The 55,067-nt window shown below is 59.5% G+C and carries 63 protein-coding genes and 1 pseudogene (1 of these 64 running past the window's edge); 36 read left to right on the top strand and 28 right to left on the bottom strand.

Going from position 1 to position 55,067, the window contains the following annotated elements; translation table 11 throughout:
* Window positions 1-2,142 carry the 3' portion of a tetratricopeptide repeat protein gene (locus R3F07_19985; protein MEZ5278672.1) on the top strand. Its footprint begins 252 nt before the window's first position, so only the last 2,142 of its 2,394 coding nucleotides appear in the window; its start codon lies beyond the left edge, outside the window; its stop codon occupies window positions 2,140-2,142.
* Window positions 2,143-2,144: 2 nt separating this feature from the next.
* On the opposite strand, the gene R3F07_19980 is transcribed toward R3F07_19985, so the two are convergent.
* On the bottom strand, window positions 2,145-3,755 hold the full coding sequence (locus R3F07_19980; protein ID MEZ5278671.1) for a hypothetical protein: 1,611 nt from the start codon (window positions 3,753-3,755) through the stop codon (window positions 2,145-2,147).
* A 299-nt stretch (window positions 3,756-4,054) separates the two neighbouring features.
* Between R3F07_19980 and R3F07_19975 the strand changes: the two genes are divergently transcribed.
* Together R3F07_19975 and R3F07_19970 are read left to right on the top strand one after the other, a co-directional pair.
* Window positions 4,055-4,726: a nitroreductase family protein gene (locus tag R3F07_19975; GenBank protein MEZ5278670.1), complete on the top strand. Its 672-nt coding sequence runs from the start codon at window positions 4,055-4,057 to the stop codon at window positions 4,724-4,726.
* Between the two features lie 156 nt (window positions 4,727-4,882).
* Window positions 4,883-5,581 carry a cytidylate kinase-like family protein gene (locus tag R3F07_19970; GenBank protein ID MEZ5278669.1) on the top strand — a complete coding sequence of 233 codons (699 nt, stop codon included), beginning with the start codon at window positions 4,883-4,885 and terminating at the stop codon, window positions 5,579-5,581.
* A gap of 6 nt (window positions 5,582-5,587) precedes the next feature.
* Here R3F07_19970 and R3F07_19965 read toward each other — a convergent pair whose 3' ends face one another.
* A complete protein-coding gene (locus tag R3F07_19965; protein MEZ5278668.1) occupies window positions 5,588-5,992 on the bottom strand; it encodes a hypothetical protein in 405 nt (134 codons plus the stop codon).
* A 321-nt stretch (window positions 5,993-6,313) separates the two neighbouring features.
* Between R3F07_19965 and R3F07_19960 the strand changes: the two genes are divergently transcribed.
* Entirely contained in the window at window positions 6,314-9,988 is a 3,675-nt protein-coding gene (locus tag R3F07_19960) for an immunoglobulin domain-containing protein (GenBank protein MEZ5278667.1), read from the top strand.
* Between the two features lie 37 nt (window positions 9,989-10,025).
* Here the strand turns inward: R3F07_19960 and R3F07_19955 are convergent, their stop codons facing one another.
* Both R3F07_19955 and R3F07_19950 read right to left on the bottom strand, forming a co-directional pair.
* Window positions 10,026-10,331, bottom strand: a complete 306-nt coding sequence (locus tag R3F07_19955) for a response regulator (GenBank protein MEZ5278666.1) — start codon at window positions 10,329-10,331, stop codon at window positions 10,026-10,028.
* Window positions 10,232-11,587 (bottom strand): PAS domain S-box protein, encoded by a 1,356-nt coding sequence (locus R3F07_19950; GenBank protein ID MEZ5278665.1) that lies wholly within the window; start codon window positions 11,585-11,587, stop codon window positions 10,232-10,234. The genes R3F07_19955 and R3F07_19950 overlap by 100 nt, the downstream gene beginning before the upstream one ends.
* 325 nt (window positions 11,588-11,912) lie before the next feature.
* On the opposite strand from R3F07_19950, the gene R3F07_19945 reads away from it, so the two are divergent.
* The 3 genes from R3F07_19945 to R3F07_19935 all read left to right on the top strand — a co-directional run bounded on the left by R3F07_19945 (window position 11,913) and on the right by R3F07_19935 (window position 14,211).
* A complete protein-coding gene (locus R3F07_19945) occupies window positions 11,913-12,467 on the top strand; it encodes a hypothetical protein (protein MEZ5278664.1) in 555 nt (184 codons plus the stop codon).
* A gap of 143 nt (window positions 12,468-12,610) precedes the next feature.
* Complete coding sequence (locus R3F07_19940) at window positions 12,611-13,741, top strand: tetratricopeptide repeat protein (GenBank protein MEZ5278663.1); 1,131 nt, start codon at window positions 12,611-12,613, stop codon at window positions 13,739-13,741.
* A complete protein-coding gene (locus R3F07_19935; GenBank protein ID MEZ5278662.1) occupies window positions 13,738-14,211 on the top strand; it encodes a hypothetical protein in 474 nt (157 codons plus the stop codon). Before R3F07_19940 ends, R3F07_19935 begins: the two co-directional genes overlap by 4 nt.
* Here the strand turns inward: R3F07_19935 and R3F07_19930 are convergent.
* The 4 genes from R3F07_19930 to R3F07_19915 all read right to left on the bottom strand — a co-directional run bounded on the left by R3F07_19930 (window position 14,146) and on the right by R3F07_19915 (window position 18,564).
* Complete coding sequence (locus tag R3F07_19930; GenBank protein MEZ5278661.1) at window positions 14,146-15,171, bottom strand: hypothetical protein; 1,026 nt, start codon at window positions 15,169-15,171, stop codon at window positions 14,146-14,148. The genes R3F07_19935 and R3F07_19930 overlap by 66 nt on opposite strands.
* Window positions 15,172-15,192: 21 nt before the next feature.
* Window positions 15,193-15,567, bottom strand: a complete 375-nt coding sequence (locus tag R3F07_19925) for a response regulator (GenBank protein ID MEZ5278660.1) — start codon at window positions 15,565-15,567, stop codon at window positions 15,193-15,195.
* A gap of 159 nt (window positions 15,568-15,726) precedes the next feature.
* Window positions 15,727-17,001 (bottom strand): response regulator, encoded by a 1,275-nt coding sequence (locus R3F07_19920; GenBank protein MEZ5278659.1) that lies wholly within the window; start codon window positions 16,999-17,001, stop codon window positions 15,727-15,729.
* A gap of 6 nt (window positions 17,002-17,007) precedes the next feature.
* Window positions 17,008-18,564 (bottom strand): ATP-binding protein, encoded by a 1,557-nt coding sequence (locus R3F07_19915; GenBank protein ID MEZ5278658.1) that lies wholly within the window; start codon window positions 18,562-18,564, stop codon window positions 17,008-17,010.
* Window positions 18,565-18,783: 219 nt separating this feature from the next.
* On the opposite strand from R3F07_19915, the gene flgB reads away from it, so the two are divergent.
* From flgB to R3F07_19780, 27 genes are all read left to right on the top strand, one after another.
* The gene (gene flgB / locus R3F07_19910) at window positions 18,784-19,167 is read left to right on the top strand and encodes a flagellar basal body rod protein FlgB (GenBank protein ID MEZ5278657.1); all 384 of its coding nucleotides are present in this window, start codon (window positions 18,784-18,786) and stop codon (window positions 19,165-19,167) included.
* A gap of 18 nt (window positions 19,168-19,185) precedes the next feature.
* The gene (gene flgC / locus R3F07_19905; protein ID MEZ5278656.1) at window positions 19,186-19,599 is read left to right on the top strand and encodes a flagellar basal body rod protein FlgC; all 414 of its coding nucleotides are present in this window, start codon (window positions 19,186-19,188) and stop codon (window positions 19,597-19,599) included.
* 17 nt (window positions 19,600-19,616) lie between these two features.
* Window positions 19,617-20,000: a flagellar hook-basal body complex protein FliE gene (gene fliE, locus R3F07_19900; protein MEZ5278655.1), complete on the top strand. Its 384-nt coding sequence runs from the start codon at window positions 19,617-19,619 to the stop codon at window positions 19,998-20,000.
* Between the two features lie 32 nt (window positions 20,001-20,032).
* Window positions 20,033-21,610 (top strand): flagellar basal-body MS-ring/collar protein FliF, encoded by a 1,578-nt coding sequence (gene fliF / locus R3F07_19895; protein MEZ5278654.1) that lies wholly within the window; start codon window positions 20,033-20,035, stop codon window positions 21,608-21,610.
* A gap of 12 nt (window positions 21,611-21,622) precedes the next feature.
* Window positions 21,623-22,639 (top strand): flagellar motor switch protein FliG, encoded by a 1,017-nt coding sequence (gene fliG / locus R3F07_19890; protein MEZ5278653.1) that lies wholly within the window; start codon window positions 21,623-21,625, stop codon window positions 22,637-22,639.
* Window positions 22,626-23,213, top strand: a complete 588-nt coding sequence (locus R3F07_19885; GenBank protein MEZ5278652.1) for a FliH/SctL family protein — start codon at window positions 22,626-22,628, stop codon at window positions 23,211-23,213. Before fliG ends, R3F07_19885 begins: the two co-directional genes overlap by 14 nt.
* Window positions 23,210-24,532: a FliI/YscN family ATPase gene (locus tag R3F07_19880; GenBank protein ID MEZ5278651.1), complete on the top strand. Its 1,323-nt coding sequence runs from the start codon at window positions 23,210-23,212 to the stop codon at window positions 24,530-24,532. Before R3F07_19885 ends, R3F07_19880 begins: the two co-directional genes overlap by 4 nt.
* On the top strand, window positions 24,529-24,972 hold the full coding sequence (locus R3F07_19875) for a flagellar FliJ family protein (protein MEZ5278650.1): 444 nt from the start codon (window positions 24,529-24,531) through the stop codon (window positions 24,970-24,972). The genes R3F07_19880 and R3F07_19875 overlap by 4 nt, the downstream gene beginning before the upstream one ends.
* A 7-nt stretch (window positions 24,973-24,979) precedes the next feature.
* A complete protein-coding gene (locus tag R3F07_19870) occupies window positions 24,980-25,597 on the top strand; it encodes a hypothetical protein (GenBank protein ID MEZ5278649.1) in 618 nt (205 codons plus the stop codon).
* Window positions 25,598-25,782: 185 nt separating this feature from the next.
* Window positions 25,783-27,129: a hypothetical protein gene (locus R3F07_19865; GenBank protein MEZ5278648.1), complete on the top strand. Its 1,347-nt coding sequence runs from the start codon at window positions 25,783-25,785 to the stop codon at window positions 27,127-27,129.
* A gap of 5 nt (window positions 27,130-27,134) precedes the next feature.
* Window positions 27,135-27,575, top strand: coding sequence for a flagellar hook capping FlgD N-terminal domain-containing protein (locus R3F07_19860; protein ID MEZ5278647.1), 441 nt, complete (start codon window positions 27,135-27,137; stop codon window positions 27,573-27,575).
* A 10-nt stretch (window positions 27,576-27,585) separates the two neighbouring features.
* Window positions 27,586-28,578, top strand: coding sequence for a flagellar hook-basal body complex protein (locus R3F07_19855; protein MEZ5278646.1), 993 nt, complete (start codon window positions 27,586-27,588; stop codon window positions 28,576-28,578).
* A gap of 23 nt (window positions 28,579-28,601) precedes the next feature.
* Window positions 28,602-29,123, top strand: a complete 522-nt coding sequence (locus R3F07_19850; protein ID MEZ5278645.1) for a flagellar basal body-associated FliL family protein — start codon at window positions 28,602-28,604, stop codon at window positions 29,121-29,123.
* 3 nt (window positions 29,124-29,126) lie between these two features.
* Window positions 29,127-30,137, top strand: a complete 1,011-nt coding sequence (locus R3F07_19845; GenBank protein ID MEZ5278644.1) for a FliM/FliN family flagellar motor switch protein — start codon at window positions 29,127-29,129, stop codon at window positions 30,135-30,137.
* Window positions 30,137-30,397 (top strand): flagellar motor switch protein FliN, encoded by a 261-nt coding sequence (fliN, locus tag R3F07_19840; GenBank protein ID MEZ5278643.1) that lies wholly within the window; start codon window positions 30,137-30,139, stop codon window positions 30,395-30,397. The genes R3F07_19845 and fliN overlap by 1 nt, the downstream gene beginning before the upstream one ends.
* Entirely contained in the window at window positions 30,394-30,852 is a 459-nt protein-coding gene (locus R3F07_19835; GenBank protein ID MEZ5278642.1) for a flagellar biosynthetic protein FliO, read from the top strand. The genes fliN and R3F07_19835 overlap by 4 nt, the downstream gene beginning before the upstream one ends.
* A 2-nt stretch (window positions 30,853-30,854) precedes the next feature.
* On the top strand, window positions 30,855-31,640 hold the full coding sequence (gene fliP / locus R3F07_19830; GenBank protein ID MEZ5278641.1) for a flagellar type III secretion system pore protein FliP: 786 nt from the start codon (window positions 30,855-30,857) through the stop codon (window positions 31,638-31,640).
* The gene (locus tag R3F07_19825) at window positions 31,637-31,906 is read left to right on the top strand and encodes a flagellar biosynthetic protein FliQ (GenBank protein ID MEZ5278640.1); all 270 of its coding nucleotides are present in this window, start codon (window positions 31,637-31,639) and stop codon (window positions 31,904-31,906) included. Before fliP ends, R3F07_19825 begins: the two co-directional genes overlap by 4 nt.
* Window positions 31,907-31,908: 2 nt before the next feature.
* Complete coding sequence (locus tag R3F07_19820; protein ID MEZ5278639.1) at window positions 31,909-32,673, top strand: flagellar biosynthetic protein FliR; 765 nt, start codon at window positions 31,909-31,911, stop codon at window positions 32,671-32,673.
* A 3-nt stretch (window positions 32,674-32,676) separates the two neighbouring features.
* On the top strand, window positions 32,677-33,780 hold the full coding sequence (locus R3F07_19815) for an EscU/YscU/HrcU family type III secretion system export apparatus switch protein (GenBank protein MEZ5278638.1): 1,104 nt from the start codon (window positions 32,677-32,679) through the stop codon (window positions 33,778-33,780).
* Entirely contained in the window at window positions 33,777-35,954 is a 2,178-nt protein-coding gene (gene flhA / locus R3F07_19810) for a flagellar biosynthesis protein FlhA (GenBank protein MEZ5278637.1), read from the top strand. The genes R3F07_19815 and flhA overlap by 4 nt, the downstream gene beginning before the upstream one ends.
* 20 nt (window positions 35,955-35,974) lie before the next feature.
* Window positions 35,975-37,045 (top strand): hypothetical protein, encoded by a 1,071-nt coding sequence (locus tag R3F07_19805; protein MEZ5278636.1) that lies wholly within the window; start codon window positions 35,975-35,977, stop codon window positions 37,043-37,045.
* On the top strand, window positions 37,042-37,296 hold the full coding sequence (locus R3F07_19800) for a hypothetical protein (GenBank protein MEZ5278635.1): 255 nt from the start codon (window positions 37,042-37,044) through the stop codon (window positions 37,294-37,296). Before R3F07_19805 ends, R3F07_19800 begins: the two co-directional genes overlap by 4 nt.
* Window positions 37,297-37,314: 18 nt before the next feature.
* Window positions 37,315-38,118 (top strand): FliA/WhiG family RNA polymerase sigma factor, encoded by an 804-nt coding sequence (locus R3F07_19795; protein MEZ5278634.1) that lies wholly within the window; start codon window positions 37,315-37,317, stop codon window positions 38,116-38,118.
* 12 nt (window positions 38,119-38,130) lie between these two features.
* Window positions 38,131-38,994 (top strand): flagellar motor stator protein MotA, encoded by an 864-nt coding sequence (gene motA / locus R3F07_19790; protein ID MEZ5278633.1) that lies wholly within the window; start codon window positions 38,131-38,133, stop codon window positions 38,992-38,994.
* 17 nt (window positions 38,995-39,011) lie between these two features.
* Entirely contained in the window at window positions 39,012-39,758 is a 747-nt protein-coding gene (locus tag R3F07_19785) for a flagellar motor protein MotB (protein ID MEZ5278632.1), read from the top strand.
* 6 nt (window positions 39,759-39,764) lie between these two features.
* The gene (locus tag R3F07_19780) at window positions 39,765-40,022 is read left to right on the top strand and encodes a hypothetical protein (GenBank protein ID MEZ5278631.1); all 258 of its coding nucleotides are present in this window, start codon (window positions 39,765-39,767) and stop codon (window positions 40,020-40,022) included.
* A gap of 101 nt (window positions 40,023-40,123) precedes the next feature.
* On the opposite strand, the gene R3F07_19775 is transcribed toward R3F07_19780, so the two are convergent.
* Window positions 40,124-40,726 carry a hypothetical protein gene (locus tag R3F07_19775; protein ID MEZ5278630.1) on the bottom strand — a complete coding sequence of 201 codons (603 nt, stop codon included), beginning with the start codon at window positions 40,724-40,726 and terminating at the stop codon, window positions 40,124-40,126.
* A gap of 233 nt (window positions 40,727-40,959) precedes the next feature.
* Here R3F07_19775 and R3F07_19770 point away from each other — a divergent pair, with 233 nt between their 5' ends.
* Window positions 40,960-41,187, top strand: coding sequence for a hypothetical protein (locus R3F07_19770; protein MEZ5278629.1), 228 nt, complete (start codon window positions 40,960-40,962; stop codon window positions 41,185-41,187).
* Here R3F07_19770 and R3F07_19765 read toward each other — a convergent pair.
* The 8 genes from R3F07_19765 to R3F07_19730 all read right to left on the bottom strand — a co-directional run bounded on the left by R3F07_19765 (window position 41,166) and on the right by R3F07_19730 (window position 46,206).
* Window positions 41,166-42,386, bottom strand: coding sequence for a hypothetical protein (locus R3F07_19765; GenBank protein MEZ5278628.1), 1,221 nt, complete (start codon window positions 42,384-42,386; stop codon window positions 41,166-41,168). The two genes, R3F07_19770 and R3F07_19765, sit on opposite strands and share 22 nt — an antisense overlap.
* 505 nt (window positions 42,387-42,891) lie before the next feature.
* On the bottom strand, window positions 42,892-43,077 hold the full coding sequence (locus R3F07_19760) for a hypothetical protein (protein MEZ5278627.1): 186 nt from the start codon (window positions 43,075-43,077) through the stop codon (window positions 42,892-42,894).
* A gap of 70 nt (window positions 43,078-43,147) precedes the next feature.
* Window positions 43,148-43,459 carry a hypothetical protein gene (locus R3F07_19755; protein MEZ5278626.1) on the bottom strand — a complete coding sequence of 104 codons (312 nt, stop codon included), beginning with the start codon at window positions 43,457-43,459 and terminating at the stop codon, window positions 43,148-43,150.
* Between the two features lie 601 nt (window positions 43,460-44,060).
* Complete coding sequence (locus R3F07_19750) at window positions 44,061-44,264, bottom strand: type II toxin-antitoxin system HicB family antitoxin (GenBank protein MEZ5278625.1); 204 nt, start codon at window positions 44,262-44,264, stop codon at window positions 44,061-44,063.
* Window positions 44,265-44,322: 58 nt separating this feature from the next.
* The gene (locus tag R3F07_19745; GenBank protein MEZ5278624.1) at window positions 44,323-44,826 is read right to left on the bottom strand and encodes a VOC family protein; all 504 of its coding nucleotides are present in this window, start codon (window positions 44,824-44,826) and stop codon (window positions 44,323-44,325) included.
* A 71-nt stretch (window positions 44,827-44,897) separates the two neighbouring features.
* Window positions 44,898-45,332, bottom strand: coding sequence for a hypothetical protein (locus R3F07_19740; GenBank protein ID MEZ5278623.1), 435 nt, complete (start codon window positions 45,330-45,332; stop codon window positions 44,898-44,900).
* A 368-nt stretch (window positions 45,333-45,700) separates the two neighbouring features.
* Window positions 45,701-45,967 (bottom strand): Txe/YoeB family addiction module toxin, encoded by a 267-nt coding sequence (locus R3F07_19735; GenBank protein ID MEZ5278622.1) that lies wholly within the window; start codon window positions 45,965-45,967, stop codon window positions 45,701-45,703.
* Window positions 45,964-46,206 carry a type II toxin-antitoxin system Phd/YefM family antitoxin gene (locus tag R3F07_19730; GenBank protein ID MEZ5278621.1) on the bottom strand — a complete coding sequence of 81 codons (243 nt, stop codon included), beginning with the start codon at window positions 46,204-46,206 and terminating at the stop codon, window positions 45,964-45,966. Before R3F07_19730 ends, R3F07_19735 begins: the two co-directional genes overlap by 4 nt.
* 279 nt (window positions 46,207-46,485) lie before the next feature.
* On the opposite strand from R3F07_19730, the gene R3F07_19725 reads away from it, so the two are divergent.
* Window positions 46,486-46,611 carry a hypothetical protein gene (locus tag R3F07_19725; protein ID MEZ5278620.1) on the top strand — a complete coding sequence of 42 codons (126 nt, stop codon included), beginning with the start codon at window positions 46,486-46,488 and terminating at the stop codon, window positions 46,609-46,611.
* A 64-nt stretch (window positions 46,612-46,675) separates the two neighbouring features.
* Here R3F07_19725 and R3F07_19720 read toward each other — a convergent pair whose 3' ends face one another.
* From R3F07_19720 to R3F07_19670, 11 genes and pseudogenes are all read right to left on the bottom strand, one after another.
* Window positions 46,676-47,068, bottom strand: a complete 393-nt coding sequence (locus tag R3F07_19720; protein ID MEZ5278619.1) for a hypothetical protein — start codon at window positions 47,066-47,068, stop codon at window positions 46,676-46,678.
* Between the two features lie 410 nt (window positions 47,069-47,478).
* Window positions 47,479-48,430 (bottom strand): annotated as a pseudogene (locus R3F07_19715) (IS66 family transposase).
* A gap of 26 nt (window positions 48,431-48,456) precedes the next feature.
* On the bottom strand, window positions 48,457-48,999 hold the full coding sequence (locus R3F07_19710; protein MEZ5278618.1) for a hypothetical protein: 543 nt from the start codon (window positions 48,997-48,999) through the stop codon (window positions 48,457-48,459).
* A 23-nt stretch (window positions 49,000-49,022) separates the two neighbouring features.
* Window positions 49,023-49,334, bottom strand: a complete 312-nt coding sequence (gene tnpB, locus R3F07_19705; GenBank protein ID MEZ5278617.1) for an IS66 family insertion sequence element accessory protein TnpB — start codon at window positions 49,332-49,334, stop codon at window positions 49,023-49,025.
* A gap of 24 nt (window positions 49,335-49,358) precedes the next feature.
* Window positions 49,359-49,691 carry a hypothetical protein gene (locus R3F07_19700; protein MEZ5278616.1) on the bottom strand — a complete coding sequence of 111 codons (333 nt, stop codon included), beginning with the start codon at window positions 49,689-49,691 and terminating at the stop codon, window positions 49,359-49,361.
* Window positions 49,692-49,875: 184 nt separating this feature from the next.
* Window positions 49,876-50,313, bottom strand: coding sequence for a hypothetical protein (locus tag R3F07_19695; protein ID MEZ5278615.1), 438 nt, complete (start codon window positions 50,311-50,313; stop codon window positions 49,876-49,878).
* Between the two features lie 46 nt (window positions 50,314-50,359).
* Entirely contained in the window at window positions 50,360-50,596 is a 237-nt protein-coding gene (locus tag R3F07_19690) for a hypothetical protein (GenBank protein MEZ5278614.1), read from the bottom strand.
* Window positions 50,597-50,640: 44 nt separating this feature from the next.
* Window positions 50,641-51,198: a hypothetical protein gene (locus R3F07_19685; protein ID MEZ5278613.1), complete on the bottom strand. Its 558-nt coding sequence runs from the start codon at window positions 51,196-51,198 to the stop codon at window positions 50,641-50,643.
* An 88-nt stretch (window positions 51,199-51,286) separates the two neighbouring features.
* Window positions 51,287-51,502, bottom strand: a complete 216-nt coding sequence (locus tag R3F07_19680; protein MEZ5278612.1) for a hypothetical protein — start codon at window positions 51,500-51,502, stop codon at window positions 51,287-51,289.
* Window positions 51,503-51,716: 214 nt separating this feature from the next.
* Window positions 51,717-52,475, bottom strand: coding sequence for a hypothetical protein (locus R3F07_19675; protein MEZ5278611.1), 759 nt, complete (start codon window positions 52,473-52,475; stop codon window positions 51,717-51,719).
* A gap of 2,014 nt (window positions 52,476-54,489) precedes the next feature.
* Window positions 54,490-55,017, bottom strand: a complete 528-nt coding sequence (locus R3F07_19670) for a hypothetical protein (protein MEZ5278610.1) — start codon at window positions 55,015-55,017, stop codon at window positions 54,490-54,492.
* Window positions 55,018-55,067: the final 50 nt, after the last annotated feature.

The raw sequence follows: 55,067 nt of genomic DNA, 5'->3' as shown, positions 1-55,067 counted from the left end.
GAGGCCGCCCTGCGTCTCCAGATCGCGGCTCTGGCCAGGGAACAAGGCGACCTTTCCCGGGCCAGGCTCGAGGCGAGCCGGGCACGGGAATTGGCCGAGTCCATCGATGATTCGCAACTTACTGCATCGGCTCTGAACGAAATGGTCGGGGTCCTGCTGGGCGAGGGACAGGTCGAGGGAGCACTCCGATTGGCCGAAGACTCACTGAGCATCCGAAGAAGCCTGGGGGATCAGTCGGAGATCGCAAAGACCTTGAACAATATCGGCCTGATTCACTCCCAGACCGGGCAGTATGCGCAGGCATTGGCCTACTATCTGGAAAGCCTTCGATTGAAGGAGGAGATCGGCGACGACCAATCGGCAGCCGGCACCCTGAACAACCTGGCGATTGTCCGCTTTGAAATGGGCGACTATGGGAAGTCGGTGGCGGATCTCGAGAGAGCGCGGGCGATCTACGAGAAGTCGGGAGAGCTTCCGGGTCTGGCCGATGTCCTCGACAATCTTGGCCGGGCCAAGCGCGAGCAGGGGGAACTGGATGAAGCGCTTCGGCTTCACCTCGCATCGCTCGAGCTTGAACGGCAGATGGCCCGGCCCGAAGGGATCGCCGTCTCACTCGCCCATGCCGGGCTTGTCTACAACCGGCTGGGGCGGCACGAGGAGGCACTGCGTTTCAGCGAAGAGGCACTCGCCATCAACCGATCTCTCGGCCTGCCGCGGGGGCTGGCATTCTCGCTTCTGCATCTCGGGATCGCTCAATTCCGCCTTGGGAATCTTGAAGCGGCCTCGGACGCCCTGAACGAAGGGATTGATCAGGCGTTACGGGCCGGAGACCGGGGATTGCTCCGGGAGCTCCATGGGAACCTTTCCGAAGTCCAGGCGAACCAGGGGCTCTTCGCCGAAGCCTATGCCTCTCTGCAGGAATCCCGGCGGATTGAGCAGTTGATTGCCAGCCGCGAAATCGGGAATCGGATGGCTGAGCTGGAGGCGAGCTACAAGTTCGACCGGAAGGAACAGGAAATCGAGATGCTCCAACTGGAGCGTGAACTGCAACAGCTGACGATCGAACGCAGTGAACAACAGATCGCCCTGCTCGCCCAGGAGAACCGCATGAACCAACTGGGCCGGAATTCGTTGATCGGTGCCTTCGTCGCGGTGTGCATCGTCCTGATGGTTCTGCAGAGTCAGTATCGTCTGAAGCGTGGTACTGAACAGGCCTTGCGGGAGAAAAACGCCGAGATCGTCCGCCAGAAGGAGATGGTCGAGGCGCAGGGTCGAAAGATCGGTGAAGCGAATCGGGAACTTCACCTGACCAACATGAAATTGCGGGAACTTTCGCGGGCGGTCGAGCAGAGCCCGACTGGCGTTCTCATCACGGATCGGGACGGAGCCATCACCTACGTCAATCCTCGGTTTACCGAGGTGAGCGGTTTCACTCTCGATGATATCAGGGGCGCAAATCCCAGGATCTTTCAATCCGGGCATCACGGCCGTGACTTCTACAAACGTCTCTGGAGCACCATTCTGACCGGACGGGTCTGGCGGGGGTGCTTTGTCAATTGCCGCAAGGATGGCTCCCTTTATCAGGAGGAGGCCACCATCTCCCCCGTCATCAATGAAGTCGGGGAAATCGTCAACTTCGTCGCCGTGATGGAGTACCATCCCCTTGGCGATGGCGATGGCGATGGCGATGGTGGGAAGCCCTCGGTCATTGATGACCGGGCCAACTCCGAATCTGAAACCCGCCCGGTCCGTTCCGTCGCCGGGCCGCTTGGGAGGCGGGTTGTCGGGGTGGTGGACCTGCCGGTCAATCGAAAGGTTCTTGAGCACCTGCTCAACGCACTGAACTGCACGGTTTCGTTTGTTCGCGATGAAGATGAGCTGGAGAAAGCGATGGCCGGTAAGTCATTCGATCTGCTGGTTCTTGACCCGGATGCGAAGCGACGGAATATCTCCGATTGGATCGGCACGGTCCGTGGGTTCGATCAGGGAACATCCTTGCCGATCATCTGTATCGTCGACGACGATCACGAATCGGGTGAACGCCCGGCGGAGGCCGGAGCGGATGGTGTTCTCGTCCGACCCGTCAGCCTGTCGGCCCTCCGTGAGGAGCTCGACCGGTGCGGCAAGATCGGACGGTCCTGACCTCAGGCCATTCCCCTTAAGGCGAACCGTCGTGAGAGACCGCCTTTGCGACTGCGGCCGCGTCCCTTTTCTGGAACCGGGTCGGCGATGACGGGCGGCTCGAAGGATCCGGCTTCCATCACGGGCTCGGATTGAAAAGCCGTGTCAGGTTCGGAAATCGTTTTCGCATGGGATCGCTTGAGCGCTTCGATCCGTTCACGGGCTCCATCGAGTTCTTCGACCCAGGACTCGATCATCAGCAATTCGCGTTCGTCCCGCTCCAGATCTTCGGTGAGTCGCGATTGTTCGACGGCCAGGGCGGCTTCGGAATCCTGGAGTTCCCGCCGCTGGTTCTTCACCTCCCGGATATGCTGGAGATGTGCGGGTGTCAGGGACTCGGTGATTTCCTGTCCGGACAATTCCGCCGACAGGGTCTCGATCTGAAGCTGGAGAGTGGATCGTCGTGAGCAGATTTCTTCCAGATCCAGACGACGGGCTGCGAGGGATTCAGCCAGTCGCTCAAGCCGGTCGATGAGTGATCCACCTGATGCGAGGCCGCCCTCGCCGGTCCGTTCGTACCGGGCGCGCAGATCGGCCACTTCTTGTTCAAGTTCGACCTGGCTGGCCCGCGCCTGTGCGGCCGTGCGGGAAATCTCTTCCAATTCGGCTTCGAGCCCGCGACGGGCCTCGTTGGCCGCATTCAGGCGTTCGTTCAGTTCGCGCACATCGGATGACGAAGTCCCGTTGGCGCGGCGGTCTCCCTTGCTCAGGGGCAGTGATCCGATGGACGAGCGCAGCCATTTGCCGTCCGGCCCGGGAGTGGCCCCACTCCGCTTGCCGTTCGGCTGGCCCTGCTGGAGGGCCTCGAGTTTCGTCCGCAGTTCCTCATTGGAGCTTTCCAGCGCCCGGCGCTCTTCCTCCCAGGCGAGCCTTGCCGCCTCGACCTCACGCTGGGCATCCATCAGGAAGATTTTCTGCTCCTCAAAATCGTAGCGTTGATCCTCCAGCTCGCTCGCCCGGCGTTCGAGTTCCCGTTTCGCTTCGTCTGAGACTTCCGCGGGGCCGGCGGTGACCTGGAGTTCCCTGACCTGTTCCCATTCCTCTTTGAGAAGCTGGCGCTCGAGTTCGAGTTCCTGCCGCTCGGATTCGATTCTTATCAGGGCGTCTTCGAGCGGATTCTCCGGGCCGGAGGTATCGATTTCCGATTCGGATTCGGGCTGGAGGAATCGGCAGCAGCGTTCCCATTCACCGGGATCAATCCCGGCTTCACTCGAGATGGCCCGGGCATCCATGCTCAGACGATTCAGGATCTCCTGCGGATTGAGCGGCAGGAGGAACACGTCTCTTGCCCCCGCCCGCACGGCACTGATCACTTCGTCGGGGCTGAGATTCTCGGCAACCAGGTAGACGGGAGTATTGGATTGGGAAGTGCACAGGCCGCGGAGGAATCCATCGAGATCATCAGCGGCGGAGAACCAGGCTGCGATGATGACATCGGGCGTCTCGGCTGCCAGCGTGGATCCCGGATCGCTCCTCGGCACCAATTCGCGTTGGAAGATCCGGCCTTGATGGGACAGGAAAGCCCGACCCCGAAGGCGGTTGTTTTCGCTTCGCAAAAGGATGATGGATGACATGAGGAATCGTTGGTCGGAGCCTGGCAGCGCGCCCCGAAGGGAGGTGCCCATTCAAGGAACGGTTGCAGACCTGCCGGCCTTAAGGGAATCGCCGTGTATTCTTGGCCCTTCCCGGCATGAATTGGCGGGATTCGGCACCACCCGCTCTGGAATGTCCCGTGGAGCGAACTCCTCGGAGGGTCCGGTGATTTCTGCCCGGCGATCAAGTTAGTAGATTTGCTTACCCGGGGGATTAGCTCATCCCTCGGTGGTTTCATTGGGAGGTTGTCAGATCGATCCCCCTGGGGTAGGGGGATGAGATGGCGAGTGAAAGCGACTTCAAGAAGTGGAGTGATTATCGGCGGGTGCCCGTCTCTGAAATGCGCGAGACTGCGCAGCATCTATTCGAAGAATTGAGTCGTCGTCGAAGCGTCCGGGAATTCTCATCGGAAACCGTTCCGCGTGAAGTCATTGAGTCCTGTCTGCGCACGGCGGGAACGGCTCCGAGCGGGGCCAATCGCCAACCCTGGCACTTTGTGGTGGTTGAGAACCCGGACGTGAAGAAGCGCATTCGGGATGCGGCTGAACAGGAGGAGCGGGCCTTCTATGGAGGGCGAGCGCCGGATGAGTGGCTGCGGGCAGTTCAGCCATTTGGCACGACGTCCGAGAAACCGTTTCTGGAAACCGCTCCGGTCCTGATCGCGGTATTTGCCCAGAGTCACCGGACTGAGGCGGACCAGTCGCAGTCAAGGAACTACTACGTCAACGAATCGGTCGGCCTGGCTGCGGGTTTCCTGGTGTCCTGCCTGCACCTCTCAGGCCTGGCCTGTCTGGTGCATACTCCAAGCCCGATGGGGTTCCTCAATCAGATTCTTGACCGGCCGAAGAGTGAACGTGCCTATCTCCTGCTGGTCGTCGGCTATCCGGCCGAGGACGTGAAAGTACCGGCGCTTTCGAGGCGACCCTTTGCGGAGATCGTCACGTTCCGATGATCGGGCCGGTCTTCTCCTTTCTGTGATCCCGGGCTTTGGAGGGGAGGGATTCCTGCCTGGCTTCCCTCATTCAATGCTCTTTGCGCACCTGTTCTTGCGTGGACGGAGATTTGGTCTCATCTTGTAGCTGAAAGGCGACTCATGCAGGACGACCGGATGTTCGAGCTATGTCGGCATTACATCGATTGTCGACTCACTGAAGGCGGTAAACGACGGGACCGCGCCAGGCGGGTGGCACCTGCGGTCACGATCTCGCGGGAAACCGGATCCCGCGCGGTGACCATCGGCAGGATCCTTGCCGGTTACCTCGATGAGATCCTTCCGGGTTCCGGATGCCAGTGGACGGTTTTTGATGAAAACCTGGTGGAGCGTGTTCTTGCGGATCATAATCTTCCCAATCGTTTGAAGGGCTATCTGAAGGAAGACAGGGTGGGCGGGCTTACGGATACGATCGAGGAGATCCTCGGTTTGCATCCTTCGAGCTGGACTCTGTTTCATCACACGGTTGAGACAGTCGTGAAACTGGCTTCCCTGGGTCAGGTCATCCTGGTGGGACGCGGGGCCAATCTGATGACGGCATCGATGCCCGGAGTCCTTCATGTCCGTCTGATCGGATCAATCGAACGGCGGATCGCGCAGGTTTGTGCGTATCACAACCTGGATGAGAAGGCGGCGCGCGAAAGGATCCGGAAAAAGGATGCGGCCAGCCGCCGATTCGTCAGGCAACATTTTGCCGCCGACAACGGCGATCCTCATGAATACGACCTGTTGATCTGCACCGATCGGATGCGGGACGAGGCGATTGCCCGCCTCATTGGCGATGCGGCCCGCGAGAAGCTGAAAGCCGGTCGATAAGGCCGGCTACCCGATCCGACCCCTTGGGGGGGACCATCTCTCGATCAGGTACTCGGCGAGATTGCGCATGCTTATGGTGGCATGGCCCTCACGGGAAAAGACCGTCGCAAAACGCGCGACATGGCGTCCCCGCTCAACGTAATAGCCCCAGAGCATTCGGTTCAATTCCTCGACCCGGCGGATGTGTTCGGGGTGGCTTTCGCGCAGAGCGGTGACCTGGTTGCGCCAGAAATCCGTTTCGTCGGGGTGTTCGTGGACATAGTCGAGCAGCATCTGCTCATAACGGTTGAGACTCACGCGGAGACGTTCGCGCTGGTTCCGGCGAAGGTAAAGGGGCTTTTCCAGAGATCCACCGATAAACGGAGAACCCGCAACCGGTTGCCCACCAGTTGCGGGTCCGATGAACCGCATGTACCAGGAATGAACTGTCTCCCACTGATCGGTGCGATGTCAGTCGTGAACCGATCGGCGTTTGACGTTTTGGAGCATAGCAGATCCCGGCCGCGCATCACAACCGGGGCGGGCCTGAGCGCCGGGTGGGACATCGGCTTAGGGTGATTCCGCCAGCCGGTCGGGTGGAACCGGTTGACACCAACTGGGCAAGATCTGCCTGTTCCGCGGGGGAGATCCCTCACTTTCCACAGTAATAGAGTATTGTAAAATGCTTTAGAACAATTGGTTATGACATTTAAGACTCGGCTGGCGTCAAATCTGCTGTGCAGATCAACCGCCTTGAGTATTTTCATCCAGTTCTGCGCCGGCCGCCGCGTCGGTCAGCCTCCGATTGCCCTGATCGTCCGGGTCCTGTGGGCCGTTTCCTTCCTGGGATCGGGTCTGTTACCTCTCTACGGGCAGAGGGAATGGAACATCTACCAACCCTTCGGGGCCTCCCTTCTCTGGTCGGTCGCCTATGGCGCGGATCGCGGGGAGTATGTCGCAGTCGGTCCGGGCCGCCAGGTTGCCTGGGACGTGAATCTTTCTGTTCTGGAGGATCGGGCGGTGGAGAGTCTGGGCGGCGCCTACAGCGTTGCCCTGAACGGGTCGCGGATCGTGGTCGGTCAGGTCAATGAGTTCGGGATAGGCCATAGCGACGACCGTCTGGTCTGGTCACAGGCCCTGGCCGGTCACTCCTTCTGGGGGGCCGCTCACGGAAACGGCCGTTTTGTCGTGGTGGGAACCGGAGGTCGGATAGCGACCGCCTCGGATGGCCTGGACGATTGGTCGAGCGCTGTCGTCGAAGGAATAAGCACGAATCTCTATGCCGTCTGTTTTGCCCGGGACCAGTTCATCACGGGGAATGAGGGAAAGATCTGGACCTCGACCGACGGCAGTGTCTGGGAGCGGCATGATGGCGGCTTTACCGGTTCAGCCCGGTCGATTACCTACGGGCGGGAGCGTTATGTCATGGTGGGCGGGGGAGGTTCCGTGCGTATCTCTGATGATGGCCTCACCTGGTCGGTGCGCAACTCGGGGACCACGGCTTCCCTGCGCAGCGTGACTTTTGGCGACGGCATCTTTGTTGCCGTCGGAGACCGGGGAACCGTGATCTATTCGATTGATCGCGGTGAAAGCTGGGTTCAGGCCGAGGTGGGCACGGCTCAGCAGCTCAATTCGGTGACTTTCGGCCAACGGATGTTCCACGCAGTCAGTTCCGGAGGACAGGTTCTGGCCAGCCGCTCGATCATGACCCCGCCGGCCATCGTTGTCGATCCCGCCGATCAGGAGGTGCTGGCCGGTTCAAATGTAGTGCTGGAAGTTTCCGCCACGGGAACGGCGCCGCTTTCCTATCTCTGGACCCACGACGGCGCCCCCATTGAGGATGCAACCGACAGTCGTCTCGATCTGGCGGATGTGACCGAAGTGGATGAGGGACATTATCAGGTTACCGTCTTCAATCCGGCGGGTGCGATCACCGGCCGGATTGCCTTCCTCAAGGTGTTGCCGGTGGATCAGCCACCGGAGATTGTCGTTCAGCCCGCCAGCGTGGCGGGAATCGAGGGTGGGCGGGTCGAATTGGCGGTTGAAGCCGATGGTTCCGAACCCCTGGTCTTTCGCTGGTTCAAGGGCGCCCGGTGGCTTCAGGATCGTTCGGGTCCGGCTCTCGTTCTCGACCCGGCATCAACCGGCGATTCCGGCTTCTACTCGGTGGTCGTCTCCAACGCTTTCGGGGAAGTGCGCAGTCAGGAGGTTGTCGTCTCGATCGAGCCGGAGGACCGATTTCCCGAGATACTCCAGCCGCCGGTTGGCGCGCATCTGGTGGCCGGGCAGATTTTTGAACTCCGGGTGACCGATCGTTCGTGGCCCCCGCCAACCTATCAGTGGTTCCACGATGAAGAGGAAATGTCCGGTCAACGGGGGGCAAGTCTGCGTTTCACCCCGGTCTCGCTCGAAGACGCCGGCTCCTACCGGGTTCGGATTTCGAACCGTCTTGGCACGATCGAGAGCGATCCGGCCGTGCTGACCGTCGTCCCACCCCAGTCCCCGCCCCGGATCCTGACGTCCCCTGCAGATCAGTTTGTGATGATCGGACATCCGCTCCAGTTGTCCGCCTCAGCCGATGGGTATCCTGCACCTGGATACCAATGGTATCATGATGGGAAACCCGTTGCCGGCGCGAACGGATCTGTTCTCGACATTGCCTCGGTGACGGCGGCGGATGCGGGAGACTACTGGATCCAGGCCTCAAACAGCCTTGGGGTGGCTCTCAGCGGACACGCCAGAGTCGAGGTGGGGGACGGGATTCCCCGGATTCTCGCTTCGCCGGAATCCCGGGCCATCGAGTTTGGCCGCCGTCTCGAGATTTTCGTCTCCGCCGATGGGCCGGGACCCATGATCTGGCGATGGTTCCGTGACGGGGTGGAGCTTTCCGGACAGGACACTCCGGAACGGGTCGTGCCCCAGGTCGGGTTCGGGGATTCCGGCCGGTATGAGATCGAGATTTCCAATGACCACGGATCCGTCCGGACGGCGCCTTTTCTCATCACGGTTGTGCCGGTCGACTTCACCGGCGTCTGGATGGGAGAGATTGTCGGCGTCGGGCGGTCGGGACGGTTTGCCCTTTTTGTCAGGGAGGGTGGATCGGCCGTTTTTCTCGGTTTCGACGGAGCCGGCGGTGCCATCCGCGATGACGACCTTCAGGTCGGGTCGGACGGGGCGTTCGGCTTTGACCAGATCGATACAACCGACTCCGGTCCCGCTCCGGGTGACCCGGTTGGTTCCGGTCGGCTGCAGAAGGACGCGGTCATCGGCAGCACGGTGAATGGCGGCCAACTCCAGGGCGTGCGGGCGGAAGCCGAGCCGATGGTTTCCACAGGTGGGTTCTATCGGGCCGGTCTTGCGGGAACGGTATCTGGAGAGTTGCTGCTCATTGCCGATGATGCGGGACGGTTTGTTCTGACCCTCGATGATGGAGAATGGCTCGGAGCGTCCGGAGGCATTCTGGATTCTACCGGCCGGGTCGAACTGAACCTTGAACGGGGAGTCCTTCGACTGAACCTTGATCCGGTCTCCCGGGTGCTCTCGGGTTCCTGGAAGCCTGCGGAAGGCGATATGCGGATCCTTGGGGGCCGTCGCGACGGGGAACAGGGCACCGCCTTTCTGCGCAACACCTCCCTGCGCGGGGTGGCGGGTCGGAATGCCGCTGTGATGGTGACGGGGTTTGTCCTCGAGGGGAGTGCTCCATCCCCGGTTCTCGTGCGTGGGATCGGCCCGGGCTTGAAATCGTTCGGGATTCCCCATGCTCTCGCCTCGGCGGAACAGGTGCTTTTCCGGGGGGCCGTTCGACTGGCCGAGTCCGGTCCCTGGGCAGAATCGCCGTCTGCGGCGCTCATCGATTCATGGGGTGCCCTGGCGGGCGCCTTTCCCCTGGATCCGGCTTCGGCGGATTCAGCCCTGGCCCTGAACCTGGATCCCGGATCCTATACGGTTCATCTGACATCGGGCGCCGGGGCGGGGCTGGGATTGACTGAAGTCTACCTGATCCCCGATCTCTCGTCTCCGGCCACAGGAAACCGCCTGGTCAATCTCTCAACCCGTCTGCGAATCGGGAGTGGCGACGAAATGGCCATCGTGGGTTTCGTCATTCTGGGCGAAGTCCCGAGCCGGGTCCTGGTTCGGGGCGTCGGCCCGGGACTCGAACAATTCGGGTTGAACGGTGTCCTCGCCGATCCGTTCCTGGATCTTTACCGCGGCGGCGTCCGCGTCGCTTCGAACGACGATTGGGACGAGACTGGCGATCGGACCTTCGTCGAGAGCCTGAGCGAACAAGTGGGTGCGTTCCCCCTTTTCCAGGGCAGTCGGGATGCCGCCCTCCTGACCTGGCTGGAGCCGGGAGTCTACACGGTTAAAGTCCGAAGTGCCGATCTCGGGACGGGTCTGGTCCTGGCGGAGATTTATGCGCTACCCTGATCCGATGCACCCATTTACTGGATACATCAATGCCGACTCAGGACCGGAGCGCCTCCTGGACCGTGGTGAGAACCTGGTTGAGGGAGAAAGGCTTTCTGAGCAGGGCCACCCTGCCGGGAAGATCGGTCAGGCCGTGGGATTCCTCCTCGTAGCCGGTCATGTAGAGAACCCGAAGCTCGGGATTTTTGTCGAGGAAGCGCCGGGCCAGGCCGGCACCGTTCATCTTGGGAAGGACGAGGTCGGTCAGGAGAAGCCGGAAGTTCCGGGCTTTCGACTCGTAGGTCGCCAGGGCGTCTTCGGCCGACGCGACGGAGTGGACTTCGTAGTTGTAGACCGAGAGCACTCCGGCGATGCATTCCCGCATGCTTTCGTCGTCCTCGACCACGAGGATGGCCACCTGATTGGCGATGGTCTGGCGCTCCGGGGGAAGGGTGGAGGCCGTGGGTTCTTCACCGGTCGTCTCCCGCGGAGGTAAACGGTGACGCAGGTACCTTCCCCGGACGGCTCTCCATCTTGATATGACCGCCGGCGTTCTTGACGGTGGCGTAGGTCGTCGAGAGCCAACCCGGTGCCTTTGCCGATCGACTTGGTGGTGAAGAAAGGCTCGAAAACACGGAGGGCGACCTCGTCGGTCATGCCCAAACCGTTGTCGGCAAAGGTGATGATGGCAAAGGAACGCGGGTTGGTGATCTCCGGAAGAATGTCGTCACAATCCTCCGTTTCGAGGACGGAGAGTCCAATCGTGATCCGGCCTCCATCCGGAAGGGCGTCCCGGGCATTGGTCGCGAGGTGGACGAGGGCCTGCTCGAACGCGGTCCGGTTGATCCTGACGAAAACGCGATCACGGGTTTCCCGTTCGATCACTTCGATGTTTTCGGGGACAATCCGCCGGATGATCCGTGCCATCTGAGCAAGAACGATCCCGAGGTCGAGAAGCTCGGGTTGGGTGTCGTCCCGACGGCTGAAAGCCATCAGTTCGGAGGTCAGCCCGGCCGCCCGCCGTGCGGCCTTGTGGATTTCTCCGGCGTAGTTGGTCAGGGAGGTGCGGTCCCCCGGCTCCTCAAGAAGCAGTTCACTGAACGAAAGGATGACCGCGAGAAGATTGTTGAAATCGTGCGCGATGCCGCGTGCCAGGCGACCGATTGCGTCCATTTTCTGTGCCTGGAGGAGGTCCTCTTCAAGTCGGCGGATCCGGCTGATGTCTTTGTGGATTCCAATGTAATGGCTGGTCCTTCCTCCGGCGTCCTGAACCGGGAAGACCTGCCACTGCATGATGAAATCGCTCCCGTCCTTCCGGTAGTTCACGGACTCGCCGCGGGTTCGGTCCCCGGCTTCGTAATGCTCCTTGAGTCGGGCCGTGACTTCGGTGTCCGTCCGCGGTCCCTGGAGCAGGCGAGGCGACTGGCCGACCAGTTCGGCGACCGCATAGCCCGTCATGCGGCTGAAGGCCCGATTGGCGTAACAGATGAGGGGCCCACGGTCGGGGGTGCCCGAGTCAGTGACAATGACGCCCTCTTCCAGATGATCGAGCGCTTGCTCGAGGAGGGAGAGAATGTCCGTTTTGCGGAGGCCGTTCCAGGATGCTTCTGAGGATGTCACCACACTTAGGTTGGAAAGGCGATGCATGAAGGCGCACCGCCCATCCCATCACCTTACCAACGGAGAAATCAGGGGCAAGCCCGCTTCTGGTTTCGGATGGGCCGAAGTGAATCCGTCCGGTGTCCACCGCTGGTCACGCGCCACGCGGAGATCGGCTGCACCCGGTTCACTGCGATTTTACAGAAGTTTGAATCTTCATCCGGCCACGCTGTTTGAATACCCCGGAGAGCAGCCGAAGGTTATGATTGTGAAACTCAATCCATGGATGGAACGATGTCTCCGACCCGGCCCAAGGATGGGGGCCGCTACGTCGAGAACCTCCCTTTTGCCCGCCCTTTCCCTGCAGATCCTGTTTGTCGCCTCCGCCGCGATGATCGGAACGAACGGCCAGGCGGCTCCGCGCTCTCAGGGTCCCTTCCTGTTATCTTCTTCGGATTCCGATTCGAGAGAATCACCTACGGCGGCCGCCCCGAGTGCCTACCTGCGTGTGGTTGGTCCCGTCGCGATGAGAGTGACGGCTCCGGTCGTCCGGACGCAGGCATCCCGACCCACCTATCCGGCTTCCGAGGAAATCGCCCGGGACCCGGAGGCCTACGTCGTGGCCGAGTCGGAACGCCGTGCCAACGGGGGTGTGGCTCCGACCCGCGATTCCGGAAACCGGGACATCCGTATTTCGGTTGGCGCGGACCCCCTGCCGGAGATCTCGGTTTCACCCTATTCAAGTCCCCGGATCCATCCGGAGGATGTCATTCTCTTTTTCAAGGATGAAAAATTGGACGGTTTGCGGGGAGGCGTGGCCTACCCGGCTGCCAGACTCAGGTTCGATCCCGCCCAACCGGAAGTGCGGTCATCGAGTTCCGCCACCTATACCAGTCAATGATTCCACGGTCAGTTCGCTCCTCACATTCATTCCTTCATTTTCCACCGGCCCGCGGGCCGGTTTCTGTCCGCCGGATCGGCGGTCTGGCAGCTTTGATCAGTTGCCTTGCCTCCGGCGGTCCTCTCCTGGCGGAGGTCCATTCTGTGTCAACTGCGGCCGAGCCCGCGATCTTGCCCGAGCCGACGGTCCGGGTGGTTCAGGCAGCGCATGGTTCTGCGGATCTTCTGGACGCCGCAAAGAAGCGCTGGTCGGAGGGCAAGAAGGACGAAGCGGAATTGGTCTTTGCCGAGCTTCTCAGTCTGCCCATTCCCATCGAGGAGAAACGGGATGCCCTCCTGGAGATGGCGGACCTCTTTGGCGAAGCGGACGCCTCCCGGGCCATCATCATTCTTGAGAAATTCCTCCAGACCTATCCGCGGGATCCCGCCGCCAGCAGCATCCTGCTCAGGCTCGGTATTCTTTACCGAAGCCAGGGAGCCTACGAGATCGCTTCCGCCCGTTTCTTCAGGGTGCTCAACGCGACCATGCGCGACGGAAACGAAGACCTGCAAGCCGCACGGCAGCGTGCGACCCAGGCGCGTTTTGAACTGGCGGAAATGCTGACCGAACAGGGCCGCATCACGGAGGCGGCCGCGGTTTATCGCAAGATCGAACTGCTCGACCTGTCTCCGGAAGATCGGATGACGGTCCGCTTCCGGTTGTCCTGTGTGGCCTTTGAAACACGGGACTTCCAGGCCGCGGTGGATTCATTTGCCGCCTTGCGGGACGAGGATCCGTCCGGTCCCTACCAATTGGAATCGGCCTATTATCTGGCGGCCGGCTTGAAAGCTCTGGGCCGGGAACGGGAGGCTTTCGATGTCGTCGTCGACCTGCTCGGTTCCCAGATATCCGACGTGTCCGGAAATCAGGCGCAATCCATTTACTGGAAGAGGAGGACCGGCAATGAGCTGGCCAACGGATTCTATAAGCAGGGGGATTTCCTGAGCGCCCTGACCATCTACCAGGCGCTGGCCCGACTCAGTGACGACACCGAATGGCGTTGGCCCGCAGTTTACCAGATCGGGTTGTGCTTTGAGCACCTCGAACTGCCCCAGCGGGCACTGGAAGCCTACGAGGCCATCCTCAAAGGATTGCCGGTCACGGACGCGGATCTGGTCCGGGCCGATGCCTCTCTGCGCGATCTGGCCCGTTGGAGGAGTGACCACGTCAAATGGATGCTCGACTACGGCGAACGGTTCAGGATCATGGTTGGAAGTGATACTTCCGATTCATGAGTGAGGGCGCGCCAGCCAGAGAAATCCTCGAAACCCATCTGAAACTCCTTGCGGAGATTCATGCGCTTTTCCTTGAGGAAAGCGCCATCCTGCGGGCGACCGGGGGGCTGCCCGACGAAGGTTTTCTCAAGAGAAAACAGGGGTTCCTGTCCCGATTGGACGAGTCACTTGTGCGACTCAAGAGCATTGGGGGCGCCTCGGCCCGACTCGATCCCGAATCGGCGGCGAGGGTCAAAGAGGCAAGGAAGCGGATGCTCCAGATTCTGATGCTCGACCGGGAAAATGAACGGATGATCCTGAAGGGAACGGTCTCATCAACCCTGCGACAGGACTATGCGCCTGTCCTCCCCGGACGTGTGGCCAAGGCCTATGGGCAGGCCGCCGGCGGGAAGAAAGCGCCGTCTTCAGAGAGCGGTGTTCTCGCAGACCGGAAGGGTCAACGTCAGGGAGAAACCGGATTCCGCTTCTAGACGGACAGGGTCGACGTGCCCGCCGAAGCTATTGGCGAGGCTCGAGATCGTGGCAATCTTTCGGAAGAAACCGGGCGTGAAGGCAAGAGATGTGGAGTCTGCGGGATCCGCGGGATTGTCGCTGTCCCGGAGAGGAGCCGCTGTCACGGTCAGACAAGCGGTCGGACGACCGGTGTCTTCCCGACCGCCTTTGGCGATCGTCCAGGTGATGCTGCCCTCCTGGTCCTGGAGAACCACCCCGGCGGCGAGAACAATTTCGACCACCAGATGACGGAGACTGCTCGGGTGCAGCTCGGTGGCCACAGGATGCTCAGGCCAGCGGGTTTCGATGGTGATACCGCGGTTGAGAAAACTGCGGGCCAGGACCATGGCCTCTTCGACCAGTTCGATCAGTTCGACTCTTGCGGGGGATTCCGGAGGAGTCCGCACCAGGAGGCTGATCTGGCGTCCAAGGGCGCTGGCACGGATCACCGTGTCGACAACCCGGCCGAGGCGTTGCTTCATCGGATCGCCGTCGGGTAGTTTCATTGCGGCCAGTTCGGCGATCCCTGAAATGGATCCGAGCATATTGTTGAGGTCGTGGAAAAGTGGCGGAGCCACTTCACCGATCGCGGCCAGGCGATCCAGGCTGAGACCCGGGGAGAGGACGGTGCGCCCGGAGGCCGAAAGGTGTCCTTCGCCCGCCTCCACCACAAGAAGATCGATCCGGTCGCCGTCCCCATCCACGATCTCGGCCATCCAGGTGGCGGCATGCCCGTCCCCGATGCCCTGAATCAATAGCTGCGGATCCAGACCCTTGAGGTCATCAAGGGCGGTCCCGGTCAGTTCGGCCAAGCCGGCGGACCCGGCGGCCACACGACCTTCGCCGTCGACCAGACAGGCGGGAGTCGGCCACTGGGAGAGAGCCTCGCTCAGCGACCGGGTCGTCGGCTGGGGCACGCAATCGGATTCCGTGGTCATGAGGCGACCTCCTTCCCTAAATCAGCGTCGGGTCGTGGCCGGATTCGTATCGGGCGCTTCGATCAGGGCCACCAGTTCCTTGATGCTGAACGGCTTGGCCAGACAGGCGATCAGGTTCGGGAAGCGGAATTGGTTCTGTTCGAAGGTGTATCCCGAGATCAGGATGAACTTCGTCTTGATGTTCTGCCAGGCGGCCAGCAACTCCATGACTTTTTCTCCGCTCAGGCGGGGCATCTTGTAGTCGATGATCACGAAATCAAAGTCGTGGTTGGGGTCCGAAAGAACGGAAACGGCGTTGTGCCCATCGCAAAGCAGGGACACTTCGTGCTTTTCGCCGAAGACCGTCAGGAGAAGCGAACGGATCGCGGGATCGTCATCGACAACAAGTAGCTTCATGGAAGTTCTGTTATTGGGTTCCGACTGAGGGATGGCGGTGGGTCAAGCGATGGTCCGTCCTTCGCCTGGTATAGGTATCGGAGGTAAGCTTCCGGACTTGCGCGCTTTGATGAAGAAAATGAGGGAATGAGGGCGGATTCGACCGACTCGGCCGTCGAGTCAATCCGGTTGATAGATCAGGAGACGCTGGGTGATGGGCGTGACCGCATTGTGTTCACGAATCTTGTTCACCGTCAATGGGGTCAACTCCTTATCTTCCGAGATGAGGAGTAATCCTGAAGGGGTGTAGATGCCACGGGCCAGCACGACGCCGGGTCCGAGCTCGTCCAGGGTGATCTCCCGGACCTTCCGGGGAAGGGATGTGCGGTTGGAAACCTTGAGGAAGAGGCGGACGGCCTCGGGGTCGAAGGCGACACCGGAATCCCTGAGAATGCTCTCAATCGCCTGGTCGCGTGAGTCGTTGGACTCAACGAACGCCACCGCCACGGCGAGATAGCGGGCCGCTTCCGGGATTTCCCGTCCGGACAGACCGTCCGGATAGCCACCGCCATCGAATCTCTCGTGGTGGGCCCGAATCGTCTCGCCGACCGCCCGAAGGTCATTGACGAAGGCGGCGAGGGTCTGCCCGTAGATGGGATGGTGCCGGAGCAGCTGTCGCTCGGTCTCGGTCAATGCTTCCGGTGTCTTGAGCGACTTGCTGCAGATCTGCCGGGGGATGCCCACCATGCCGATATTGTGAAGCCAGGCGCTGGTCATGAGGACGTCGCGCATCTCGTCGGACATCCCCGCCGTCTCCGCCATCTGGCGACAGACGGTGGCAACGGATTTTGTCTGACGTCCGAGGACGGGGTGGAACGTCTCAATCAGTCGATGGCAGAGTTCGAGGGAGTGCTCGAAATTGGTCCGGAGGGTCCGGTTGGCACGGTCGAGATCCTCTTTCCCCTTGGTCAATGCCTCGAGTTTCTCCCTCAGTTCCGCATTGGCCGTGACCAGCTTCTCATTCAGACGGAGGGTGTCCTCCCGCAGCCTTTCGTTCGCATCGAGCAGTTGGAAGCGCTGAACGGCATTGCGGATCGTTGCGATCAATTCCTCACGGATCCAGGGTTTGGCCAGAAACCGGAAGATTTCACCCTTGTTGACCGCGTCGATCACCGTGTTGAGCGTGAGCACGCCGGTGATGAGGATGCGGGATGCATTGGGCTGATGGGCTTTGGATTCATGAAGGAACTCCAACCCGGTCATCTCCGGCATCCGTTGATCGGATACGATGACCGCGAAACGATCCTCCCGGATCGCCTCGAGGGCGTCACTCGCCTTGGAGAAAACGGAGATGTCGTAATTCTCCCGACCAAGGGTCTCCTTGATCGCAAGAAGGATGATCTCGTCGTCGTCGAGCAGGAGGATCTTCGGGTTTTCGGATTCGGGACGGGACATGGCGGGTCAGCCCATCAGGGCGGATAGGCGCTTCATCATGGTTGAGAGTTTCAGATTGTGATGCAAGACGAGGTCCGCCTGTTCGGCGACCGTTCTGGGCACCTGCTCAGGGTCGTCTCCCATGGTGATGACGGTGGTCTTCACTTTCGGCCATTGCGATCGGATTTCCTCGAGGAGTCGATCTGCGTTTTCATCGAGGGCGATCCGCATGATCACCACCATGTCCACCGGAAAGACCGATTGCGCGAGGTGCTCTCGAGCTCGCTGCGCCTGGGTCAGGGTGAGGACCTGCCAGTCCTGTTCCCGCATTCGGCCGACAAGATCGGAATGCCCGGCGTCCTCCCATGAGTAGAGCAGCAGATGCCGCCGATCCGTCGGATGAGCGGGCGGGGGGGCCGGGGCCTCTTCCGGGTTCTCAAACGTCTCGAGCGGGAGGACGAGGTGAAAGGCGGTGCCCTCTCCGCTGCGGGTGACGACCCCGATCCGGCCCTTGTTGGCCTCGGCGAAGAGGTTGGCGTTGTAGAGCCCGAGACCGGAGCCTTTGGTCGGTTCCTTGGTGGAGAAGAAGGGATCAAACACCCGCTCCGCCACTCCCGGCGCCATCCCGTTGCCGTTGTCGCGGAAGATGATCTCCACGCTTCCGGCCGGGTAGTGAAAATCCTTCGGGATGATTCCTTCCGGCCCTGCGGACGGCTGATCATGCCGGCGGGTGGTGATTTCGATCCTTCCCTGCTCTTTCAGGGCGTCGCGGGCGTTTGTGGCCAGATTCAGGAGGACCTGCCGAAACCCGACGTCGTCCAGCCGCACCGGAATCTCCTCGCCGGTGAAGTGATCCTCGATCCGCGTCCCACGGGGGAGAACCGCCCTCAGGAAATCCAACTGGTCGGTAATCAGAGATTCCAGATTGAAGAGGCTCCTTTCCCCGGAAACCTCGCGGTTGAGCTCCATGATCCGCCGGACCAGTTTCTGCGCCTCCATTGAACTGGCCTTGATCTGACCGATCCCGGCGTGCATCTCGTGTCCGGGTTCGAGAAGGGAATGGTAGAGTTCACTCAGGGAGAAGATCCCGGCCACCACGTTGTTGAAGTCGTGAAGCAGGCCGCTGGTCACCGTGGAGACCGTTTCCTTCCAGGCGCGGTAGGTCAGCCGTTTCTCGGCGCGTATCTGACTGGTTCGGTCAATCCATACCCCGCGGTAGCGTGAGGGCTTCCGGCCGATCTTCTTGCGGATGTCCTCGACGTAGAAAAGCTCTTTGGTGTCGGGATGAACGAGGCGGTAGGTTGTCCGGAGAACTCCCGAGTTGGCGGCATTCTTTTTCAACCAGTTGAGAACACCGACCCGGTCGTCCTCATGGATGCAGGCAAGGAGGAGGTCGGTTCGGCCAATGAGATTGTCGGCGCGGTGCCCGAAGAACTTTTCCCGGCCGGGACCGATCTCGATGAATGTCAGGTCGGACCGCTGTTCGAAGTAGACGCCCGGGACCAGGTCGAGCAGATCCTCCCATCGCTCCCGGTAGGATCGGGGAGTCCGTTTGTCGGTGGTTTTGGGCGGTTCGGTTTTCACTCGGAGGGACCGGCAACGCCGGCGCGGCAATCGATGGGTTGAGAACACTCTTTTGGGCGGCCTCCGCAACGGAAAAATCGGGGACCGCGACTGGGCAGTTTTTGCCGGTAGGGGCGGCAGAACTGCGATAGACAAGAAACATGAAATTATTAATTATTGTTTATTAGATGTTTACGCGAACCTCCATCTCTGAGGCATAGGGTTTGCTTAGTCGTTGGCATGATCGAAAGTATCATGGCCAGCGAGAACTATGTCCTCGCGAAGAAGATGTTGGACGCGTCCGCGTTCCGCCATGAGCTGATCGCGACCAATCTGGCCAATGCGGAAACGCCCGGTTTCAGGCGATTGGATCTCGATCCCGAATTCGGGCGGCAGCTCGAGAGCCTCATTCAGAAGGGCGACCTGAAGGGTGCCGGCGCGATCAAGATGAAGGCGCTGGCGGACGTTCAGGCCCGGGCGAGTCGGCCGGACGGCAACAATGTGGAACTCGACCGCGAACTGCTCGAGCTCAACCGCAATTCGCTCGAATACGAATTCCTGACGGAATACGCGAGCAACTCGTTGATGCGCCTGAAGACGGCCATCACCGGCCGGGTCACTTGAACCCCATCTATCTGAGCCATGATGAATCTGATTCCCTCAGTTGATGTGACCGCATCCGCGCTCTCCGCCGAAAAGGTGAGACTCGATGTGGTCAGCCAGAACATCGCCAATGCGCATACCACCCGGGGGCCGAATGGCGAACCGTATGTCCGGAAGGTGGTCTCCTTCGAAGCCGAGATGGCCAGGGCGGGAGGCCAGGGGGCCAAAGGGGTGCGGGTCGGCCAGGTGACCGAGGACAAGACTCTCGGACCTCTCGTTTACAATCCATCCCATCCGGACGCTGACAGCTCCGGCATGGTTCGCATGCCCAATGTCAATCTGGCGATGGAGATGGTCGACCTGATGACGGCTTCGCGTTCCTACGAGGCCAATCTCTCAGTCGTGAGGACCGCCCGACAGATGGCCCAGAAGGCCCTCAAGATCGGTCAATAACCCTGTTTTTCCGGTTCATGATCAGCCCGATAGCTCAGTCACTCAACGCCGCCTACGGAGTCCGGGAACTTCCGGGACAGATCAAGATCCCCGACCAGGCTCCCGGCAGCCTCCCCAGAGTCGGTGATGTGGAAAAGCCCGGTGGGCTCGGACTGACCGGCCCGGCCACCCATCCGGCCTCGACCTCCTTCACCGACATGATCGGCACCCTGGTCCGGGAGGTGGACGGGAAGTCGAAAGCCGCCGACTCCGAGGTCAGAAACCTGATGCTCGGCCGGACCGACAATCTTCATCAATCCATGATCGCCATGCAGGAATCCGGCCTGGCGTTCTCTCTCCTCGTCGAAGTGCGCAACAAGCTGGTCGAATCCTACCAGGAATTGATGCGGATGCCCGTATGAACCCTTCGAACGTCCTTCTTCCCTGATCCGGCATGGCCAATCTTCTCAATAACCTCTGGTCGGTCTGGCGTCAGCTCGGCCTGAATCAGAGAATCTCCCTCTCGCTTGCCGCCGTTGTGGTGATCGCGGCCATGGCCGGAATGCTCGCCTGGGCATCACGACCCGACATGCAGCTTCTCTACGGGCGACTCGATCCGAAGGATGCCGGAGACATTGCAGCCGCTCTCGATGCCCAGTCGATCCCCTATCGAATCGAAGGCGGCGGGGGCTCCATCATGGTTCCCCGCGATCAGGTTCACCGGATCCGCATGGATCTTGCCTCCAAGGGCATTCCCACCGGGGGGGCGATCGGATTCGAGATCTTCGACCGCGGAAATTTCGGGATCAGCGATTTTGTCCAGAGAACCAATTACCTTCGGGCCATTCAGGGTGAACTCTCCCGGACGGTTTCCCAGCTCGACGGAGTCCGATCCGCCCGCGTCATGGTCGTCATGCCGGAGAATCGGCTTCTGGTGACGGGAGCGAGCGCCCGTGCCACCGCCTCGGTCCTCGTGGAAACCGGCGGTCGACGGCTCGATCTTGAAGCGGTCGATTCGGTTCGTTCACTCGTGGCCAACGCAGTCGAGGGGCTGCTCGTTGACGACGTGGTTGTGGTGGACAATCGCGGGAATGTGCTGAGTGACGCACTCAAGGAGGAATCCATTGGCGGACTCACCGCCGGCCAGATCCGCTACCGCCGCGAGGTTGAGGACTATTTCGGAAAGAAGGTCGAGAGCATGCTGGATGTCGCCCTGGGCCCCGGAAATGCCGTGGTCCGGGTTTCCGTGGATGTCGATGCGAGCCAGTCAACCACCTTTGAGGAGCGATTTGATCCCGACGGCCAGGTTCTCAGGAGCCAGACCACGACGGAGGACACCAATTCGTCGCGCGATGTCGGTTCAACTCCCGGAGCGGGGGCCTCCGCCAATCTGCCGTCTCCCGAGGCCGGCGGAGGAGCTCCACCCTCACCGGCAACCATGGCCGAGGAGAAGCGCAAGACGCGGACCGACAGTTATGAGATCAACCGCTCAACCGTCGAGACAGTGAGGGTGGGCGGCGATATCCGCCGGATCACCGCGGCCGTGTTTGTCGCCATGAAGACGACGGGGGAGGGTGCCGAACGAAAGGCCGAACCCCGCAGTGCGCAGGAACTCGAATCCCTGCGACAGATCGTGATCAACGCCCTGGGAATCGCCCCGGCCCGCAATCAGAGCCTTGACCAGATCGTGGCCCTCCAGGAAATCGATTTTGCCGACGATCCGGTTGTTGAGACCGTCGGTGTCCTCCAGGACGAGCAGAAGCTCCACCATTGGATGGATCTGGGGCGCAGCCTCGTCGGTGTCGTCCTCGCGGTCGGAGCTTTTGGTTTCTTCCTTCGCCTCCTCAAGCGTCACAAACCCAGCGAGGCGTCGTTTGAATTGCTGCGGTCCGACGAAGACCGGCGCGGAGGCAGATCCCTCGACATGTCCTCGGAAATCACTCCCGAGCTTCTCAACGATCTGATTCGGCAGAAGCCCGCCAATGTCGGCTACACCCTGAAGGAGTGGATGTCCGCCAGCAGCCAGAAATAGCCCGTCTCCAAAATGTCGATAACAAGCTATCAGCAGCTGACCAAGCTTCAGCGATTGGCGATTTTCCTCATCGTGATCGGTCCGGAAACAGCGGCCGAGATTCTTCGCCAGTTTGAGGACCCCGAAATCGAAGCCATCTGCCGCGAGATGACCCACTTCCCCGTGGTCGAACCCGAGGTCCAGCAGGAGGTGATCGAGGAGTTCAGCAGTCTGATCATGGAGAGCTTTTCCTCCCTGGCCGGAGGCGCGGCGTTCGCCCGGCGCACCCTTGAGCTGGCCAAGGGCGACACCAAGGCGGCTTCCATTCTTGAACGCATCTCGCCGGGCGGCAATTCGGCCGACTGCATCAAGGAAATCGGTGAGATGGAGCCCCAGCAGATCTTCAACCTGATCAAGACCGAACAGAGCCAGACCATCGCCTTCGTCCTCTCCTACCTCGAGATGGAGAAGGCGGCCGCCATCCTGCCCATGCTTCACGCCGACGTCCGCGAGGATGTGGTTGAGCGCCTTGGCACTCTCGAAGCCACCTCGCTCGAACTGGTCAACAAGGTGGCCAAGGCCTTGACCGTCAATCTGGATCACAGCGCGAAGCTGACCATGCATACCAGTGGCGGGGTGCGCCCGGCAGCCGAGCTTCTCAACAGCCTCGATCGCGAGGAGAGCAAGAGCATCCTGACCCGGATGGAGGAGCGGAACCCCGAGCTGACCAACGCCATCCGCAAGAAGATGTTCGGCTTCGCCGACCTCGTCCGCCTTGAACAGAAGGACCTCCAGCGGATCATGCGCGAAGTCGATACCAGCGACCTCGTCCTCGCCCTCAAGACAGCGACCCCGATGCTCAATGACGCCATCAGCGGTGCCATCTCCAAGCGGGCCGCCGAGACTTTGAAGGAGGAGCTCGAAATGCTCGGCTCGGTCCGACTGAAGGATGTGGAGGCGGCTCAGGACCGTATCATCCAGATCGTCCGCCGGCTCGAGGAGCAGGAGGAGATCAGTCTCGAGAAGGGAGGGGCCGGTGTTGTCAGCTGAACGGATCCGTTTCGATCGCGCGCTCCAGTCGGTCTCGATCCGTTATGACGGTCCCGCGGCCCGCCGTGGCGGCGATGGCTTTGAAGAACTGCTGCGATCCGAGTATCAGCGCGGCTATGACGCGGGCTCCGATCACGTCAACCGACAGATTCTTGAGCAACGGAACGAAATCAATCAGATGCGGGCGTTGCTCCTTGAGAATGCCGAGAAGGCGCTCGATCAGGCGGTTCTGGAGATTCGCGGCGCCCTGCCCGGGCTGGCTCTCCAGGTCGTCCGCCGGATGATCGCCGGCATCGAGTGGGATGTCGCCGGCATCGCCCGGATGGCCGAGGACGTGCTCATCGAGTCGGGAGTCGATCCGAGCGAAGTCGAGCTTCGGCTCAATCCGGCCGATCTGGATTTGCTGCGCGATCTGGATCCTTCGATGGCGGAGCGTCATCCCGGCGTGCGCCTGGTAGCGGACGGCCGGCTCGAGCGGGGCGGTTGCGAGGCGATCACCCGTTTTGGCAAGATCGATGGCCGGCTCTCACGGAAACTTGAGCGGCTGGAAGCGTCGATGGAGGGCTCCGTATGACCGTGGCCGAGGCCGACTGGATTCGTGTCCTCGAGGACCGGGTCACCCACTCCCAGACGCTCGAACACATCGGCCGGGTGGCCCAGGTCACCGGCCTGCTGGTCGAGAGCGATGGGCCGCAGGGCAAGTTGGGCGACGTCTGCGAAATCGTATCGGACGAACACGGCGTCACCGTTTTTGCCGAGGTGGTCGGATTCCGTGAGCACCGCGTCCTGCTGATGCCTCTGGGCGACATGGAAGGCATCCACCCGGGATGTGAGGTTCGTTTGCGGCGTCAGCGCAATGCCATTCCCACCGGTCGCAACCTGCTGGGCCGCGTCCTTGACGGGATGGGCCGGCCGATCGACGACCTTGGCGTTCTCGACGCACCCCGGGACGGGCAGCTTCGACGCCATCCCCCCAATCCTCTGCGCCGCCGTCGAATCGACGAACCCTTTCGCACCGGGGTCCGGGCCATCGACCTCTTCTGCCCCGTCGGGCGTGGGCAGCGCCTGGGCATATTCGCAGGAAGCGGCGTCGGCAAGTCCACACTCCTGGGCATGTTGGCCCGGGGTGGGGAAGCGGATGTCAACGTCATTGCCCTGGTCGGGGAACGCGGCCGCGAGTTGCGCGAGTTCATCGAGCAGGATCTCGGGCCCGAGGGAATGGCCAGGTCGGTGGTCGTCGTGGCGACTTCCGATCAGACGGCTCCCGTCCGGCTCCGTGCGGCCTATACCGCCACCGCGATCGCCGAGTCCTTCCGCGACGAAGGCGCCAGTGTGCTCTTTCTGCTCGATTCGGTCACCCGCTTCGCCATGGCCCAGCGGGAGATCGGACTGGCCGTTGGCGAGCCGCCAACCAGCCGGGGCTACACCCCCTCGGTCTTTTCCATCCTTCCCCGGATCCTGGAGAGAACCGGGATGGGGGAAAGCGGATCGATCACCGCCTTCTACACTGTCCTGGTTGAGGGGGATGACTTCAACGAGCCGATTGCCGATGCCGTTCGCGGCATCCTCGACGGCCACCTGGTGCTTTCACGCGGACTTGCCACCGCCAATCACTTTCCCGCCATCGATGTCCTCGAGAGCGTCAGCCGTCTGGCCAATGATGTCCTTTCCCGCGGCGAACTCGAGTTGACCAGCCAGGCTCGGGATCTCCTGTCGGTCTACCGGAAAAATGAAGACCTGATCAATCTGGGCGCCTACCAGGTCGGAGCCAATCCCAAGATCGACCGCGCCATCCACCTGCACGACCGGTTGAACGGGCTGCTCAAGCAGGACTCCGCCGACCTGACCGGTCGTGAGTCAAGTTTCAAGGGCCTGAGGGAGGTCTTCGCATGAAGGGCTTTCGCTTCAAACTCGAATCCGTCCTCACCCTGAGGAACTGGGACGAGGAACGCGCGCGGACCGAACTTGCCCAGGCTCTCGCGAGGGAGCGTCGTTTCGAGCGGAGTCTGGCCGAAATCGACCAGCAGATAGAGCAGTCCCTCTCATCCTGGGTGGTCGATCGGCGGGCCGGGGGGCATGCCGCCCGGGAAGTCGGTCAGTGGGCGCATCTCAATCACCTCGACCGCAACCGCCGGGAGATCGACGAGAAATGTCGGGCCGCCCGAAAGGTGCGCGAAGAAAAAACCACCCGCCTGCTCGAGTGCCGGCAGCAACGACGGGTCATCGAAAAACTAAAGGAACGCCGGCACGAAGCCTTCCAGAAGGATCTCCAGGGAAGTCTCGAGCGGGAGATCGAAGACCTCTTCAACGCCCGTTTCCGACAGAAATCGTGAACCCGTCATGAAACGTCTCTTTTCCACCTCCTTCCTCACCGGACTGTTGGCCGTCGTCCTGTTCTTCGGCATCCAGGCCTTCCTTGTCCTTCGGTTCCTGCAATCACCCGGGGAGAGCGAGCCCGCCAGAACCGCGGAGATCCCGTCCGATGAACCCGCGCGGTTCTATTGGGATTTCTGGACGCCGGAGATCGACGCCTTCGTTGACGATCTCAAGGCCCAGCGCCTCGCCCTGGACGAACGCAAGGCCGAACTGGCCGCAATCGAGGCACGGGTTCGGGCCGAGAGCCTCGAACTGGAGCAGACCCGTCTGCGACTCGAGGCCTTCCGGAGTCGCCTGGAGGAGAGCATCGTCGAGGTCGGCCTGACCGAGGAGAAAAACCTGAAGAGTCTCGCCGTGACCTATTCCAATCTCTCGCCCGCCGCCGCCCTCATGATCCTTCAGGAGATGGAGGACGATGTTGTCGTGAAGATCATGATGCACATGAAGCCCGATGTGGTCGGCGCCATCTTTGAGGAAATGACCACCCAGACCGGTCAGGCCGACCTCCTGGTCAAGCGGGCGGCCGTTCTCTCGAACCGACTGCGCCTCGCTCGTAAGGAAAATGTTGATACAAACTCCTGATCATGGAATCATTCCCAGGCTTCCCGGTGCCCGCCCATCCGGTTTCTCCTCGTCCGAATGACGGGGGACCGCGTGAATTGGCCGGCAAAGACCGTCCGGCAAGAGACCGGCAGGATGCCGGACGCGATTTTGGCCAGGTTTGGAGCCGGGCCTTCGGCCCTGATTCTCCATCCCCGCCCAAACCCATGCCGACCGAAGGGGACCCGGAGGGTCCCCGTGCGCCCGAAACAGCGGACGCCGACCCGGATCCGGCCGCAGCGGTTTTCCCCCTCCCGCAATTCCCGCCGGATTCCCCCATCGGTCCAGTCACCCGGCCGCCGGTCACCACCGCTGCGATGTCATCGGGGTCCGGGGCGGGCGGCGAGAAGACAGACGGGTCGAGTCCGGATCCCGGTCTCTTTCGGCCCGTGCCCGTGAACCTTCCGACCGTGCCTCCGGCCATGGCCGGGCCGGTCGGACTGGAGAATCCCGCCCAACGGAATGAGGTTTCTGCGGCCCTGGAGGCGCCCTTGTCGATGCCGGCAGATCCCGGACGTGTTCCTCCCCGGGTGTTGCCGGCCGAAACCGGACCCGAACCCGGCCGGTTTGCCGCCGGCACCCCTGAAGGAGCCACCGATGCGGCCGGAAAGGTTCCGATCGAGCCCAAGGCGGCAGATATTGCCGGATCCACCGGGGTCGGAACTGCCGGTCGGAATCCGGTCCGACCTCCTCTGTCGAACAAGAAAAATTTTCTACCACAAGATGTACAATCAGTTACGGACCTGGAGGATGATGATGGCATCAAGGATGCTTTGGGTGGAATCCGTATGCGTCGTCCCCAGGATAATCCCAACCCTTCGATCGCCCTCGCAAGTGGCCGGTCGCGGCTGACCGATGGTCTGCAAGGCTTGGGCGAAGGACGGGGCGGGCTCCGTCCGACCCTGAATATCTCCTCCAACCCGGATCTGGCGAAAGTTGAAGGACTGCCTCACATCGACCGTGCGGGCTTTGGCGGTTCTTCAGCCGAATCCGGTTCGACCACGCTGGTCTCCACGGCCGTTTCGACCCCTTCGATCTCCGGATCGCGTCAGGCCGATGCGGTCGCCGTTCTCGAGAACATTCACCGCTTGGCAGAGCAGGCTGTGGCCCAGGGGCAGAACCGGCTTTCCATGAGCCTTCGCCTCGAGGACGGCGGCCGTATCCGCATCCGCCTGGTCCGGGACGGTGGAGAAATCCACACCCTGCTTCGTACCGATGTTCCCGGCCTGGAAGCCGCCTTCCGTCAGCAATGGTCCCAGTTTTCCCAGGATGCCGTTGAGCGGGGATTCAGGTTCCAGACGCTCTCCTTCGCCGATCCCGAGAGTTCCCCGGGGGAGGATAACCATTCTCATGACGGTGGTCGGAAGACCGACGTTTTCAATCGTGAGTCCGCTCCCGCCGCTTCACCCCTCCGGGTGGAATCGGCCTCAAACGGCAAGAGCCGCCAACCTGCCGGATTGAATCCGGTTCCCGTGCCCTTGAGAGGAGCGGGTCGCCTGCGCGCCTGGGTCTGAAAATCATGAATGCTGTCCAATCCATCAATCCCTCCTCGACCGACTACGTCGCTCCGGGTTCCGTCCGCACGCCGAAGCAGGTCCTCGGACAGGAGGATTTCCTGAAACTGCTCACGGTCCAGTTCTCCAGCCAGGATCCCCTCAAGCCGATGGAGGACACCAGCTTCATCGCACAGATGGCGAACTTCAGCTCGCTCGAGATCATGAACAACATGAGCACGAGCATGGCGAATCTCTCGACCAGCCAGCAGCTCTCCGCCGCCCAGCTTCTCCTCGGCAAAGACGTCGAGGTGCTCGGTAAGGACAACAATCGCGCCACCGGGACGGTCTCGGCGGTATTCATGGACGGCGACAAGACGATGATCCGGGTCGGCAACCAGGACTACGACATCGCCTCCGTTTCACGTATCCAGATGAACACGACTCAAACTCAACCGGAAATCTGAGGACTCCCCTATGGCACTTATCGGATCACTGAACAGCGGCATCAGCGCCCTGAGAAATTTCGCCCGGGGCCTTGAGGTCATCGGCAACAATATCGCCAACGTCAACAGCGTCGCCTTCAAGGGCGCCACGACCAAGTATACGGATTCGTTCAGCCAGTTTCTGAACAAGCCGTCCAGTTCTCCCTCCGATGGCAACGGCTCGAACACCTCGGCCTCCCAGATCGGCATGGGCGTCGAGATCTCCGGCATCCAGACCAAGTTTCTCCAGGGAGCCATTTCCATCACCGGTCAGACCACCGATCTTGCCATCTCCGGTGAGGGCTTCTTCCAGGTCCTCAACGTTCCGGACAATACCATTTTCGCCACCCGGGCCGGAGATTTCCGCACCGACGATCGCAACTTCCTCGTGACCAACGAAGGCTACCGCCTCCAGGGCCTGACCGGCGGCTCGGCCTCGTTTACCGCCACCATGGTCTCCGGCGAATTGACCTTCACGAAAACCGATATTCCGCCTTCGGCGATCGGAGATTTCCAGCTCGATTTCGAGCCGACCTTTGCCAATGGCCTGCTCATCAACAATACCGGCGGGGCCATGACCGATGCCGAGGTCGAAGCGGCCGCCCCCGGTCTCGACTCCATCGGGATCGCACCCAATGGCGAGATCAAGGCGCGGGTCACGGTGACGGGTGACGAGGTGGTCCTGGGCAAGATTCTCCTGATGAACTTCAAGGACCCCACCGCCCTGACCCGGGAAGGCGCCAACCTCTTCAGCGGCTTCGATGCGGCCGGCGTGGTCGGTTCCCTCACCTTGAGCGCCGCAGAGAATACCGCGGGAACGAACGGTCTCGGCAGCATCCGCTCCGGAGCCCTCGAACTCTCGAACGTCGATTTGACCGAGGAGTTCGCCAACATGATCACCACCCAGCGCAGTTTCCAGGCCGGCTCACGCATCATCACGGTCAGCGACGCGGTGCTTGAAGAGGTGGTCAACCTCAAGCGGTAAACCTTTTCCCGGAACCTCCCGACATGGCTGAAGAAAAGAAGGCAAAAGCGGCGGACGCGACGGAGAAGGGCAAAGGGGGTGGATTCCTTCCCCTCCTTCTCGTCATCATCCTCGTCCCGGCCATCTCCTATGCGATGACCGAGTTCCTCGTCATCCCGAAGATGAAGGCGGCTCTCGCTTCGTCCGGTCACGAGGCGGAACCGGCCGAACACGGCAGCCTGCCGGATACCCAGAAGGGCGCAGCCATTCACTCGGTCGAGTTCAAGGACATCGTCAGCAATATCGCCGGCTCCATGAAGAGCCGCTACATCAAGGTCAGCTTCACCGCCTACAGCGCCGATCCCGAGATCGAGGAACGGGTGAAACACGATCGCGCGAAACTGCTCGATGCCACCCTGAGCATCCTCTCATCGCTGACTCTGGCGGAACTGGAGGAGGCGGGGGTGAAAAACAAGATCCGCACCGAATTGCTTCTCTCGTTCGAATCCGTGATGCACGCCCGGCTCTTCGAAGAGCTCTACTTCTCCGAATTCGTCGTTCAATAAACCATGGATACAGAGGGCAATACAGGGATGGACGCCCCCGGCAGTGAGACGACCCGGAACCCGGAGGCCGTCCCCGTCGAATCGGTTCGTCTGTTCAACTCCGAGGGCCAGCGGCTCGCCGATCGCGAGGCCTCGAGCATCCGGAGTTTTGATTTCCGCAACCCGGTCTTCCTTCCCGAGGCTGAATTGCGCCAGGTCCGTCTGCGCCACGAGGATCTTGCCCGCTACGTCTCGGCCCGCCTTTCCATCTTTCTCCGCAAGGACTTTGCCGTCCGTAACGGCGATTTGGAGACGATGACTTTCGGTGGGTTCACCGAATCGATTCCCGATCCGTCGCTCCTCATGATCTTCAAGGTGGAGCCACTCTTCGGAGTCGGTGTCCTCGAGATCGATCCGAACCTGGCCCTCCATATCGCCGATCGCATGTTGGGCGGCCGAAGCCAGTCCCTCGAAAGCACCGGCTACCTGACCGAGATCGAGACCAATCTGGTCGAGGATGTGGTTGCCATCGTCCTCGAGGAATGGAGCCGTCAGTGGCGAAGCGACCGGGACCTCAAGCACGTCCTGATCGGGCGGGAGACCAATGGCCGGTTCCTTCAGACCTCGCCCACCAATGCGGTCGTCCTGGTGGCCGATCTCCAGGTCAAGATGGGCGAATGCGCCGGGCGCATCCGGATTTCCGTTCCCTACTACACCCTCGAACCCCTGATCAAGGAAATGCAACTGGGCCGCCAGAAGGAGTCCTCGGGGCTGGCCCTGGAGAACAAGACGGAGTGGCGCTCATCCTACAACTCGATCCCGGTCGAGCTGATCGCCGAATGGGAGGCGTCCGTCATGACAGTGAGGGAAGTGCTCAACCTGAAAGTCGGCGACATCATTGAACTGCCCCGCGGCATCATCAGCCGAACCCGCCTGCGGATGGAAAATCTGGTCCGCTTCGTCGGCGAGGCCGGCTTGGAGGACGGGACGATCGCCGTCCGGATCAATAGGACAACCGAAGGAGAAAGAATTTGATGGAAACCTCGATAGAATCCAACCCGATGAAGCTGATCATGGACGTCAAGGTCCGGCTGACCGTCCAGCTGGGATCCTGCAGTCTCGCGATGAAGGACGTCATCGGCCTCGCTCCCGGAACGGTCATCCAGCTCGGCCAGCAGGCCAGTGATCCGGTCGGCCTCTATGTCAATGACAAGCTGATCGCCCACGGCGAAGTCGTGGTCGTCGACGAGAATTTCGGAATCAAGATCACGGCCCTGGCCGGATCGGAGAAATGAAGCTGATCCCGGCCATGCTGATGGTCGCCGCTTTGGCGGCGCCGACTTTCGCCCAGTCGGCCGACGCGGGTGACGAGGTCTTCTTCCCGAGGACCTCGCCCGCGCCCAAAGAGGGGGGTGTGGCGGAGAGTTCCGCTGCCCTCGCAGGCGCGCCGACCGTTGTCATGTTCGCCGGATACGCTGTTGTCCTGGTCGTCCTGGGCGCGGGAGTCTTCTTCTTCCTCAAGCGCGGAGGCTGGCGCCAGGTGGTCAAGCGGTCGGAAGGCCGGTTGCAGGTCCGGGAGTCCCGGATGCTTGGCAATCGTCAATTTCTCATGGTGGTGGAGTATGAGGACTCGCGCCTTCTGGTTGGCGTCAGTCCGGGTCGGATCGAGCTGCTTACGCCGCTCAGCTCCCCGCATTCACATCTGGAGGCCTTGCCCGACGGGCTGATGGCCGGAGCGAAAGGAGGCTAGTCGTGAATAGGTCCTGGTTTCCGGTCAGTCTCCTCCTCCTCCTCTCCCTCCTCGCGGTTCTCACGGTGGGTGCCTCCGTCTCGTCCGCGCAGGTGGCCGCTCCTTCGGCGCCGGCTCCGGCGCAGTTGACCGTTTCCCTTGGTGGGGACGACGGGGCCCCCGACTTGGCGACCTCGATTCAGCTGCTCTTTCTGATGACGCTTCTGACGCTCGGGCCGTCCGTCGTCGTCATGATGACCAGCTTCACCCGCATTGTCATCGTTCTCGGGTTCGTCCGGACTGCGCTCGGCGTGCAGCAGGCGCCCTCCAATCAGATCATCATCGGCCTGGGTCTGATCCTCTCCTTTTTCATCATGCAGCCGGTCCTCAACCGGATGAATGACGAAGCGCTCCAGCCCTATTTTGCCAAGGAGATGACCTCGATGGAAGCGGTCAGCACGGCTTCGGCCCCGCTCAAACAGTTCATGATGAAGCAGACCAAGGTCTCCGACATCGAGTTCTTCCTCGAGTTGTCCGGGAGCGGGCCAACCGCCGCCGCCGAGTTGCCCATGCGGATTGTGGTTCCCTCCTTCGTCATGAGCGAGATCCGCAGCGCCTTCCAGATGGGGTTCCTCATCTTCCTGCCCTTCATCGTCATCGATTTCCTCGTGGCGACGACCCTCATGTCCATGGGCATGATGATGATGCCTCCGGTCGTCATCTCGCTGCCCTTCAAACTCCTTCTCTTCGTCCTGGTTGACGGTTGGTCGCTGGTCGTCCGGTCGCTCGTCCAGAGCTTCCACCTATGAGCGTCGAAGCCTCCATTGAACTGCTCCACCTGGTGGTCATCCAGTCGCTCATGCTGGTGAGCCCCATGCTCCTGACCACCATCTCGGTCGGTCTTGCCATCAGCCTGATTCAGGCCGTGACCAGCATCCAGGAGCAGACTCTCGCCTTCGTTCCGAAGCTCTTCGCCATCGGTATCGCCTTCATCATCAGCTCCCACTGGATGGTTCGCTCCCTCATGCAGTTCACGGTCTCCGTGATCGAGCGCATCCCGGAGATCACCCGCTGAGCATGATCACGCCACTGGAAATCTACGCCTGGATGCTGATCGGGATGCGCGCCGCCGGTCTCGTCCTCATGGCGCCGCCCTTCAGCACCCGGGTGATTCCTCCGCTGCTCAAGGTGACCCTGATTGCCTCTGTCGCTTCCGTCGTCACCTTCCTCGTCGATCCGCCGGCCGCCACCCCGGTCTCCATCGTCGCCGCCATCCTCGAGATGGCGCGGGAGCTCGGAATCGGCTTTGCGATGGGCATGGCCATCCGGATCATCTTTGCCACCCTCGACTTCGCCGCCCACCTGATCACGGTCGAAGTCGGTCTGATGCCGGGTCCGGAATTCGACCCCTCATCGGGTGTCTCTGGCAATCCCCTCGGTTCGTCACTCTTCTATTTCGGCGTCATCCTTTTCCTCTCCGGAGCGCACTACACCGCCCTCTACGCCTTCGTTCGCAGCTTTCAGCTGGTGCCGCTTTCTGGCCTCGTTGTTGAAACGGGAATGCTCGACCTGCTGGTCTCACGGACGGCCGGGATCTTTCAACTCGGGATCCTCATGTCCGCGCCGATCATCGCGGTCAATTTCATCGTCAATCTCGCCTTCTCCGTTCTCTCGCGGGTCGTGCCGAGAATGAATGTGTTTATCCTGAGTTTCTCGGTCCGGATCGTGGCCGGTCTCGCGGTCTTCGCCCTGTCGATCGGGCTGATCGGCAACTACGCGGCCAATGCCATGGCGGGCGTGCCCGAGCTGATGCTCCGTCTGCTGCCTTATCGGGGATTCTGAATCATGGCTGAACAGGAACAGAGCAGCAAGACCGAGCAACCGACAGCGAAACGTCTGACCGACGCTTTCCAGGAGGGCCAGTTTGCCCAGAGCGCCGAGATTCAGGTGACATTCGGCCTGGCCTCCGCCTTCCTTGTCCTCCTCTTCGCCGGCCCCGGCGTGGTCGAGCAGATGGCCGCTTTCTCCGTCGGCGTTCTCGGCCACCTCGGCACCCTCGACCTGACCGAAACCTCAATCGTCGCCGGGACCCGCGAGGGGATCGTCATGATCGGTCGCATGGTGCTTCCCCTCCTGGGCGCAGCCGCCCTCGCGGCTGTCATCGCGGGTGGCCTGCAAACCGGCTTCCGGTTGACCCCCAAGGTCCTCGAGTTGAAGTGGACCCGGCTCAATCCGGTCACCGGTTTCAGCCGGGTCATCTCCAAGGATGTCCTCGTCCGTTTCGGAATTGATCTGCTCAAGCTTTGCGCGGTGGCCGGCATTCTGACTGTCGCCATTCGACGGGTACTCAAGGATCCCATCTTCTTCGCCCCGGTCGACGTGCGCCATGTCGGTACCTTCGTCGCCGAAACCACCCTCTTCGTTCTGGTGCGCCTCATTCTGGCCGCCGGCGTCATCGCTGCGATCAGCTATGCCTATCAATGGCGCAAAACGCGCAAGGAACTGATGATGACCCGCGAAGAGGTCAAACAGGAGCGCAAGACGGCGGAAATCGATCCGCACCTGCGGGCGGCCCAGCGCCAGATGGCGCGCCGCATCATGCAGCGCCAGATGCTCTCAGCGGTCCCGACCGCCGATGTGGTGGTGACCAATCCGACCCACTATGCCGTGGCCCTGAAGTACGAGCGCGGTGTGGATCGTGCCCCGGTGGTCCTCGCCCGCGGCGAGAACATCTTCGCCATGCGGATCAAGGAAATCGCCCGCAAGCACGAGGTTCCCATGGTCGAGAACCGGCCGGTTGCGCGGATGCTTTTCAAGTACGGCCAGGTGGGCCAGGAAATCCCGGCCCAGCTCTATCAGGCCGTGGCCGAAATCCTGGGTTTCGTCTATAAGACCCATCGCTATTACTTCCACCGTCTGCGGTCAAGGAGGCTCGGTTCACTCGCATGAAGAACGGGAATACACTGAACCTCCGTTCCTTTGGCGCCCTCCTGGGCGGAGGCGACCTCATTCTCACGGCCGGCCTTTTCGGGACAATCGTTCTGCTCATCCTTCCGCTTCCGGCCGTCGGGATGGACTTCCTGCTCGCAGGAAGCATCGGCATCTCCCTTCTCATCCTCCTCGTCATTGTCTACGTCAAGGACGCGCCGGAGTTCTCGGGCTTTCCGACCATCCTCCTCGGAGTCACGCTCTTCCGTCTCGGACTGAACGTTGCCTCGACCCGCCTCATCCTCCTCGACGGCTATGCCGGCAATGTCATCGAGGCCTTCGGTGGCTTTGTCGTTCGCGACAACTACGTGGTCGGAGCGGTCATCTTTCTCATCCTCGTGGTGATCAATTTCCTTGTCATCACGAAGGGCGCCGGCCGTATCGCCGAGGTTGCCGCCCGCTTTACCCTGGACGCCATGCCGGGCAAGCAGATGGCCATCGATGCCGAGCTCAACGCCGGGATCATCGATGAAGCGGTCGCGACCGAGCGGCGGGTGAAGATCCAGAAGGAAGCCGACTTCTACGGCTCGATGGACGGAGCGAGCAAGTTTGTTCGAGGAGACGCGCTGGCCGGGATCATCATTACCCTGATCAACGTGGTCGGCGGCATCGCCATCGGGGTCCTCCAGAAGGGGTTGTCTCTTCCCCAGGCGATGCAGAAGTTCACCCTGCTCTCGATCGGGGACGGCCTGGTTTCCCAGATTCCGGCCCTCATCGTATCCCTGGCCGCCGGTCTTCTCGTCACCCGGACCTCGGCCAAGGATGACCTCGGCTCCCATATCACCCGCCAGTTGACCTCCTATCCCCGGGCCATCGGGATTCTGGCGGTCATGATGCTCTTCTTTGCAGCCGTGCCCGGGCTGCCGACCACTCCCTTCCTCGGCCTGGCTGTCATCATCGGTTCCATCTCGGTCGCCTTGCGGCGGACGGCCCGCCGGAAGGCCGCCGAGGCCAAGACCCTCCTGAGCGCGTCCCGGAACGGCGGTGCCGCCGGTGAGGCGGCGGCGGATGCGGTGGCGGCCGGTCCTCTTGGTCGGGACTTTGAGAAACTCATCGAGGTCGATGCTTTTGCGCTCGAAATCGGATTCAATCTCCTCGGACTGGCCGACAAGCGCCAGGGCGGTGATCTGCTCGAACGGGTGACCGGAGTCCGCCGGACCATAGCGAAGGAAATGGGCATCGTGGTTCCTCCGATCGCTGTTCGCGACAATCTCGAACTCGACAGCAACGAGTACCGCTTCCTCCTGCGAGACCGCGAAGTGGCGCGGGGCAAGGTTGTCCCGAAGCGCCTCATGGCGATGAATGTCTCCCAGAGCACGGTCGAACTGCGGGGCATTCCCACGGTGGAGCCGGTCTTCGGAATCGAAGCCGTCTGGATCACCGAGGAAGAACGCAAGACCGCCGAGTTGAACGGCTTCTCCATCGTCGATCCCTGCTCCGTCCTCGTCACCCATCTTTCGGAGACGCTCAAGCAATCCGCCCCCCATCTGATCGGCCGCCAGGATGTCCAGCAGCTCATCGATCACATCAAGCAGAAGAATCCGACCCTCGTGTCCGAACTGCTGCCCGACCTGGTCAATATCGGCGTCATCCAGCGGGTTCTCCAGAATCTCCTGCGTGAGGGAATCGCCATCCGCAATCTCCAGTTGATTCTTGAGGCGATTGCCGACTTCGCCGCTGTATCCAAGAATCCGGACGACCTCTCCGAGCAGGTTCGCCGCCGGTTGGGCGAGTTCTTTGTGCCCGCCTATGAAGGTGAGCCCGGCGTGCTCACGGCGATCACTCTCGACCCCCGGATCGAACAGCTTCTCGGGGGCAAGGTCCAGCGTTCGGCTTTCGACCTCACCCTGACCCTCGAGCCCGCGCTCGCCCAGTACCTGCTCAACGAGCTGAACGGCAGGGTGGGTGAAATGACCGAGAAGGGCCTCCTGCCCCTGCTCGTCGTGACGACGGAGATCCGTCTCGCCTTCAAGCGCTTCTTCGAACCGTCCCTTCCCCGCCTCGCCATCCTCAGCTATCAGGAACTCCCGGCCAAGACCGAAATCCAGAATTTCGCCATCATCATGGCTCCCAATACCCTCGGGCGGAGGGCTCCGGAGCCTTCGACGGCAGAGCCGCAGACCGTGGCTGCCTGATTCCTCATCGATCTTAAGTCATGACCCTCTCCCCCAACGCAACGACGTCCTCCGAATCCGACAAGGTCGAGACCTATCGGTTGCTGGTGGGTTCCGCGGCCGAGGCAGTCGCACTCCTGCGCGAACGTTTTGGCGATCGCGGTCGGGTGGTCTCGGTCCGTCAGGCCGGCGGTTCCGGTTTCGGCTGGCTCTTGAAAAAGCCCCGCCTGGAAGTGCTGGTTGAAGTCGGATCCGAACGCACGGCACCGGTTTCCGATCCGGCGACCTGGCCCAAGCCGGTTCCCTCAAGCAGGGCCGAAACTGGGAATTCCGGCGACTGCGATGAGTCTTCCGATGCGGCGGAAGCCGTGCTCCGGGCCTCCGGCCTGGACGATCTCATGATCGCACGCATCCGCAGTGAGATTGGTCCGGACTGGTCCTCCTTGAGCAAGGCGGATGTCGTCTCCTGGACCGGTGGTTTTCTCCGGGATGAAGGTCGGAGTCGTCCGATCGCTTCCTTGGGCCATCGCCGGGTCTTCCTCGGTGGATGCGGCGCCGGCAAAACGACCGCCCTCTGCAAGATGCTGGCGCGGGATGTCTTTGTCGACGGGCATACGGTCGCGGTCCTGAAGCTCGATGCCGATCAACCGAATGCTTCGGATGGCCTGGCCGCTTTCTGTGAGGTGCTCGGTGTTCCCATGTTCCGTTCGCCGACCGAGGTCGAGGAAATCGAGGACGACACCATCCTTTACGTGGATCTTCCCGGGATGGCGCCGGAGGAGGAACTGGACAGCGGTGCCCGGGCGGCCCTCGACCGCCTGCAGGTCGATTCACGCATCCTGGTGGTCAATGCCGCCTACGACGCCGATCTGATCACCGATGCCCTCTTGACCGGCACGCGGCTGGGGGCGACCCACGTGGTCTACACACACCTTGATGAACTCCGTCGCTGGGGGAAACTCTGGCGCTTCGTCTTCAATCGCAGCCCATCCCCTCTCTTCCTTTCGAACGGTCCGAGTCTGGCCGGTGAGATGGAGGATGATCCGGTGGCCGCCCTGCTGGAGAAAACCTTCAACGCCCGCCAGATCGAGAGAGCGGTCTCCTTGTCATGAAGTACCTGCTTCTAGTCGGAGGTTCCGCCGGTTTTGCCCTGGTTTTTGCCGGTGGTTGGCGGGTCGGGCGCGATCCCCTTTCTGTGGTGGTGGAGGCGAGCTTCGGCTGCCTCGCGGCCGCCTTTCTCTTTCGTTGGCTGGGAACCATCTACCTGCGGAGCGTGCGCACCATGCTGCGTGAGCGGGAAGTGGTCTCCAGACAGCACAACGGAGCCGGCGAAGCGGAAGCCGTCTCTTCAACCCGGAGCTGATCCATCCAATAGAATCTTATGAAAAACGCCGTCGCGACCAAGAAAACCCCCTCCAAATCGTCGAGCGCCTCCCGGGCTCGAAGTGCTTACCGGGAACAGAGCTCCGCAGGGGAGCAGACCCAGGAGGAACTGCTCAAACTCTACCTGCCGATCGTCAAGTCGATCGTGGCGCGGATCAAGATCAACCTGCCGCCCCACATTGAAGAGGCGGACCTGCACAGTGTCGGCCTGCAGGGATTGATCGCGGCCCTGCGGAAGTACGACCCTCTGCAGAAAAAGTCATTCGGCTCGTATGCCGCCATGCGGATCCGCGGCGCCATCCTTGATGAACTGCGCCGGATGGATTGGATGCCGCGCAACGCGCGGACCAATTTCAAGAAGCTGCGCAAGGTGGTTGAGGACCTGGAGCAGCGTCTGGGACGTCCCGCCACGGAGACCGAGGTCCGGGAGGAGATGAAGCTCTCCGAAAAAGAATATCAGGCCCTCATGACCGAAGTGCGGCCGATCAGCTTCCTGCCCCTCGACCATTGCAGCTCCCAGGATGAGTCGGAAGAGACCAACCTTTATGAGATCATTCCGGATGACAGCGTGGTTGCCGTCACTGACAAGATGGAGAAGGACGAGTTGGTCCGACTGGTCGCAGACCGGATCCAGCAGCTCCCCGAGGTTCCCCGGAAGGTCCTCGCCATGTATTACTACGAAGACATGCGCCTGGCGGAAATCGCGGCGGTCTTTGGCCTTACGGAGTCCCGGATCTGCCAGATCCATTCCCAGGCCGTGATCAGTCTCCGCAATTACCTGACCGGGGCGATGTCCAAATAAGGAGCATCCGCCATGTTGATCGTCATCGGCTATCTCGTCGTCCTCGGGGCGACTCTCGGCGGCTTCCTCGTCGCCGGCGGCAATCCTGCCGTTCTCATGCATGTTTCCGAGTTCATCGTGATCGGAGGCATCGGCATCGGCGTGCTCATTGTGGCCAGTCCCAAGGATGTCCTCATCAATACCCTGCGCTCCACCATCAGGGCCCTCAAGGGATCCCTCCCGGGAAAGGAGGACTACCTCGACCTGCTCAAATTGCTCTACGAACTCTTCCTCACCGGTAAGAAGAGCGGCCTCATTGCCCTCGATGAACATGTATCCGAACCGCAGAACAGTCCGATCTTTCAGAAGTATCCCGGTTTTCTCCGTCACCCCGAACGGGTCGATTTCCTCTGCAACGGCCTCAAGCCGATCATCGACGGCAAGATCAAGCCGGAACAGTTGCAGCCCCTGCTTGAGGCTGAGATCGAAGCCAAGGAGCGTGAAGCCCACGGTCCGGTCACCGTCCTGTCCCTGGTCGGCGATTCCCTGCCCGGAATCGGGATCATCGCGGCCGTCCTCGGCATTATCAATACCATGGCTGCCATCTCCGAGGGACCTGAAGCCGTCGGCGAGAAAGTGGCCGCCGCCCTCACCGGAACGTTCCTGGGAATTCTTGGAGCCTACGGCTTCATCAATCCGTTGACCAACCGGATCAAGTTCAACGACGAAAGCAGCGTCCAGTTCTTCAACTGCATGTCGACCGCACTGTCGGCCTTTGCCCGGGGTCAGGCCCCGATCATGGCGATCGAACTGGCCCGGCGCAATGTGGACGCCAAGTTGTTGCCCGGCGCCGATGAGCTCGAGCAATTGCTCAAGGCCGCCGTCGCCACCAAGTGACCTGAGAGAAACCGTTTATGTCCAAGAAAAAAGGAGGAGGAGGCCATCACGGAGGCGCCTGGAAAGTCGCCTATGCGGACTTTGTCACCGCGATGATGGCGCTGTTCATGGTCCTGTGGATTTCAGCCCAGGACCAGGAAATCCTCATCGCCACCTCCCAGTACTTCAAGAACCCGTTCAACTCGCCCATGGATGGCTCCAACGGCGTCATGAACAACAATGTCGATTCCCAGAACCTGGAGAGCGGCGGCAAAGAACCCTCGAGGACCTCGATGGCCGAAACCGCCTTTCTCCACTCGCTGGCCAAGGATTTCTATCGCATGCTCAATATCGACGCAGCGGATACGGATTCGCCTGTCGAGATCCAGGTGTCGTCGGACGGACTCCGGGTCATCATCTACGATCGGGCCTCCAAGCCGATGTTCGAAGACAAGTCTTCCGAGTTCACCGAATGGGGCCGGTTCGTCATCCAGAATCTCGCCTGGATCGCGGATCGGCAGGATTTCAAGATCCGGATCGACGGTCATGTCGCAGCGGGCTTTCGGGCTCCTTCCGCGGACTACGGCGCCTGGGAACTGACGACCGACCGGGCCAATGCCGCCCGGCGCGAGATGCAGCATTATGCGGTCGACGCCGGACGGTTCGAACGGGTCACCGGCTTTGCCGACACCCTGCCTTTGAAAGGGGTCGCCCCCGATTCCCCGGAGAACCAGCGGATCGAACTCTCTTTTGCCCTCCTCAACCCGAACCTGACTTCCCTCTGACGTTCCATGGACGATTTCCTCAAAGGTCGCGAAGTGATCACCCGGTCCTCCTCCGGCACCGTCTCTTCCGGTGTCGCCTCGACTCTTCCGCCGCTGTCTTCGGACGATCGCCCGTCCACCCCCGCGACCCCGGCACCCCGGCACCGCGAAGAGACCGGTGAACACGGAACCCGGGTGGAAACGATCATGGAACGTGGCCGGGTCACCCGGCTCATTGTCACCTGCACCTGCGGGACTGTCACCGAGATCGAGTGCCGCTACTGAGAAGCCCTGGTCGACGGACTGTCCTGATCAGGCGGCAACCGGGGACAGCTTTTCGGTGTTCTGCGAGAGATCCGGCCGTCTCGGTCGGTTGTTCACTGGAGTCACAGCCACGAGGCGAAACCCGGAGCAAGCCCAAGTAAGGCAGGGATCCGTTGATACGCATCCCTGCCGGCGAGAGCATAGGCCGTGGCCCGTCCATGTCCTTCCAGAATCACCAGATCCGATTCCGGGTCGCTCGCGACCAGGATGATGGGTTCGAACGCCGTGCCTGAACGAATGAGTCTGGCGCCGTCAATGGCGGGTTGATTGCTCACACCGAAGACTTCCCGACCGCTCAGGATGGTCGGCACTGCATCCAACGGGCGGCGCGATCCGCCCGTCAGCTCGTTCCAGTAGCTGTAGTCGATATACATCAAGCGCTGGAAGTCATCGCCATCCAGGACGACCCGATGCCACACGACTCCGTCCGGGTAGGCCCTGAACAATTCGCGATTCTCTCTGTAGCCGCGAAAAACCCCGAGGATCCGCGCCCTCTGCGCATTCGCCGCAGTGTCTGTCGTGTCGGCCTCCGTTATCAGTGCGGTCGGCAGGGAGAGTCGGCCGAGGACCTTGAGAATGGCATTGGACCATCGCTCCGATTTCAACTCCGACCGGAGAAACAGAGCCACCATTTCGCTTTCATCTGTTCTTTGGCTGATTTTCATTGGATCCATCCTTGCCCTGATCCGGGAGACGGGGCTCGGTGCCTGTCGCCGCCGCCTCCAGCGATCGGAACTCGATTTCCCATAGCAGGAGCAGGTCTCCCTGGACAACCCAAACCGTCGTTTGGGCTTTGTCGGGTGAATGGTGGGGATTTGCGTCCCGGCTCGTCGATGAATTGTCGCTGTCTCAATTCTTGGAGTCTGCCTAAGGTGGGCGTGCGGGTTTCGATGAAAGCATGGATCAATCGGTGCGGCTCGAATATGGGGAGAATGGTCTGAATCTCGACCTCACCGGGGTCAATGCGACCATCATGCGGCCCCGCTTTCTACCCGGGCTGGCCGATGAAGGGGAGGCGTTTCGTTACGCGGATGACCTGGCATTTTCCGGCGGTCCGCGGCGCCCGGCTGCTGGCGTGGTTCGAACAGATCGCGCGGCCATAGTTCATGGCACCCAGCGCGGGTGATCGGCACCGCGCTCATTGAAGCCGCGGGTCAGCAGGCGCGGTTCGCTGCCGTCGGCGTTCATCACCCAGAGCGAGGCCATTTCGCCGGTCGCGGCCCGGCAGAAAACGATGTGATTTGCGTCGGGCGATTCGGCGGCGCGGCAGTCCCAGACTCCGGCGACGAGCGGCGTGAGTTCCGTCAGGGTTCCGGTCACCGGATCGAGCCGGCAGATCTGCGTGCCGCCACGGGAGGACTCGGGTTTGTAGTCGCGGTTGAAGTGGTCCGTGTCGGTTCGCTGCGGCTGGAATTCCCACGGCACCTTCGCGTCGGGCGGACGGCGCGCGAAGAGGATGTGCCCGGCGCGGTTCCAGAGCGGCATGTTCGAGCCGCCACCGCGCAACTGCGGATTGCCGTAGGTCGCGCCAAACCAGTTGGCCTGACCGCGCGTGAGCACGCGGTGTTCGCTGCCGTCGGGACGGCCGATGCAGAGATCAGCCCAATCATGGCCGGGATCGTCTTTGAAGTGGCAGTCCTGGTAAAGAATCCAGTGGCCGTCGGGAGACCAACTGGTGCCGAAGTAAAGGTGCTGCGGATCGCCGGCCACGCGGATGCGGTCCGTGCCGTCGGCGGCGCAGGTCCAGATATCGTAACCGCGCGGGCTTGCCAGGTGGAACGCCACCCGCTTCCCGTCCGGGCTCAGGCTCAGGCCGTAGGGCAATCCCTCGCCGGCCTGGGTGAACTCGCGGGCGTCGGTGCCGTCGAGGTTCATGCTGAAGATCTGGCCGACCTTGTTGTGCACGACCTGCACGAGGATGCGTTCGTTGCTCAGCAGCAGCGCGGGTGTGTAGAAGACGGCAAGCCGTTCGCGATTCGCGATCTCCGTCAGCGTGCCGCGGTCGAGGTCATGGAGCCATAGGTGCGTCGGCGTCTGCGTGTAGAATTCCTCGAAAGGACGACCGGGTCCGTCGCGCCGCGGTTCCATGCTGAGGAAGATCACGCGGCCGTCGGATAGGAAGGGTCCCGGTTGCCACGTGGCCTGACCGGGCACCTGGAAGTCGAAGTAGTGCAATCCCGAACCGTCGGCGCGGATTACCGCAATGCGCCCGTCGGAGGTGAAGAACAGTCGCGGCGCGGCAGCAGCGTTTGGCCGATGCCGGCAGCCCACGGCGGCCAACGACGAGGCGGAAGTGGCGGGGACGAGGAAATCGCGGCGGTTCATGCGGTGGACCTGCGAGGTTGTTGCAGCGACCAGACCGAGGCGCAACCGTGACGGCGCATTGTCGGCGGCACCCGTGGTCCCGCCTGACTCACCGGATGGCACGCGGTGGCTCCACGGTTCGGCATGCCCATCCGATGGACGCACCATAGACGTAGCCGGTGCAAATCGGACACCGGCGGGAGAGAAGGGGAGGGTCGTCGCAGTCTCCGGTGCGGCCCCAGGAGGGTCGAGCGTTTCAGGCCAGACCGAATGCCTGTTCGCAGACGGCGACGGTCACCGGCACGGTCGTGAGTTGGGGAAATTCCGCTCCTTTTTGAGCCACTCATTCTTCTCCGGAGCCCAATCCAACTCTACAGATTCAGAAGTGTGTGCCTTTTGGGCATCCCGCCGAGTCGCATTGACTCTGATATAATCCGCATGCCGATACGCTCCGCTGGGCAAGGGTTGTCAGCTGCAATGTAGGTGACGAGGTCATGAAGGTCTTCCCGGGCCGAGGGAGAGAGGACTACCCGGTAATCCATCCCTTCAACTCCTCATCCACTTTCCCGATTGGAATACCCTTGCCCTGGTCGAGCTCCCGGAGGCCTTTCTCAACCCCTGCAATGAAGAAAATCCGTTCCTTTATCACCTCCCAATCAACATCTTCGGGAAGATCCTGGATCGTCTTGAGCGCCAACTCCTTGGTCGACATCCGATAAGGTTACATCCGGTTGAACGGAGAGATAAGCGCCATTCAGATTCCTTCTACCCAACGTTTGAGGTCAGGCGCGGCGCGAAGCGTCGTTGCCTGCACCGCTTGGTTCGAGCTCCTTTTCCCGGAGATCTCCGGAAACATATCGATGCAGGATACTGGAAATAAGTGTCTGATACGGCATACCGTATCGACTGGCGCGGCGCTGCAGTGAGGAGAGATCGCGGGATGATATCCTGATATTGATCCTCTTGTCCTTGATCAGAGTGTTCCGTGCGGCCTCCTGAAGAGCCCGTTTCTCTTTCTCGGTCGGGTCCCGTACTTCATTCAGAATCTTGTCTTCGAGCTCGATGAGCTCCTTCTCATAATCATCGTATTTCATAGCGTTACTGGAGGAACCTCCGGGTTGCATTCCTACTGGGAATTATCGTCTTCAGGAAGGTCCTTCCCTCCGCCCGAATGAACGGCACAAGATAGACGTATTCTCCGATCCGGACATACATGATCTGCTGATTCGGGTACTTCTCCTGATTGGGATGGCCTGAAATCGCAAGAACGTCGCCTTGCTCAATGTGGAAGACGACCTCCTGAAAGCCGACGCCGCGCTCCTTGCGAAGCTTCGCGTCTTTTTCATCTGACCAGTCAAACACACCCAAACACTGCCACCTGTGTGCCGAATGTCAACACCTCTGCCCTTCCGGATTTCTCGAACGTTTGAACTCGGATGCGGAGAGCCGCGCAGCGGAACGGAGCTGTCTGAAGTGACTGGTTGGACTCTTTTCAGAGTTCACTCTCGTCAGTCTCTGCGATCCTCATCAGTGCTCTGAGGAGCCCGAACTTCAGAGGTCTATTCCCGTGGACCGGAACCGAAATCCGCTCGATTCGCCCGGCCTTGGTGTAGATGTGATGGCTGCCCCTGATTCGGGCCAGGCGCCATCCCTTAATTTCCAGGATACGGCAGAGGTCCTTGCCAGAGACTTGCTTCACACCGCGACCTCAATCACTTCGGATACGTCATCGCCGGGGTCGCCGTCGAATTCCACCGAAAGACAGCCCTCGATTGCCTCTAGAACGTTCTTCCTCAGCTCGTCCATCGAGTCGCCCTGGGATACGCAGCCGGGGATGGCCGGAACCTGCGCCCAAAATCCACCTTCCTCCGCCTTGTGGACTACCACTTTGAGTTTCATCTCGTTAGGTTAGGACATTCTGTCCCACTTTCAATCCTTTCTGTCCAACGTCGAGCTCTCACGCCGAGGCGGCGCAGCTGCCGGAGTTGTGAGAAGCGACTGGTTCTGCCAGTCTTTCTTCTCTGGCTTTTCTTTTGATAAAGTAGTTGGGGTTGATGACAAACTCGTACTTGAGTCCGTCTGGATCAGAAAAGAATGTGGCGTAGTATCCGTCGCCATATTCTGGGCACTCACACGGTGGATCCTCCACTGTGCAAAGTCCTTCTTTTCCTAATGGCACTAGGACTTTCTCATAAAGCTGATCAATGTCTTTGCGGTCTTCAGCACAGAAAGCGATGTGATTATGTCTTCCTACTGATCTCCTTTTTTCTTTTTCGTAGGTTTCGTTGCCGTGAGCTTGCACGATACTTATCTCGTGCGGTGTTCCTTCGAGCCATTGCTTCCAATCTTCATATGCCCACACTCCGTGGTGGTTGTAGTCTGCTCTTTCGTATCCTAGGAACTCAAACAAAGGACCGTAGAATTTCGACGAACGCTTCAGGTCGGAAACGTTGATGTTCATGTGATGGAGAAGACCGCGGTGAGGATTCGGTTTCATTTATTTTTGCAGAACGTGAAGGCCATACGCGGAGGTCATCGCGGAGCGATGGCCGGAGTTGTATGAGCTGCCTGGTTCGCACTTTTCATTTTTTCAATTTTATCGAGTTCCAGAACATAAACTTTTGTATTTCCGCTGCATCCATCGCAATCGTACCATCCCGCTACCTCTAATTCTTTGTCTTTAAGTTGATGGTCGAAAAAGAAGTAGTCGTGGGTATTCTCGGAATCATCAGGTTCGAATCCATCTATAGGTCCATCATTATTTCCGACTCCAGATCTCTGATACTTTCCACAACCATTGGCCATCTCATGTGCAAGTGAAACCATCAAGTAGCCTTCATCTGCTTTTATTGTGAACGGATGTTCCGTAGACTCATAGTTTTCGTCGTTGATGAATGTCACCTCCATGCATGAGTAGGCCGGATTCAGGCTCAATACGATTAAGATTGCTAAGAGTGTGCTTTTCATTTTTTTGCGAACGTTTGAACTCAGCCGCGACTGACAACGGAGCTGTCAGTCGTTGGCTGCGGTGGCTTGATGAGCTCTTTTCTTTCACTCACGGCTCTCGTCCCTCCATTTGCGGTAGGCGTAGATCGCTTGGACAATAGCGGTCAGAACTGCAGCACCGATCCATAAATCACGAGGCACGCCGAATAGCCGGAACTCCTGCGGGACCAGAAACATGACGGATGCGAGGGGCAGAGTCCAAAGCGTGCGGATGAACTTACGTCGGTATGACAAATCCGAATACCTCAGGCAGAAGCCTTTATCTATTTTGTCGCCCACGTCAGAGATGAGGTGCGCCGTCAGGCGTTACCTTCATCGGTTTGTTGGCATCATTCTCCATAGTGCGACCACATCCGCAGGACATGAACGATTTTGGTCTTCTCGAAGACTTCGTATACCAGCCTATGCTGGATATTGATCCTCCTGGAGTAGCAGCCTTGAATGTTACCGGTCAGTATGCCCAGCCTGGGCGGAGTCCGAAGTGGGTCGACCTTGAGTATCTCGATCAGCTCAATTGCCTTCCCCTTGAGGTTGCTTTTCTTGAGCCGGGCTGCGTCCTTTTGTGCCTGACGCGAATAGACGATCGTGTAACTCACCAGTCGAGATCCGCCGAAGCTTCCTCTACACCTTCTTTCCTGGCTTTCTGGATCGATTCGACCATTCCCGGTATGGACTGGAGATACAGTGTCTCCCTTATCGAACGCCAGTCGTCCTCAGAAATGAGCACTGCGTTTCCACGCTTGCCCGTGATCTGGATCGGCTCGTGTGAGGAATTCGCCTCATCAATCAGGGCATAGAGGCTTCCTCTGGCTTTTGTGGCGGTTACGGTAGTCATAACCAGAAGCGTGCGCAAAAGCGTGCGCTTGTCAACTCCCCACTTTCCTGCCAACGTTTCAAGAGGAGGTGCGGCTGCAAGCCGTTACCTCACTCGCCTGGTTCGGCTCTTTTATCATACGATGAGGTCCTGCTGAGATTCTGGATCCTCTACCCAATGTCCATCAACCATTCGGTACGTAACCACGGTCCATGAAGGATAAGGCGGCTTTTGCCTATGGCACAACGTCACCTCTATAGCTCCGTCTTTGGTGCTCTCGATCCCAATGACAAATAGTTGATGGCGCTCACTGGCTTGATCCGCGATGGCGGCCACATCTTCGTCGCGGATGCCAAGATTTCCGGCGACACCCTCGAATTGGCTGCGCAGCGGATTCGAGACACACCCTCCAACCATTACGGATAGCGTTAGTGCGAAGGTGAAAATGCGCATCATGCTTTGGCCGAACGTTTGAGGTCAGACATGAGGGTCAGCGGAGCTGGTCCGAATTGTCTGCACCGGCCTGGTTCGGCTGTTTCTCGTTCTTTATAGCGCTTCTCAACAAATGCCTTAGGGCAGCACTCTGCGATATTCCAATACGGAGTTCTCGGTAGGAACGAGACGTTTGCGCTTTCAGGACTATTTCTGTGTCGTCGGGCGCGAGTATAACTACATCTTCAGGAACTGGATCTTCTACGGTCGCCCAGTTAAAACTTCGGAACTTGCCAAGTAAGCAGGAGGCTTCTTCTCCTTCCGCTTTGATTACGGACTTCGCTCCGTGCCTGGTGAACGACTGCATTTCTAGGTAGACGACATCGTTCTCGGTAACGAAATCAAATTGCTTTGCGAGAGGCTCCGCAAACGCTGGAATGATCTCTATCAAATAGGATTCTTTGTTGGGCGACCAATACAAGGTAGTGTACTTTGACGGTATTTGCCGGTAACTATGTTGTGAGGTACAGGCAACAAACAAGACTGACAAGCACGCAAGCAGGTAGATCAGTTTCCTCATTGCCGAACGTTCAAAGGTCAGGAGCAGCGGCCTTAGCCGGTGTTTCCTGAACCGGTTTGTTCGGCATTTTGATTGATTCGATCTGGTCGCTACTGCCTGAGTCCTCGAGTTCAGTGGATACGCTCAAGAGCGTATTCTTTCGTTGGCCCTCGCTCATGAACGCCCCGTAAGCGTCCGACCTTCTGCCTCACGCCGAAGCATTGATGGTGACGGATAATGGGTCTTACTGGTCACCAATGATGCACATCAATGGTGACGGATTGTAATGCAGATAGGACGAATCAAGCCGGTTGCCAGTTGGCCGGCAGCAGCGAGGTGAAGTCATCCTGGTTGGTCATCGAGGGGATGCGCCGCAGGACATCGGCGAGGTAAGCCTGGGGATCTTTACCATGGCGTTGACACGAGACAACCAGCGAGTAGATCACCGCGGAGCGCTCCCCGGCATCGGGATGTCCGATGAACAGCCAGTTTTTTTTGCCAATGGCCGAGGGGCGGATGGCCTGCTCGATCAGGTTGTTGTCCAGCCGGGTTCGCCCGTAACGAAGATGGGCAGTCAGAGGCTTCCACTGATTGAGCAGGTAACCGCAGGCCTTGCCCAGAAGCTGGTTGGGCAAACAGCGTTGCTGCAAGGCCAGAGCGAGTTGGTGGAGCCACTTGAGGGTCCGGGCGAAGTGTTTCTCCCTGAGCCGGGAACGTTCGATGGCGTCGATCCCTTGCTCATCCCACTGGCACTCCAGCTGGTAGAGTCGGCCGATGAGCCGCAGGGCGACTCTGGTGGCCTTGGGGTTCTCGGATTGAGCCTCGAAGAAGCCGCGCCTGGCATGGGCCCAGCAGCCAACCCAGACGACCTGATCATGGGCGCCGGCATAGGACTCATAGGCCGCATAGCCGTCGGATTGCATCAGCCCCTCAAAGTCTTCACCCAGCAGCCGGTTGACCTCGCCATACTGGCGCGAAGGTGCCCAGACGAAGTAGACATCGGATTCGGGCCGTCCCATCACCCAAAAGTAACCCTGGAATGTTTTCCCACGTTTGAGGTCGGGGTCCCGACAACGCACCGGTGTTTCATCAATCTGCACGTATCCCCCGGCGAGCAACTGCTGGCGGATCAAATGGTAGAGGCATAAGCCACATTGCGACCGCCTCAATCCAGTCGGACATGCTCTGTCGGGAGATCGGAGCCGACCATCGCTCAAACATGCGTTGCTGGCGATAAAGAGGCAGATGGTCCACGTATTTACTCACTGCCACATGGGCGATCAGGCCGCCGAGGCGAACCTGCCCTCGATGGCCCGCTTGGGCGCCGGGGCCACTACCGGGGGACGCGAACGATCCATGCGATGCCGATACTTGGGCCGGATAATCTCCCGCTTGAACAACTGCGGGGGCACGATGTCCACCTCGAAGGTGCGTTCCTCGCCGATCTGCTCAAAGGCATCCGGATCGGCCTCCACCTCTTCGGGCTCAATGACCACGGTTTCCTTCACCGGCAGGTGGGCGAACTTATCAGCCGGGGTGGGAACTTTTTCGCGCGGCGTTCGTCGCTCGTAACTGACCTTCTGGATCGCCTCTACCTCGCCGGTGAGTTTTTGAAGCTCTCCAAGCTTGAGCTGAAGCTGTGCGGGATCGAGCTTCTCGCTCTTGCCACCGCCAAACATCTGGCGTTTGAGCCACTCAATCTGCGCCTGAAGTTCCAAGAGCCGTTGCTTGAGCTGCAGGTTTTCGGCATAGAGTTCTTCGTGGAGGCATTCCAAGTATCCATATATAGGATACTTGCAATAACAAGCCTTTTTATCGTTCATACCACGCTTTTTGCATGCCTTTTTTAAGGTCGATTCCGGCGATGAGCATGGTCAAGGCTTCCGGACTCATCGCAAGCTTGCCTCCCGTGCGATCCCTGGGCCAACTGGAACCGTCCAGCCTCCAACCTCTTGGCCAGAACCCAGACACCGGTTCCATCCAGTAGAGCAGCTTCGAGCCGGTCGCGCTTCTTGTTGGTGAAGGCAAAGACCGCTCCGCTCTTGGGATCCTCCCGGAGTTTTTCACTGGCCACCGCCCACAGCCTGTTGAACTGCTTGCGCATATCCACCGCTTCCAACGCCAGGAAGATCCGAAGCCCCGCCGGGAACGCCAGCATCGCTTCAGCTCTCCAGCAGGCGGATCAACCGTGCCAGCGATTCGACCTCGTCTCCCGAACCACCATCCCGCAGACCAGCGTCACCTCCAGGCGAATGGCCGGGGCCGTCGGCAGCCTCGCTTCAAGAAAGCGCGGCCCGGGTTGCGCTTTTCGGCCAGCCCGCCGGTGGCGCCCAAGCTGGGCCACGAAAGTATGATACTTCACTCCTTCATGACGGGCGAACTGGACCTGGGTCATCCCACTGGACTCATAGCGCTCGATCAACTCGCTCCACGCACTGGAATGCAGGATCTGGCGGCCGCGGGTATCACGCTTGGGTTCCCCGTCAGTTATCTCGGTCAAAATCGTCTCAGACATCCAGCCAGACTATCCCAATCCGCCGCACTTGACTACGAGGTCTCAGAGCGGACACTTACAGCTTAGGCATCGCTATATTACATTAATGGATACTGCGGGCAGGACAATTATGTATCCACGCTTTGGGGATTATTCCCCTCACTATATCTATTTTTTCCTCGAACGTCCAAAGCGAGGCGCGGCGTTAGCCGTTGCCTCCACTGCCTTGTTCGGCGCCTGTGGATTTGCTCTTGAAGATGAAACTCAGAATGAATCCGAAAACTGCAAACTGAATGCCGAGGTAAAAAGTCTCCATACCTAAGAACTTCCAAGGCATGCTAATTTTCTGCTTTGCTAAGAAGGCAAGGACATGAGATGTCCAAAAGAAGATACCAATTAAGAAAACAAACTTCATACTTCCTTTTAGACCTTCTGTAGAAAAAGGAAAATACTGGTATAGAAGGCTGAGAATCAGTCCTTGAATAAATATGGTCAGGAGACCTAGTGCGAAACTGGGTTCGCCTTCGAAATAGCCGAACGCGTCATAGCTACTCTTGAAAAGGACGACATGCCACAAGACAGCCAGGGTGAACGTTCCAATGGTGTAGGCGATAGTCCCTGCTAAGAGTTTGGGAGTTTGCATGGCTATTTTTCTCGCGGTCAACGTGTTCTGAGGGTGGTTTCTGCAGTTAATCGTCTGGCAGAGCATCGAACTCGTTCCTTTTTTCCTCCATCCATCGCGTCATTGCGTCTGGATTTTGCATTAGTTCTTGCATATCCGCCATCGCTTTCAGGTGAGCCTCGTCCTTCCTCTGAAACATGTCCATTCCATGCTTCTTGCTCATTTCCGCAATTTCCTCAAACGAACTGGCTTTGAATTCGTGGTCGCATGAGCCACCCAGTTGTTTACATGTCATTGTTTTCATACGGTTTTCCTTCTATATCTCATTATGGTTTCTTTTGCCGAACGTCAGAGCTGAGGTGCGGCGGCGTTAGCCGTCGTTACCTCGGGCGTCTTGTTGGAGTCTTTAGTTGCTTTGGTTCTGAGCATAGTCTTCTCGTTGAAAATGGATCTGTAAATCCCGTTTCCGACTTCTGATCCCCCATCTCCTGGATAGATCAGGAGGGGTTGGCTCTTCTGGAATGTGCCTTTACGATCGAAGTATCGATACTGAATGGTTCCCGATTGAGAGGAGCGGTGGGTATATGACCAAAGACGCTTTGTTTTGCCGTCATCTTCCAAGGCGAACCCTCCGGCTAGGAACTGGTCGAGTTGCTTGAAACGCTCGTGCCCGACTCCGAGGTACAAGTTGTAGATGAGACCACCGGTTCCTCCTTGTGACACTGAAGTGGACAAGAGAAGATCATTCGTGCCGTCTCCGTCCAAATCAAATTCCGCATAGCGCTTTTCGGGATTCAGGTTCGGGTCGTTGCCAGGGGCAAAGAGTTGCTCTCGTGTCAGCACCTCGTCTTCCCCATGCGCGACGGCGGTGAAGACAAAAATAGATAGGACCGTGATTATCCTCATGATCACTTATCTCCAACGTCTCAAGCTGAGACGCGGCGCGTTAGCGTCGTTGTCTCAAGCGTCTTGTTAGCCCATTTCTCCATGCTGTTCAATCCTCAACCTCCAAGACAGAACCTTCGCCGAACAGTGACTGAAGTCCCTTAAGTTCTGTCGCATCGCGATAGGTGGCGCAGAGAGCGACTGCACTATCTCTTTTCTCTCCAACGCTGTCGACCAACTCCACCCCCGTGATCGGCACCAAGTCGATGACACTCCCTTTCGGCCTCATTTTCATTCCGACCTTGACCGTTCCCTTCTTGATCACTCCGGGAAGGACGAACATCTTCCTTTCGCCTAACGGGAACGGAGTAGTGACCTGAAAAATTGCAGACATTCGACTACGGCTAACGTCAAAGGTCAGGCGCGGCGGCCATAGCCGACCTTGCCTGAACCGTCTTGTTGGGCCCATTTCTACTTCTATTCGCTCGCGCTCTGGTCGCCATACCCTGAACGTATTCCGTGGACAAGAAAACACAAACCTAGTTGAAAAACCCCGATTCACCTACAGGCCAAGCCGCGGGAAAAGTTCTTCCAAACAGGTGAGTGTAGGAATCGGCAGCACCGTCAATGCCGAATTGCAGAAATTCGTCTAGCTCACCAATCTCAATCACACACAACCATGATGCTAGAATTGCCTGCTGGTATTGGCTCATGCGCAACTCAAGTATCCGGGCTAGCGGTGAGTCTTCATGCGCTTCTGTCGATAGTTGCAGACCCAATAGACGTAGCGCTCTGGTCGATTTCTCAAGGCCGTAACCGCAGCTAAGGTACTGAAAACTGAGCCCGTCGAGTCCGGCCCAAATAGTTGATTCTCTGGCTCGAAGAAGCAGATCAATTGCGTAATCCTCTTCACCAATCGATTCGGACAGCGTGATACACGCACTAACCCGCTTCCACATCTCAGGATGTTCCAAAGAGTTGCCTCCATCTCGGGCTTCCTTAAGCCTCTGAATAACGTCGAGGCATACACTCGCCGCCGAATCAAAGTTGCTCCTAATCAACTCGGAATCTCGCTCCGCGATTTCCCAGCCAACGGGTAGATTAAGCGAGTAGAATATCATATCCTCAATTGCTGCACGAAGGCATCCGATCAGATAGAACGGGAGTGCTCCCTGATCGCCTGCGGGTATGTCGTCTAATCTTTCGAGCAGCGTTTTAATACTACTTCTTTGGCCACGGAGGCCACTTGAACAGACGAATAGAGAAGCAAGAAAGAAGATTATCGCTTTGCTGTTCATGTTAGAAAATACCGTCCCAACGTTCAAAGAGGAGGTGCGGCGTCAGCCGTTACCTCCCTCGGCTTGTTCTGACTCCTTGGCTTTCTGTTGTTTCTCCAAAATCCCGCGAATCCCCAAGATACTTCGAGACGCAACCTTCGTGATTACGGTCTGTTCCACTGTTGCGACCAGTAGGCGACTCTCTGGCAGACTCAAGAGCAGTGAACCTGAAATTGACTCGAGATTCCCTCGACTATCGCTGGCTCTCGTAGAATCGAGATAGGGAAGTAGATCTGAGATCTTCATTCCTACCAGCGAACCCTCATTGAGTCCATCGGTGAGGTAAACTACTGGCAAATCATCTGTGTCGATCAACTCAGCATCTCCTGTGACCTCGACGACCTCCACGCTAGTTTGGACCTCGCATCCCCCGAGAGCTACGATCAAGATCAGCGAACAGAATAGCTTCATCTCAGAACGTTTGAACTCAGACACGGAGAGCCGCGCAGCGGATCGGAGTTGTCTGAAGTGACTGGTTATGCTCCTTGGACTTCTTCAAGCTCATTGGTTCAATTCTGATCACCAAAACCGTCCTTGGCGAATGAAAAGCCACCGAGCGTATCCTCCCCCTACAATCAGCCATACTGCAGCGATTCCGGCCATCAGCTCAGCGCGTCCTGTGACACTCCAATTCGCAGGATGCATGATCGGATAACTGAATGTCTCTTCTACCGGAGTTTGGTTGAGAAAGAGGACTGCTGAGATCGCCGCAGGCAATATCCATCCAAGACACAAAATGAGAGTGAGGACAGTCTTCACCGTATCACCAGTTTGTTCGCATAACGTTACGGGTGAGACGCGGAGGTCGGCGCATCGCGCTGACCGGAGTTGTCTCCAGCCGTCTTGTTGGACTGGAATTTCGTAAACTCTCCCCACCTCTTGGAACCGTAGTAGTAATTTATCGCCATATTGATCAGATTCAACTGAGCGATCACTACGAACAACCAAGCCCACCGACTCTTTTTGGTGATCAACATGAATCCGGCGTATCCGCCAACGAAAGAGAGCCACAGATAGAAGATCAAAGCCCCAATCGGAAGCGAATATCCGACTAGCGGAGCTGCGACAATCCACCCGATAGTCGCTAACGGACAAAGCGGGAAAAAGAACAACGCTTGAAAGTAACCCCACTTGAAGGGTCTGTGATCTGGGTTCTTTCTTCTCCAATTCATGTCGAGTCGATGAGCGGCATAAATCATCCCTGCGATCAGCAGAACAGACAGGATTAGTCGGTATTCGTTACTCATTATTGCTTGGTCCAACGTTCAAAACTGAGACGCGCCGTCAGGCGTTGTCTCCAGTGGTTTGTTCGGATCTGTCTTTTTAGGGAACACTGACGACTGCTCCTTTCGGTCAACCGTTATCATTGAGATCACAGCGTTCCCGCTTCCTCGCGCGATTCCAGCACACCCACACAAACACGATCCAGATAGAGTTCACGACGAGGAGCGCAATGCTGTTTCCAGAGAATGCGATTGGGCTTGGATAGAGATCAGCGACTACCCAAATTTGAATGCAGAGGACAGCGACGCTGAACAGCAGGAGGAGAAGGAGGAAATTTGAACGATTCATCTGCAACAGGAAAGTCCTCTCTTGGTCCACAACTGGGATTCATTGATACTACCGAACGTTTGAGGTCAGGTGCGGAGTGCGGCGCAGCTGCACGGAGTTACCTGAACCGACTGGTTCGATCTGGTGTTCATGTTAACGCAAAGACTGCGGCAATAATGAGGATCACCGCAAGAACCTCAATAGCCACGAATAGCTCCAACAGAGCACATCTGGCTCCGGACTCTCTTCTCAACTCTCGAGCCACTTCGAAGTCATTCCACATACAGGCTGGGATGTTGGCTCCAGTCCAGGAAGTCCCTCCGTTCTGACTCACATACCGCTTGATGCCGAAGAACCACACAAGGAGCCCCACCCCTTGGAGGATCGCACTTCCGCAGATCATGAGCATGGCCATTTTTCAACGTCATAAGTGAGGTGCGCCGTCAGGCGTTACCTCAACTGCCTTGTTAGCTTTTTCTGTTTCAGTCTTGCGTCTGACAAGATCGGTAAACTCTTCCAAACGGTCAATGTCACGCAGAAGCTGAATCGGAACAAATAGCCGATCCTTTCGACCATACTCCAAAATGTAACACTTGGCACTCGACATCACGTCGTAGATCGACTCCCAAGCGATACGCTTCACGCCATGCTCATTCTGAAGGTAAATGCCAGATGTTGAAAACGCGGTCTTGGTCGTAGGATACTTCCCATAGAAGTGATGCCAGATTAAGGGCACCATCCCAATTATCGCCGTTCGAAAACCTGCCGCCAACACCGTGATGCCTACGAGTACCCATCCGATCGGTTCAGACAATGGTCGAAAGGAGGCATAGGCCCAATACGCAAGCCCCCATAGCACGACGAGTTGAAGGACAACGAAACTGAAGGAGCCGACGGTTTCGCGGAAAAGTAGTGCGAAACTCACACGGTAGGGAACGATGATATCCTTCATCAGCTAACGTTTGAACTCAGACACGGAGAGCCGCGCAGCGGGTCGGAGTT

The sequence above is a fragment of the Opitutaceae bacterium genome (assembly GCA_041395105.1).
In the GTDB taxonomy this organism is placed as follows: Bacteria; Verrucomicrobiota; Verrucomicrobiia; order Opitutales; family Opitutaceae; genus B12-G4.
This window is presented reverse-complemented; position numbering and strand designations above follow the sequence as displayed.

Bases quoted from the DNA above. Each gene is read 5' to 3' on its own strand.
- flhA (MEZ5278637.1), top strand. From the start codon at position 33,777: ATGAAGAACGGGAATACACTGAACCTCCGTTCCTTTGGCGCCCTCCTG.
- R3F07_19750 (MEZ5278625.1), bottom strand. From the start codon at position 44,264: ATGAAACTCAAAGTGGTAGTCCACAAGGCGGAGGAAGGTGGATTTTGG.
- flgB (MEZ5278657.1), top strand. From the start codon at position 18,784: ATGATCGAAAGTATCATGGCCAGCGAGAACTATGTCCTCGCGAAGAAG.
- R3F07_19755 (MEZ5278626.1), bottom strand. From the start codon at position 43,459: ATGAAATACGATGATTATGAGAAGGAGCTCATCGAGCTCGAAGACAAG.
- R3F07_19670 (MEZ5278610.1), bottom strand. From the start codon at position 55,017: ATGAAGGATATCATCGTTCCCTACCGTGTGAGTTTCGCACTACTTTTC.
- R3F07_19935 (MEZ5278662.1), top strand. From the start codon at position 13,738: ATGAGTGAGGGCGCGCCAGCCAGAGAAATCCTCGAAACCCATCTGAAA.
- R3F07_19770 (MEZ5278629.1), top strand. From the start codon at position 40,960: ATGGATCAATCGGTGCGGCTCGAATATGGGGAGAATGGTCTGAATCTC.
- R3F07_19700 (MEZ5278616.1), bottom strand. From the start codon at position 49,691: ATGTCTGAGACGATTTTGACCGAGATAACTGACGGGGAACCCAAGCGT.
- R3F07_19855 (MEZ5278646.1), top strand. From the start codon at position 27,586: ATGGCACTTATCGGATCACTGAACAGCGGCATCAGCGCCCTGAGAAAT.
- R3F07_19785 (MEZ5278632.1), top strand. From the start codon at position 39,012: ATGTCCAAGAAAAAAGGAGGAGGAGGCCATCACGGAGGCGCCTGGAAA.
- flgC (MEZ5278656.1), top strand. From the start codon at position 19,186: ATGATGAATCTGATTCCCTCAGTTGATGTGACCGCATCCGCGCTCTCC.
- R3F07_19765 (MEZ5278628.1), bottom strand. From the start codon at position 42,386: ATGAACCGCCGCGATTTCCTCGTCCCCGCCACTTCCGCCTCGTCGTTG.
- R3F07_19795 (MEZ5278634.1), top strand. From the start codon at position 37,315: ATGAAAAACGCCGTCGCGACCAAGAAAACCCCCTCCAAATCGTCGAGC.
- R3F07_19965 (MEZ5278668.1), bottom strand. From the start codon at position 5,992: ATGCGGTTCATCGGACCCGCAACTGGTGGGCAACCGGTTGCGGGTTCT.
- R3F07_19740 (MEZ5278623.1), bottom strand. From the start codon at position 45,332: ATGAAAAGCACACTCTTAGCAATCTTAATCGTATTGAGCCTGAATCCG.
- R3F07_19780 (MEZ5278631.1), top strand. From the start codon at position 39,765: ATGGACGATTTCCTCAAAGGTCGCGAAGTGATCACCCGGTCCTCCTCC.
- R3F07_19980 (MEZ5278671.1), bottom strand. From the start codon at position 3,755: ATGTCATCCATCATCCTTTTGCGAAGCGAAAACAACCGCCTTCGGGGT.
- R3F07_19690 (MEZ5278614.1), bottom strand. From the start codon at position 50,596: ATGAAAACAATGACATGTAAACAACTGGGTGGCTCATGCGACCACGAA.
- R3F07_19800 (MEZ5278635.1), top strand. From the start codon at position 37,042: ATGAAGTACCTGCTTCTAGTCGGAGGTTCCGCCGGTTTTGCCCTGGTT.
- fliE (MEZ5278655.1), top strand. From the start codon at position 19,617: ATGATCAGCCCGATAGCTCAGTCACTCAACGCCGCCTACGGAGTCCGG.
- R3F07_19850 (MEZ5278645.1), top strand. From the start codon at position 28,602: ATGGCTGAAGAAAAGAAGGCAAAAGCGGCGGACGCGACGGAGAAGGGC.
- R3F07_19805 (MEZ5278636.1), top strand. From the start codon at position 35,975: ATGACCCTCTCCCCCAACGCAACGACGTCCTCCGAATCCGACAAGGTC.
- R3F07_19730 (MEZ5278621.1), bottom strand. From the start codon at position 46,206: ATGACTACCGTAACCGCCACAAAAGCCAGAGGAAGCCTCTATGCCCTG.
- R3F07_19930 (MEZ5278661.1), bottom strand. From the start codon at position 15,171: ATGACCACGGAATCCGATTGCGTGCCCCAGCCGACGACCCGGTCGCTG.
- R3F07_19865 (MEZ5278648.1), top strand. From the start codon at position 25,783: ATGCCGACCGAAGGGGACCCGGAGGGTCCCCGTGCGCCCGAAACAGCG.
- R3F07_19845 (MEZ5278644.1), top strand. From the start codon at position 29,127: ATGGATACAGAGGGCAATACAGGGATGGACGCCCCCGGCAGTGAGACG.
- R3F07_19860 (MEZ5278647.1), top strand. From the start codon at position 27,135: ATGAATGCTGTCCAATCCATCAATCCCTCCTCGACCGACTACGTCGCT.
- motA (MEZ5278633.1), top strand. From the start codon at position 38,131: ATGTTGATCGTCATCGGCTATCTCGTCGTCCTCGGGGCGACTCTCGGC.
- fliN (MEZ5278643.1), top strand. From the start codon at position 30,137: ATGGAAACCTCGATAGAATCCAACCCGATGAAGCTGATCATGGACGTC.
- R3F07_19970 (MEZ5278669.1), top strand. From the start codon at position 4,883: ATGTTCGAGCTATGTCGGCATTACATCGATTGTCGACTCACTGAAGGC.
- R3F07_19920 (MEZ5278659.1), bottom strand. From the start codon at position 17,001: ATGTCCCGTCCCGAATCCGAAAACCCGAAGATCCTCCTGCTCGACGAC.
- R3F07_19815 (MEZ5278638.1), top strand. From the start codon at position 32,677: ATGGCTGAACAGGAACAGAGCAGCAAGACCGAGCAACCGACAGCGAAA.
- tnpB (MEZ5278617.1), bottom strand. From the start codon at position 49,334: ATGCTGGCGTTCCCGGCGGGGCTTCGGATCTTCCTGGCGTTGGAAGCG.
- R3F07_19685 (MEZ5278613.1), bottom strand. From the start codon at position 51,198: ATGAGGATAATCACGGTCCTATCTATTTTTGTCTTCACCGCCGTCGCG.
- R3F07_19880 (MEZ5278651.1), top strand. From the start codon at position 23,210: ATGACCGTGGCCGAGGCCGACTGGATTCGTGTCCTCGAGGACCGGGTC.
- R3F07_19775 (MEZ5278630.1), bottom strand. From the start codon at position 40,726: ATGAAAATCAGCCAAAGAACAGATGAAAGCGAAATGGTGGCTCTGTTT.
- R3F07_19975 (MEZ5278670.1), top strand. From the start codon at position 4,055: ATGGCGAGTGAAAGCGACTTCAAGAAGTGGAGTGATTATCGGCGGGTG.
- R3F07_19760 (MEZ5278627.1), bottom strand. From the start codon at position 43,077: ATGTCGACCAAGGAGTTGGCGCTCAAGACGATCCAGGATCTTCCCGAA.
- fliG (MEZ5278653.1), top strand. From the start codon at position 21,623: ATGTCGATAACAAGCTATCAGCAGCTGACCAAGCTTCAGCGATTGGCG.
- R3F07_19825 (MEZ5278640.1), top strand. From the start codon at position 31,637: ATGAGCGTCGAAGCCTCCATTGAACTGCTCCACCTGGTGGTCATCCAG.
- R3F07_19710 (MEZ5278618.1), bottom strand. From the start codon at position 48,999: ATGAACGATAAAAAGGCTTGTTATTGCAAGTATCCTATATATGGATAC.
- R3F07_19820 (MEZ5278639.1), top strand. From the start codon at position 31,909: ATGATCACGCCACTGGAAATCTACGCCTGGATGCTGATCGGGATGCGC.
- R3F07_19745 (MEZ5278624.1), bottom strand. From the start codon at position 44,826: ATGAACATCAACGTTTCCGACCTGAAGCGTTCGTCGAAATTCTACGGT.
- R3F07_19675 (MEZ5278611.1), bottom strand. From the start codon at position 52,475: ATGAACAGCAAAGCGATAATCTTCTTTCTTGCTTCTCTATTCGTCTGT.
- R3F07_19695 (MEZ5278615.1), bottom strand. From the start codon at position 50,313: ATGCAAACTCCCAAACTCTTAGCAGGGACTATCGCCTACACCATTGGA.
- R3F07_19925 (MEZ5278660.1), bottom strand. From the start codon at position 15,567: ATGAAGCTACTTGTTGTCGATGACGATCCCGCGATCCGTTCGCTTCTC.
- fliF (MEZ5278654.1), top strand. From the start codon at position 20,033: ATGGCCAATCTTCTCAATAACCTCTGGTCGGTCTGGCGTCAGCTCGGC.
- R3F07_19870 (MEZ5278649.1), top strand. From the start codon at position 24,980: ATGAAACGTCTCTTTTCCACCTCCTTCCTCACCGGACTGTTGGCCGTC.
- R3F07_19875 (MEZ5278650.1), top strand. From the start codon at position 24,529: ATGAAGGGCTTTCGCTTCAAACTCGAATCCGTCCTCACCCTGAGGAAC.
- R3F07_19725 (MEZ5278620.1), top strand. From the start codon at position 46,486: ATGGCGCTCACTGGCTTGATCCGCGATGGCGGCCACATCTTCGTCGCG.
- R3F07_19835 (MEZ5278642.1), top strand. From the start codon at position 30,394: ATGAAGCTGATCCCGGCCATGCTGATGGTCGCCGCTTTGGCGGCGCCG.